47 protein-coding genes (1 of these 47 running past the window's edge) are annotated in these 52,305 nt (G+C 68.1%); 11 read left to right on the top strand and 36 right to left on the bottom strand.

Going from position 1 to position 52,305, the window contains the following annotated elements:
- Positions 1 to 454 precede the first annotated feature (454 nt).
- From FG154_RS21390 to xylF, 11 genes are all read right to left on the bottom strand, one after another.
- On the bottom strand, positions 455 to 682 hold the full coding sequence (locus FG154_RS21390; protein WP_425456833.1) for a helix-turn-helix domain-containing protein: 228 nt from the start codon (positions 680 to 682) through the stop codon (positions 455 to 457).
- 131 nt (positions 683 to 813) lie between these two features.
- A complete protein-coding gene (locus tag FG154_RS06030) occupies positions 814 to 1,128 on the bottom strand; it encodes a hypothetical protein (RefSeq protein ID WP_145105351.1) in 315 nt (104 codons plus the stop codon).
- The gene (gene flhB, locus FG154_RS06025) at positions 1,125 to 2,204 is read right to left on the bottom strand and encodes a flagellar type III secretion system protein FlhB (RefSeq protein ID WP_145105348.1); all 1,080 of its coding nucleotides are present in this window, start codon (positions 2,202 to 2,204) and stop codon (positions 1,125 to 1,127) included. The genes FG154_RS06030 and flhB overlap by 4 nt, the downstream gene beginning before the upstream one ends.
- Positions 2,201 to 2,980, bottom strand: a complete 780-nt coding sequence (locus FG154_RS06020; protein ID WP_145105344.1) for a flagellar biosynthetic protein FliR — start codon at positions 2,978 to 2,980, stop codon at positions 2,201 to 2,203. The genes flhB and FG154_RS06020 overlap by 4 nt, the downstream gene beginning before the upstream one ends.
- On the bottom strand, positions 2,977 to 5,046 hold the full coding sequence (gene flhA, locus FG154_RS06015; protein ID WP_145105341.1) for a flagellar biosynthesis protein FlhA: 2,070 nt from the start codon (positions 5,044 to 5,046) through the stop codon (positions 2,977 to 2,979). Before flhA ends, FG154_RS06020 begins: the two co-directional genes overlap by 4 nt.
- Before the next feature lie 4 nt (positions 5,047 to 5,050).
- Positions 5,051 to 5,740 (bottom strand): transglycosylase SLT domain-containing protein, encoded by a 690-nt coding sequence (locus FG154_RS06010; protein ID WP_145105338.1) that lies wholly within the window; start codon positions 5,738 to 5,740, stop codon positions 5,051 to 5,053.
- Positions 5,741 to 5,890: 150 nt separating this feature from the next.
- On the bottom strand, positions 5,891 to 7,192 hold the full coding sequence (xylA, locus tag FG154_RS06005) for a xylose isomerase (protein ID WP_145105335.1): 1,302 nt from the start codon (positions 7,190 to 7,192) through the stop codon (positions 5,891 to 5,893).
- Positions 7,189 to 8,625 (bottom strand): xylulokinase, encoded by a 1,437-nt coding sequence (gene xylB / locus FG154_RS06000; protein WP_145105332.1) that lies wholly within the window; start codon positions 8,623 to 8,625, stop codon positions 7,189 to 7,191. The genes xylA and xylB overlap by 4 nt, the downstream gene beginning before the upstream one ends.
- Complete coding sequence (locus FG154_RS05995; RefSeq protein WP_145105330.1) at positions 8,626 to 9,408, bottom strand: ATP-binding cassette domain-containing protein; 783 nt, start codon at positions 9,406 to 9,408, stop codon at positions 8,626 to 8,628. It abuts the gene before it with no gap.
- Complete coding sequence (locus FG154_RS05990; RefSeq protein ID WP_145105327.1) at positions 9,405 to 10,703, bottom strand: sugar ABC transporter permease; 1,299 nt, start codon at positions 10,701 to 10,703, stop codon at positions 9,405 to 9,407. The genes FG154_RS05995 and FG154_RS05990 overlap by 4 nt, the downstream gene beginning before the upstream one ends.
- 78 nt (positions 10,704 to 10,781) lie before the next feature.
- Positions 10,782 to 11,807, bottom strand: a complete 1,026-nt coding sequence (gene xylF / locus FG154_RS05985) for a D-xylose ABC transporter substrate-binding protein (protein ID WP_011909567.1) — start codon at positions 11,805 to 11,807, stop codon at positions 10,782 to 10,784.
- Between the two features lie 193 nt (positions 11,808 to 12,000).
- Here xylF and FG154_RS05980 point away from each other — a divergent pair, with 193 nt between their 5' ends.
- From FG154_RS05980 to FG154_RS05970, 3 genes are all read left to right on the top strand, one after another.
- Positions 12,001 to 13,278: an ROK family transcriptional regulator gene (locus FG154_RS05980; RefSeq protein WP_145105325.1), complete on the top strand. Its 1,278-nt coding sequence runs from the start codon at positions 12,001 to 12,003 to the stop codon at positions 13,276 to 13,278.
- 188 nt (positions 13,279 to 13,466) lie between these two features.
- Positions 13,467 to 15,290, top strand: coding sequence for an autotransporter assembly complex protein TamA (locus FG154_RS05975; RefSeq protein ID WP_145105322.1), 1,824 nt, complete (start codon positions 13,467 to 13,469; stop codon positions 15,288 to 15,290).
- Positions 15,290 to 19,120, top strand: coding sequence for a translocation/assembly module TamB domain-containing protein (locus tag FG154_RS05970; RefSeq protein ID WP_145105319.1), 3,831 nt, complete (start codon positions 15,290 to 15,292; stop codon positions 19,118 to 19,120). The genes FG154_RS05975 and FG154_RS05970 overlap by 1 nt, the downstream gene beginning before the upstream one ends.
- 3 nt (positions 19,121 to 19,123) lie before the next feature.
- On the opposite strand, the gene FG154_RS05965 is transcribed toward FG154_RS05970, so the two are convergent.
- From FG154_RS05965 to FG154_RS05915, 11 genes are all read right to left on the bottom strand, one after another.
- Positions 19,124 to 19,960 carry a YihY/virulence factor BrkB family protein gene (locus tag FG154_RS05965; RefSeq protein ID WP_145105316.1) on the bottom strand — a complete coding sequence of 279 codons (837 nt, stop codon included), beginning with the start codon at positions 19,958 to 19,960 and terminating at the stop codon, positions 19,124 to 19,126.
- Positions 19,961 to 20,038: 78 nt separating this feature from the next.
- The gene (locus tag FG154_RS05960; RefSeq protein ID WP_145105313.1) at positions 20,039 to 20,260 is read right to left on the bottom strand and encodes a hypothetical protein; all 222 of its coding nucleotides are present in this window, start codon (positions 20,258 to 20,260) and stop codon (positions 20,039 to 20,041) included.
- An 84-nt stretch (positions 20,261 to 20,344) separates the two neighbouring features.
- Positions 20,345 to 21,019, bottom strand: a complete 675-nt coding sequence (locus FG154_RS05955) for a YjbF family lipoprotein (protein ID WP_145105310.1) — start codon at positions 21,017 to 21,019, stop codon at positions 20,345 to 20,347.
- Positions 20,998 to 23,166: a YjbH domain-containing protein gene (locus tag FG154_RS05950; protein WP_145105308.1), complete on the bottom strand. Its 2,169-nt coding sequence runs from the start codon at positions 23,164 to 23,166 to the stop codon at positions 20,998 to 21,000. The genes FG154_RS05955 and FG154_RS05950 overlap by 22 nt, the downstream gene beginning before the upstream one ends.
- A gap of 87 nt (positions 23,167 to 23,253) precedes the next feature.
- Complete coding sequence (locus FG154_RS05945; RefSeq protein ID WP_145105305.1) at positions 23,254 to 25,140, bottom strand: polysaccharide biosynthesis protein; 1,887 nt, start codon at positions 25,138 to 25,140, stop codon at positions 23,254 to 23,256.
- Between the two features lie 146 nt (positions 25,141 to 25,286).
- Entirely contained in the window at positions 25,287 to 25,931 is a 645-nt protein-coding gene (locus FG154_RS05940; RefSeq protein WP_145105303.1) for a sugar transferase, read from the bottom strand.
- The gene (locus tag FG154_RS05935; protein ID WP_145105300.1) at positions 25,928 to 26,761 is read right to left on the bottom strand and encodes an NAD-dependent epimerase/dehydratase family protein; all 834 of its coding nucleotides are present in this window, start codon (positions 26,759 to 26,761) and stop codon (positions 25,928 to 25,930) included. The genes FG154_RS05940 and FG154_RS05935 overlap by 4 nt, the downstream gene beginning before the upstream one ends.
- Entirely contained in the window at positions 26,762 to 27,205 is a 444-nt protein-coding gene (locus FG154_RS05930) for a MarR family winged helix-turn-helix transcriptional regulator (protein ID WP_145105297.1), read from the bottom strand.
- Positions 27,205 to 28,035, bottom strand: a complete 831-nt coding sequence (locus FG154_RS05925; RefSeq protein WP_145105294.1) for a carbon-nitrogen hydrolase family protein — start codon at positions 28,033 to 28,035, stop codon at positions 27,205 to 27,207. Before FG154_RS05925 ends, FG154_RS05930 begins: the two co-directional genes overlap by 1 nt.
- A gap of 6 nt (positions 28,036 to 28,041) precedes the next feature.
- Positions 28,042 to 28,299, bottom strand: coding sequence for a glutaredoxin 3 (gene grxC / locus FG154_RS05920; RefSeq protein WP_145105291.1), 258 nt, complete (start codon positions 28,297 to 28,299; stop codon positions 28,042 to 28,044).
- Positions 28,300 to 28,334: 35 nt separating this feature from the next.
- Positions 28,335 to 29,057, bottom strand: coding sequence for a ComF family protein (locus tag FG154_RS05915; protein ID WP_145105289.1), 723 nt, complete (start codon positions 29,055 to 29,057; stop codon positions 28,335 to 28,337).
- Positions 29,058 to 29,088: 31 nt separating this feature from the next.
- Between FG154_RS05915 and FG154_RS05910 the strand changes: the two genes are divergently transcribed.
- The gene (locus tag FG154_RS05910; protein WP_145105285.1) at positions 29,089 to 29,907 is read left to right on the top strand and encodes a methyltransferase domain-containing protein; all 819 of its coding nucleotides are present in this window, start codon (positions 29,089 to 29,091) and stop codon (positions 29,905 to 29,907) included.
- A 37-nt stretch (positions 29,908 to 29,944) separates the two neighbouring features.
- Entirely contained in the window at positions 29,945 to 31,078 is a 1,134-nt protein-coding gene (hemH, locus tag FG154_RS05905; RefSeq protein ID WP_186312296.1) for a ferrochelatase, read from the top strand.
- A gap of 77 nt (positions 31,079 to 31,155) precedes the next feature.
- Here hemH and FG154_RS05900 read toward each other — a convergent pair whose 3' ends face one another.
- A complete protein-coding gene (locus tag FG154_RS05900; RefSeq protein ID WP_145105280.1) occupies positions 31,156 to 31,332 on the bottom strand; it encodes a hypothetical protein in 177 nt (58 codons plus the stop codon).
- A 147-nt stretch (positions 31,333 to 31,479) separates the two neighbouring features.
- A complete protein-coding gene (locus tag FG154_RS05895) occupies positions 31,480 to 32,082 on the bottom strand; it encodes a L,D-transpeptidase (RefSeq protein ID WP_145105277.1) in 603 nt (200 codons plus the stop codon).
- A 178-nt stretch (positions 32,083 to 32,260) separates the two neighbouring features.
- Here FG154_RS05895 and dalA point away from each other — a divergent pair, with 178 nt between their 5' ends.
- Positions 32,261 to 32,800 carry a divisome-associated lipoprotein DalA gene (gene dalA, locus FG154_RS05890; RefSeq protein ID WP_145105274.1) on the top strand — a complete coding sequence of 180 codons (540 nt, stop codon included), beginning with the start codon at positions 32,261 to 32,263 and terminating at the stop codon, positions 32,798 to 32,800.
- A 46-nt stretch (positions 32,801 to 32,846) separates the two neighbouring features.
- On the opposite strand, the gene FG154_RS05885 is transcribed toward dalA, so the two are convergent.
- The 7 genes from FG154_RS05885 to hslO form a co-directional block, all read right to left on the bottom strand.
- Positions 32,847 to 33,341: a L,D-transpeptidase family protein gene (locus FG154_RS05885; RefSeq protein ID WP_145105271.1), complete on the bottom strand. Its 495-nt coding sequence runs from the start codon at positions 33,339 to 33,341 to the stop codon at positions 32,847 to 32,849.
- Positions 33,342 to 33,453: 112 nt separating this feature from the next.
- On the bottom strand, positions 33,454 to 34,668 hold the full coding sequence (locus tag FG154_RS05880) for a class I SAM-dependent RNA methyltransferase (RefSeq protein ID WP_145105268.1): 1,215 nt from the start codon (positions 34,666 to 34,668) through the stop codon (positions 33,454 to 33,456).
- Complete coding sequence (locus FG154_RS05875) at positions 34,665 to 36,509, bottom strand: ABC transporter ATP-binding protein (protein ID WP_145105266.1); 1,845 nt, start codon at positions 36,507 to 36,509, stop codon at positions 34,665 to 34,667. The genes FG154_RS05880 and FG154_RS05875 overlap by 4 nt, the downstream gene beginning before the upstream one ends.
- Positions 36,506 to 38,350, bottom strand: coding sequence for an ABC transporter ATP-binding protein (locus FG154_RS05870; RefSeq protein ID WP_145105263.1), 1,845 nt, complete (start codon positions 38,348 to 38,350; stop codon positions 36,506 to 36,508). The genes FG154_RS05875 and FG154_RS05870 overlap by 4 nt, the downstream gene beginning before the upstream one ends.
- A gap of 64 nt (positions 38,351 to 38,414) precedes the next feature.
- Positions 38,415 to 39,557 carry a CCA tRNA nucleotidyltransferase gene (locus FG154_RS05865; RefSeq protein ID WP_145105260.1) on the bottom strand — a complete coding sequence of 381 codons (1,143 nt, stop codon included), beginning with the start codon at positions 39,555 to 39,557 and terminating at the stop codon, positions 38,415 to 38,417.
- Positions 39,554 to 40,141, bottom strand: coding sequence for a CoA pyrophosphatase (locus FG154_RS05860; protein WP_145105258.1), 588 nt, complete (start codon positions 40,139 to 40,141; stop codon positions 39,554 to 39,556). The genes FG154_RS05865 and FG154_RS05860 overlap by 4 nt, the downstream gene beginning before the upstream one ends.
- A complete protein-coding gene (hslO, locus tag FG154_RS05855) occupies positions 40,134 to 41,120 on the bottom strand; it encodes an Hsp33 family molecular chaperone HslO (protein WP_145105255.1) in 987 nt (328 codons plus the stop codon). Before hslO ends, FG154_RS05860 begins: the two co-directional genes overlap by 8 nt.
- 72 nt (positions 41,121 to 41,192) lie before the next feature.
- On the opposite strand from hslO, the gene FG154_RS05850 reads away from it, so the two are divergent.
- On the top strand, positions 41,193 to 41,630 hold the full coding sequence (locus tag FG154_RS05850) for an NUDIX domain-containing protein (protein WP_145105252.1): 438 nt from the start codon (positions 41,193 to 41,195) through the stop codon (positions 41,628 to 41,630).
- Positions 41,631 to 41,651: 21 nt separating this feature from the next.
- Here the strand turns inward: FG154_RS05850 and FG154_RS05845 are convergent, their stop codons facing one another.
- Entirely contained in the window at positions 41,652 to 42,905 is a 1,254-nt protein-coding gene (locus FG154_RS05845) for a PP2C family protein-serine/threonine phosphatase (RefSeq protein WP_145105366.1), read from the bottom strand.
- Between the two features lie 189 nt (positions 42,906 to 43,094).
- On the opposite strand from FG154_RS05845, the gene FG154_RS05840 reads away from it, so the two are divergent.
- Complete coding sequence (locus tag FG154_RS05840) at positions 43,095 to 43,445, top strand: Hpt domain-containing protein (RefSeq protein WP_145105249.1); 351 nt, start codon at positions 43,095 to 43,097, stop codon at positions 43,443 to 43,445.
- On the opposite strand, the gene ilvA is transcribed toward FG154_RS05840, so the two are convergent.
- The gene (gene ilvA / locus FG154_RS05835) at positions 43,408 to 44,655 is read right to left on the bottom strand and encodes a threonine ammonia-lyase IlvA (protein WP_145105246.1); all 1,248 of its coding nucleotides are present in this window, start codon (positions 44,653 to 44,655) and stop codon (positions 43,408 to 43,410) included. The two genes, FG154_RS05840 and ilvA, sit on opposite strands and share 38 nt — an antisense overlap.
- Positions 44,656 to 44,773: 118 nt before the next feature.
- Between ilvA and FG154_RS05830 the strand changes: the two genes are divergently transcribed.
- Both FG154_RS05830 and FG154_RS05825 read left to right on the top strand, forming a co-directional pair.
- A complete protein-coding gene (locus tag FG154_RS05830) occupies positions 44,774 to 46,000 on the top strand; it encodes an argininosuccinate synthase (protein WP_011909598.1) in 1,227 nt (408 codons plus the stop codon).
- Positions 46,001 to 46,072: 72 nt separating this feature from the next.
- Positions 46,073 to 46,747 (top strand): tellurite resistance TerB family protein, encoded by a 675-nt coding sequence (locus FG154_RS05825; RefSeq protein WP_145105244.1) that lies wholly within the window; start codon positions 46,073 to 46,075, stop codon positions 46,745 to 46,747.
- Here the strand turns inward: FG154_RS05825 and FG154_RS05820 are convergent.
- The 3 genes from FG154_RS05820 to FG154_RS05810 all read right to left on the bottom strand — a co-directional run bounded on the left by FG154_RS05820 (position 46,737) and on the right by FG154_RS05810 (position 50,718).
- On the bottom strand, positions 46,737 to 47,459 hold the full coding sequence (locus tag FG154_RS05820) for a sulfotransferase-like domain-containing protein (RefSeq protein ID WP_145105241.1): 723 nt from the start codon (positions 47,457 to 47,459) through the stop codon (positions 46,737 to 46,739). The genes FG154_RS05825 and FG154_RS05820 overlap by 11 nt on opposite strands.
- Positions 47,456 to 48,355 carry a D-amino acid aminotransferase gene (locus FG154_RS05815; RefSeq protein ID WP_145105238.1) on the bottom strand — a complete coding sequence of 300 codons (900 nt, stop codon included), beginning with the start codon at positions 48,353 to 48,355 and terminating at the stop codon, positions 47,456 to 47,458. The genes FG154_RS05820 and FG154_RS05815 overlap by 4 nt, the downstream gene beginning before the upstream one ends.
- Positions 48,356 to 48,462: 107 nt before the next feature.
- Positions 48,463 to 50,718, bottom strand: coding sequence for an NADP-dependent malic enzyme (locus FG154_RS05810; protein WP_145105235.1), 2,256 nt, complete (start codon positions 50,716 to 50,718; stop codon positions 48,463 to 48,465).
- Between the two features lie 128 nt (positions 50,719 to 50,846).
- Between FG154_RS05810 and mutS the strand changes: the two genes are divergently transcribed.
- A protein-coding gene (gene mutS, locus FG154_RS05805; RefSeq protein ID WP_145105232.1) for a DNA mismatch repair protein MutS crosses the window boundary here: on the top strand, positions 50,847 to 52,305 show its 5' portion. 1,169 nt of this gene lie beyond the right edge of the window; only the first 1,459 of its 2,628 coding nucleotides appear in the window; the start codon lies at positions 50,847 to 50,849; the stop codon falls past the right edge of the window.

Below are 52,305 nucleotides of genomic sequence, written 5' to 3'. Positions count from 1 at the left end.
CGATCTCGGAAGGCGAGAGATCATAGGACCGGCTGGCCTCGGCCACCGTCGTCTTGCCCTGGATGATCTCCACCACCAGCGCTGTCTTGCGCTTCGCCGTCCACCGCTTGATCGGGTCGTCCATCGTCACACTCATCGCTACGTCTCTCCTTGTAGCATGAGCAGATTTTCACTGGGTCGATACAAGCGGGCGCAGGTCCTTCTGTTCTTTTCACGGCTGCGGCCCTGTCTGATTGGTATCGAAGCCTGTGCCGGCGCGTCTTCTGGAGTGGTCGCGCGTGCGCGACAGCGATCACACTAGTGTCCTGAGTCTTCCTCTTGCTACCGATTTCCGCGGATTTCATCGATGGCGTCCAGAGGGCGGCGTTCCCGGGTAAGGATTTCTTCGGCGGACTTGCTCCATACGAAGGGCTTGGGAGCACTACCGCCCGGCTCTCCCTCACTGTCTTTGCGATCACCTTGAGGCGCGTTTCCCGGGGCCGCGGAGGCGCCCGGGACGGCTGGGTCTTGTCGCGCCGGAGCCCGCCACACCCTCGTCGAGATAGCGCGCCTGCCAACGCCAGACCGTCGGCTCGGACGTTCCCGCGCGCCGCATGATCTCGTTGGTGCCGCAGCGGTCGGCTGTAGCCAATATGATACCGGCGCGCCAGACGACCTTCCGGGGCGTGTTGCGGTCGGTCATCAGCGCTTCCAGCTGCGCTCGGTCGGCGGGGCCAAGATAAAGGCAGATGTCATCGCGTCTGATGCCCGACCAATGAGATAAATCACCGAAAACGAAAACCTCCGTCAGGTGAGAAAAGCTAGATGCCGGCCTCAAAGCCGTCGCAGTGCCTCGGCTCGGGCAAGGGCTGTGCGGGCGGAACTGGTCCTCGACTTCCACTCCGCCGTGTGCCGGGCGAGTGCCAGGTTGATCTCCGACCGGCGGCCGTCCGCCCATGCCTGGTAGGAAAGCGCGACTTGAGCCGCAGTTACCGGGTCCAGGTCACTCGCCGGCATGGCCTCCAGCGCCTTCAACCCGTCGAGACAGCTCTGCCGCTCGCGCGCGACCCGGCCGAGTTCTGCCAGACGTACGTCCAGAACCATTTGGGCCAGATCCCGGAGACGCACAATCTCGTCCTTCGGCTTCACCTTCGCACTCCTTTCATCCTGCGCCTGATCCGTTCAGAAAATCGGATGGCCGCTGCAACCGCCTTGTAATGTTCGGGACGGATCTCTTCGCCAACGCGCACGGCGGCGTGCAGCGCGCGCGCCGTCGGCGGATCCCGGTGTATCGGAACGCCGGCCTCCGCCGCCCTCTCGCGGATGCGCGCGGCAATCTCGTCTGTTCCCTTGGCCACGCAGAGAGGCGCGCGCCGATCCCCGCGCTTCCAGCGCAGCGCGACGGCATAATGGGTCGGATTGACCACGACCACGTCGGCCCCGGGCACATCCTGCAGCATGCGATTGGTGGCAATCTCCATCGCCTTCTGCCGCCGCTGCGCCTTCACATGCGGATCGCCCTCGGCATCCTTGGCCTCGTCCGTAAGCTCCTTGCGCGACATCCGGTGGCGCCGGAGATGCTCGGCGCGCTGCCAGAAGTAGTCGATGAGGCCGATCCCGCCCGACAGGAGCACCACAATCGCGAGAAACTCGAGCATCAACATGAACATGCGGCCAATCGCCAAGCCCGGCGCCATCGCGAGCATGTCGAGCATCTCGGCCATGTGGGCCGTGATGAAGAGCGCGAAGACCACCGCGACGAGGAGAAGCTTCACGAGGCTCTTGGCGAACTCGAACAGGCCGTTGCGACCAAAGCGGTTGCGAAAGCCCGAGACGGGCGAGATCCGCTCGAGCTTGGGGGCGAGCTTCGTCGGCGCGACGACCAGGGCCCGTTGCGCCACCAGAGCGGCGATGGCGGCGAGGGCGGGTATCGCGAAGAAAGGCAGGGCAGCAAGCAGCGCCGCGGAGAGCAGTCCTCCCACCTGCGGCTGGGCCCTTTCCGACAGGAGCGTCGAGAAACGGTCCGCCTGCGCAAGGAGCGAGTTGCCCATGTCTCCCATCTGCTGGATGGCGCCCTGCCCGAGGCCCAGAGCCGCAAGCAGAAGACCGCCATAGCTGGCGGCCGTCACGAGATCCTGTGACTTTGGAAGTTCGCCCTTTCGCCGCGCCTCCTCAAGCTTGCGCTGGGACGGTTCGTGCGGCTTGTCCTCGTCTCCCTCGCTCATGGCGGCGCCACGACGGAGGGGTTGTCGAGGAAATCGCCGAGCCGCGTCACCCAGAGCCCGAGCGCAAGCGGGGCGGACAGGGCCAGCAGCACAAGCCCGCCGAATGTGAGGGCGGGTGCCCCCACAAAGAACACCATGAGTTGCGGCATCGCGCGGTTGATGATGCCGAGCGCCACGTTGAACACGAAGGATGCAGCCACGAACGGCATCGACAGCATGAAGGCGAGGGCGAAGGTGTGAACGATCAGTTGCAGGCCCCAGTCGGCCACGTCACCCGCAACCGGAAGACGCGCCGCGGGCAAGAGGTCATAGGACAGGATCAGAAACTCGGCGAGGCGCACAGGCAGGCCACCCGCAACCGCGATTGCGAGACCGGCGAGCGTCAGGACGTTGCCGATGACGGGCTGCGGCTCGCCCGACGGCGATCCGAACATCTGGGACAGCGACACGGCCTGAGCCGCGATGGTGCCGGCCGTCTGCAACGCCAGCACGAAGAGCCGCAAGGACATCCCGAGAACGAGGCCGATCGCGGCCTCGATGCCAAGGGCCACCGGCGACCCGTCGAAGGCCGGCACCCGGTCACTCACGGCCGGAAAGACGATGGCGGTGAAGGCAAGGGCGATGGTCAGCCGCACGCGGGCCGGCAGCGTCATCTCTCCGAAGGCGGGCAGCAGGGCCATGGCCGCCCCGACCCGTATGAAGACCAGGAAACCCGCCCGGAACAGGTCCTGGACCATCAGGGTCAGCTCGGTGGCGTGCTCGAACAGGGGCGTCATGCCGGCACGGTGCCGACCATCGACGCGCGGGCTTCGGTGCCGATCTCGTCATAGGACAGGACCGGCACCCTCAGCCCCTTGGCCGCCGCCACGGCCCGTACGAAGCGGCGCCGCAGGGTCGAGGTGACCAGCGCGGGCTGGATGCCGCTGTCAGCCGCGCGCGCGAGCCTTTCGGCCAGTCCGTTCGCCAGCCGGCTGAAGGCCTCGGGCGGCAGGGCCACGTCGCGCAGGCCGCGACTGCCCTCGATCTGGTGGGCCGTGAAGGTCTTCTCCCACTCGGGCGCCAGCTGGATGAGCGGAATGGTCCCGTCCTCGCGCTTCAGTTCGGCCACGATCTGGAAGCCGAGCCGCTGGCGCACATGCTCGCAGATCTCCTCGGGCGCCGTAAGGGCCCGAGCCTCGGCGATCGCCTCGAGGATCAGCGGCAGGTTGCGGATCGAGACGCGCTCCTCGAGCAGGAGGCGCAGCACCGCCAGCAGCAGATCGACCGGCACACGATCGGGGACGAGTTCGTCCAGCAGGCGGCGGTTGGCGTCGGCCCTGGCCCGGTCCGAGAGGTTGACGAACTCGTCCAGGAGGCGCCGCAGCCCCTTGAGCGTCAGAAGCCGCGCCAGATTGCCCTTCAGCACCTCCAGCAGATGAGTCGCCAGCACCTCGGCCGGTGTCACCACGGTCAGCCCCCGGAGAGCCGCTTCCTCCTGGTGATCGGCCGGAATCCACCTCGCGGGGGCGCCATATACCGGCTCGCGGACGTCGATGCCGTTGGGCGCATCCGCTCCTTCGGCCAGCAGGACGAGAACATGATCGGGCATGAGGCGGTCGCGGACACGCTCCACCCCCTGAAGGCGGATCCGGTAGCTGCCGGGCGGCAGCATCGCCTCGTCCGTCACCCGGATTTCGGGCAGGATCAGGCCGAAGGCTCCGGCGATGTAGTTGCGCATGTTGTTGATCCTGGAGTCGAGCCCCGTGGCGGGATCGAGAACCATGCCCACGAGACTCGGCGCGAACTCGATATGGATGTCGTCGAAGTCGAGAACATCGCCCAGTGGCCGCGCCCGCGGCTCCTCGACTGCCTCCGGTTCGGCGGCGGGAGTGCCGTCCTTTCCCTTGAGCCCCATGTAGGACAGCCCCGCAAGGAGCACCGCCGCGATCATGAACGGCCCGAACGGGAGACCCGGAACCAGCGCGAAAAGCGCCATGAGGAGCGCGACCGTCCCGAGCGCGCCGGGGTAACGGCCCAGTTGCTGGAAGAAGGAGACGTCCGCCGCCCCCGTGGATCCGCCCCGTGCGAGCAGGAGCGCGGCCGCGATCGAGATGATCACGGCCGGGATCTGGCTCACCAGCCCGTCGCCGATGGTGAGGATGGCGTAGGTCTCGAACGCCCGGCTCAGCGGCATGTCGTGCATGGTGACGCCGGCCAGCAGCCCCACGACGATGTTCAGGGCGGTGATCAGCAGCCCGGCGACCGCATCCCCCTTCACGAACTTGGACGCCCCGTCGAGCGAGCCGAAGAAGTTGGTTTCCGCCAGTTCCTGTTCGCGCCGCCTCTTGGCCTCGGCATGGTCGATGGCGCCTGCGGACATGTCGCTGTCGATCGCGAGCTGCTTGCCCGGCATCCCGTCGAGCGCGAAGCGGGCGCCCACCTCGGCCATGCGCCCGGCGCCCTTGGTGATCACGACGAAATTGACGATGAGCAGGACGCAGAAGATCACCACCCCCATCATGACGCTGCCGTTCATGATGAAGCTGGCGAAACCCTCGATGACATGGCCGGCGGCCGAGGTTCCGGTATGGCCCTCTCCGATGATGAGCTTGGTGGACGAGATGTTCAGCGACAGCCGGAGCATCAGCGACGCCAGCAGGATCGTCGGAAAGGCGGAAAAGTCGAGCGGACGCTGGATGAAGAGCGTCACGGTGAACATGAGGATCGCGAGCGAGAAGGACAGCGCGAGGCCGAGGTCAAGCATCCAGGCCGGCACCGGCAGCACCATCATGACGATGACCGCCATCAGCGCGAGCGCCAGCAGAATGGTCGGCTGGAAGAGGTCCTGTCTGGAGAAGCGCATCGTGTCAGTTCCCGAACAAGGCGCCAAGGGGGGCGGCATCCAGCGGCACCAGCGAGCCTCTGCCCCGCAGCGCGCCGCTCATCAGAAGCGGATAACGGTTGACGTGGAGGGCGGCCGGCTGGACCGCGGGGCCCCGGGGCACGCCGGCCAGCAGGGTGTCGATGCGCGCCCGGTACCGATCGGCATGTTCGGGAGTGGCGGAGTGATAGGCCCCCGCGGCCATCGACCAGTCGTCCGATCTCTCTCGAAGCTGAAGCATGTAGTGCGCGGCATAAAGCGCGTTTGCCTGAGGGTCGAACATCTCATGCACGGAGGCGAAACCGTCCGCATGCCACCTGTGATTGATCTGAAAGCAGCCGACATCGAGGTTTCGCCTTCCGGCCAGAAGGACCTGCTTCACGAAGCCCTCCGCCTCGGCCCGCGAGGAGAACCAGTGGCCCTCTCCGCCCACGTTCACGGCCCAGGGCCAGGGGCGCAGCGCGCCTTCCGCCGAACGGCGGCCGGTCTCGGCCAGAGTGATCGCCTGAAGCACCTCCTCGGGCACCCCGGTTGCGCGGGCGGCGCCTCGTGCGGCCTCTTCGCAAAGCGCGGCGTCGCCGCCGCCATGCGTGAGGGACTGCGCGGCGGAGGCCGGTTGGCTCAGGATGGCCAGAATGCCGAGGAGGATGGCCCGCGCGGGGCCGGAGAGATCCATGCGAGGCTCCAGTGACTCACGATGAGGGCACTATGGAGCGCGAATCTTGGTAAAGGGTTACGGGCCTCCGTGAGAGGCGCTTGTTGCTGCCTGGCAGCCTCAGCCGGGGCTGCGATCGGGCGTGTGGAACGCCCGATCGCGCATCCGTCCTCAGACGAAGCGGTTCCAGAGGTTCTCGAGACGCTCCTGCCGGCCCGAGCGGGGCTGGGGGTTGATGTCCTCGGCCAGAACGCGGGCCTCGATCTCGTCGAGCGACGAGGAGAGCATCGCCTTCGCCTCGGGCGTCTCCCATCCCGCATAGCGGTCTGCACGGGCCCGTTCCAGGCTGCCGTCCTCGTAAAGACGAGCCGCGGCCTTCAGGGCACGGGCGCAGGTGTCCATCCCCCCGACATGGGCGAGGATCAGATCCTCGGGATCGAGGCTCTGGCGACGGATCTTCGCGTCGAAATTCGTGCCTCCGGTGGTGAAACCGCCCGCCCTCAGCACCTCGTAATAGGCCAGCGCCATCTCGGGGTGGTTGTTGGGGAACTGGTCAGTGTCCCAGCCCGACTGGTAATCGTTGCGGTTCATGTCGATCGAGCCGAGGATGCCAAGGCTCGCCGCCAGCGCCAGCTCATGCTCGAAGCTGTGGCCGGCCAGGATCGCGTGCCCCTGCTCGACGTTGAGCTTCACCTCATTCTCCAGCCCGAACCGCTTCAGGAAGCCGTAAACCGTTGCCACATCATAGTCATACTGGTGCTTGGACGGCTCCTGCGGCTTGGGCTCGATCAGGATCGTGCCCTCGAAGCCGATCTTGTACTTGTAGTCCACGACCATCTGCAGGAAGCGGCCGGCCTGCTCGGCCTCGCGCTTGAGATCGGTGTTCAGAAGCGTCTCGTAGCCCTCGCGCCCGCCCCAGAGGACATAGTTCGCCCCGCCGAGCTGCTTCGTGGCGTCCATGCAGGCCTTCACCGTCGCCGCCGACCAGGCGAAGACATCCGGGTCCGGGTTGGTCGCGGCGCCCGACATGAAGCGGCGGTGCGAGAAGAGGTTGGCCGTGCCCCAGAGCAGCCGGGTCTTCGACGTCTCCATCCTGGCGCCGATGTGATCCACGATCGCCTCGAGGTTGCGCTTGCTCTCGGCGAAGGTCGCGCCCTCGGGACGGATGTCGGCATCGTGGAAGCAGAAGAAGGGCGCGCCGAGGATCTCGAACATCTCGAAGGCCACGTCGGCCTTCATCCGCGCCAGATCAAGCGTATCGCCGAACCACGGCCGCTCGAGGGTCTGCGCGCCGAACGGATCGCCGCCCGGCCAGGCAAAGCTGTGCCACCAGGCAACGGCGAAGCGCAGATGATCCTCCATCCGCTTGCCGAGGATCACCTCGTCCGGGTTGTAGTGGCGGAAGGCGAACTCGTTGGAGGAGCCTTCGCCCTCGTAGCGGATCTGCGGGATACCGGCGAAGAAGTCGGTCATGTGAGGCTCCTGATGGCTGTCTGGGCGGCGCGGTAGCGCGCGTGGGCGTCGTCGAAGGCGGCCGTGAGGCTGCGCTCGGGCGGGATGGTGCGGGCGATGGGCGGCAGGGTCGCGATCTCGGCCCCGGCCCCGGTCGCGGCCATCAGCGCGAGGCGCGCGGCCCCGAAGGCGCCGCCGAAATCGCCCGCCGCAGGCAGCAGCACCGGCACGTCGAGCGCCGTCGCGATGGCCGACAGCCAGTAGTCCGAGCGCGAGCCGCCGCCGACGGCCAGAAGGCTCTCCAGCCGGGTTCCGGTCGCGGCCAGCGCGTCGCGGCAGTCGCGGATGGCGAAGGTCACGCCTTCCAGAACGGCCCGCGTTCCGGCGGCGCGGTCGGTCGCATGTTCGAGCCCGGTGAAGGCGCCGCGGATCGCCGCGTCGTTCAGCGGCGTCCGCTCGCCCCCGAGATAGGGCAGGAACAACGCGCGCCCCGGCGCCTGAAGCGCGCCAAGGTCGCCGGTCAGCACCCGCGCCTCCTGCCCCACCAGCCGCGCATACCAGTTCAGCGCGTCGGTCGCGGCGAGGATCACGCCCATCTGGTGCCACGCCTCGGGCAGGGCGTGGCAGAAGGTATGAACGGCCGTCTCGGGCGCCGGCTGGTAGCCGTCGGTGGCGGCAAACAGCACCCCGGAGGTGCCAAGGCTGACGAAGGCCTCGCCCGCGCGGACCACGCCCACCCCCACGGCCGAGGCGGCGTTGTCGCCGCCGCCCCCCGCCACGACCACCCTTTCGGGCAGGCCCCAGCGCGTGGCCAGCGCCGGGCGCAACTCACCCGACACGGCCGAGCCCTCGACCAGCCGCGGCATCGCCTCGCGCGTGAGGTCGGTCGCGGCCAGAAGCTCGTCCGACCAGTCGCGCGCGCCGACATCCAGCCAGCTCGTGCCGGCGGCGTCCGACATCTCGGCGACATGCTCGCCCGTCAGCCAGAGCCGCAGGTAATCCTTGGGCAGCAGAACCCGCGCCACCCGTGCCCGGATCGCCGGCTCGTGCCGCGCGACCCACGCCAGCTTGGGCGCGGTGAAGCCCGGAAAGACGATGTTGCCGGTGATGGCCCGGAAACGCGGATCGGCATCCAGCTCCGCCGCTTCGGCATGGCTGCGGGTGTCGTTCCACAGGATGCAGGGCCGCAGCACCTCGTCCGAGGCATCAAGAAGGGTCGCGCCGTGCATCTGGCCCGAGAGCCCGATGCCCTTCACGCCCGCAAGGCCCTGCGCCGCAAGCTGGTCCATCACCGCCTCGGCCGCGGCGATCCAGTCGGCCGGCGACTGTTCGGACCATCCCTCGTGCGGACGGCTTACGGTGAGCGGCGCGCTCGCCTCGGCCAGCACGCGCTGGCCCTCGTCGATCAGGATGCCCTTGAGGCCGGACGTCCCGAGATCGAGACCGATATACATTCAGTTTACTCCCGCCCGTTCGGGCTTCTTTCCAAGGATGATCATGCCGAGGATCTCGTCCTCGGTGACGTCGCCCACCTGCTCTGACCCGACCAGCACCCCGTTCTTCATCACCGAGATCCGGTCGCACAGGTCCATCACGTCGTGAATGTCGTGGCTGATCAGGAAGATGCCGAGCCCCTGGCGCTTCAGTTCCTGGATCAGCTCGCCCACCATCCGCGTCTCCTGGGGACCGAGGGCCGCGGTCGGCTCGTCCATGATGAGGATTCTCGCGTTGAAATAGACCGCGCGCGCGATGGCGACCGACTGGCGCTGCCCGCCCGACAGCGCCGCCACCGGCACCTTGAACTTGCGGAAGTTGGGGTTGAGCCGCCCCATGATCCGGCGCGTCTCGGCCTCCATGCGCGAATCGTCCACGAAGCCCAGCGGCGTGACCAGCTCGCGCCCGAGAAAGAGGTTCGAGGCCGCGTCGAGATTGTCCGCCAGCGCGAGCGTCTGGTAGATCGTCTCGATGTTGTAGCGGCGGGCGTCGCGGGGATTGTGGATCTCGGCCTTCTCGCCGTCGATGAGGATCTCGCCCGAGTCCATCCGGTAGGCGCCCGAAAGACACTTGATGAGGGTGGACTTGCCGGCGCCGTTGTGGCCGAGAAGCCCCACCACCTCGCCCGCATGCAGGTCGATCGAGACGTGATCCACCGCCCGGATGCCGCCGAAGCTGATCGAGATGTCGCGCATCTCGACCAGCGGCGTGGCGCCGGCGGCGCGGTTCGGGTTGAGCGTCATTTGAAGCCTCCGGTCCGCTTGCGGTAGATGATGTCGATCAGCACGGCGAGCACGAGCACCGAGCCTACGACGATGTTCTGGAAGGGCGCATCCACCCCCACCATCGCCATCCCCGACTGGAGCGACTGCATGATGATCGCGCCGAGGATCGCGCCGTAGATCGTGCCCATCCCGCCCGAGAGCGCGGTGCCCCCGATGACGGCGGCGGCGATCACGCGCAACTCGTCGAGCGTGCCGATGTCGTTGGCGTGGTTCGTCAGGCGCGCAGAGGCCACCACCGCCGAGAGCGCGCAGAGCCCGCCCAGCAGCGCGAAGATCTTGACCGTCAGGAGCCGCGTGTTGATGCCCGACAGTTCGGCCGCGTCCGGGTTGCCGCCGGTGGCAAAGATGTAGCGCCCGAACCGGGTGCGCTTGGCGATCACGGTCATGGCGATGGCAACCGCGATCAGCACCAGCACCGAGACGGGCAGGCCGTAGCCGGTGGTGTAGCCCTCGGGCATGGTCTCGCCGCGCGCCTCGAACAGACGGCGCAGCCGCGCAGCCGGAACCTGGTAGGCGTTGAGGACCGCCACGAACCCCAGGATGGCCGCCGAGATGATCGCGCCCATCACCAGTTCGGCCCAGGCCGGCTTGACGGCAAAGCCGTGCGACTGCTTGGCCCGCCGCGCGCTCCAGAGACTCCAGAGGGCGGCCACGGTGGCCAGGCCGCCCACGACCCAGGACCAGAAGGGGCCGATCGTGCCGTTGATCCCGCCAAAGAGCTGGAAGGTCGGATCAAGCGGCCCGATGGTCTGGCCCGAGGTCAGATACCAGGCGACGTTGCGCCAGATGAGAAGCCCCCCCAGCGTCACGATGAAGGAGGGGATTGTCAGGTAGCCGATCAGCCAGCCGTTGAAGGCGCCGATCAGCACGCCCACCACGACGCCCGACAGGATCGCCAGCGGCGCGATCAGCGGGTGGCCGAAGCCCATCCCCATCATCTGCGGCATGACCACCACCTGCATCATGCCCATCACCGCCGAGCAGAGCGCCAGCAGCGACCCCACCGACAGGTCGATGTGCCGCGTGACGATCACGAAGACCATCCCCGTGGCCATGATCGCGACCGAGACGGTCTGGATCGCCAGCGTGAAGATGTTGCGGGGGGTCAGGAACCGCCCGTCGGTCTGGAAATGGAACACGAGACAGAGCACGATGAAGGCGCCGATCATGCCCAGAAGGCGCGTGTCGATCTCCAGTGTCTCGATGAAGCTGCGCTTCCGGGCGGCGCCATGCGCCTCGGCGGTGTCGCTCATGGGGGCTCGTCCTGCTGGGCCGGCGTGGCGCCGGGGTCAGGGGCGCCCCGGCCGGCGGGGCGCCCGATCAGAGGCGGATCAGTTGCAGGGCGCCGGCCCGTTCGACACGCCCTGACAGAGCGCGTCCTGGCCGATCCAGCCGGCATCCACCACGACGGACAGGTTGTCTCTGGTGATCGCAATCGGCTCGAGGAACACCGCGTTCATCTCGGTGCCCTTCGGCGAGGTCCATTTCTGCGCGCCCTCGACCTCTTCCATCGCCGCTCCGCCAGCCATCGCGAGGGCGATTTCGGCCGCGGCCTTGCCGAGTTCGCGCGAGTCCTTCCAGACCGAGACGGTCTGCGTGCCCTGCGCGATGCGGTTCAGCGCGGCATGGTCGCCATCCTGCCCCGAGACCGGGATGCCCTGCATCCCCTGCGCCGTCAGCGCAGCGATGGCGCCGCCCGCGGTGCCGTCGTTCGAGGCCACGACCGCATCCACGGCATTGTCGTTCGCGGTCAGGATCTGCTCCATGTTCCGCTGTGCGTTGGCGGGCAGCCAGCTGTCGGTGTAGGCCTCGCCCACGATGGTGATGTCGCCGGCGTCGATGGCCTGCTGCAGCACCTCCTGCTGGCCGCCGCGCAGGAAATCGGCGTTGGGATCGGCGGCGTTGCCCTTGATCATGACGTAATTGCCCTTCGGCGCCTGCTCGAACACGGCGCGCGCCTGCATCCGGCCCACCTCGACGTTGTCGAAGGTCAGGTAGAAGGCGCGGTTGTCCTCGATCAGCCGGTCGTAGGCCACGACCGGAATGCCCTCGTCGGCGGCGGCCTGCACCGCGGGCCCGATGGCATCGGCGTCCTGCGCGAGGATGATCAGGGCATCGACCCCCTGCGAGATCAGAGCCTCGACATCCGAGAGCTGCTTGGCCGAGGAGGACTGCGCATCGGCCGAGACATAGGTCGCACCGGCGGCGTCGAGGGCCTGCCGGATCGCGGCCTCATCGGTCTTCCACCGTTCTTCCTGAAAGTTCGACCAGCTTACGCCCACGGTCAGGTTCTGGGCCAGCGCGGCAGAAGAAAAGCCAGCCGTGGCGACCACGGCGGCCAATAGGGCAGTTCGCATTTTCTAGACCTCCCTTGGTGCGGCGGAATCGCCGCCACAGCACAGGATTGGCCGGAATAATTTCAGTTGTCAAAGTAAACTTGACCCCTCAATCTGGATGTGCACAGCACAGACGCGCCAGAAGGCCGGACATCAACAAGTTGAAGGCGCGCGACAGATGATCTGCAGCATCATTATTTTGGACGGGAAATAAATGTCTCGGCAGATCCGCAAACGCGCCGCGCCCGGGCCGACCACTGGCTGCGGGCCCCTGATTCCGCCGCTCGCCGAAACCTCGCGCTCGCTGCGCCAGCAGGTGTTCGAGCGGGTGCGCGCCGCGGGTCTGACCGCCCGGGTGCAGGTGGCGCGCGATCTCGGCGTCAGCCCGGCCTCGGTCACGACCATTGTCTCGGAGCTGATCGAGGCCGGGCTGGTCGAGGAGGTGGCCACCCGCCGCGGCGGAGAAAGCGGCCGGGGCCGGCCGGTCGTCGCGCTGGGGGTGCGGGGGGCGGCGCATCGCGTGGTCGGCCTCAAGATCTCGGATCGCGACCTGTCGGCCGTGGTGATGGACTTCGCCGGCCGGCTGCTCGCCGAACATCACGAGGAACGCCGCCCCGTGGCCCTGGCGCCGGCCGCGCTTCTCGCGGTGCTCGAGACGCTGCTCGACCGGGTGACGGCCAAGGCGGGCCTTGCGCGGCAGGAGCTTGCGGCGGTGGGCATCGGTCTGCCCGGCTATGTGGACAGCACCGGCGGGCGGGTGCTCTGGTCCTCGATCCTGGCCGAGCGGGACGTGCCGCTGGGGCGGCTTGCGACCGAGCGGCTGGGCCTGCCGGTGCAGGTGGACAATGACGCGAACCTCTGCGCGATGGCCGAACTGTGGTTCGGGGCCGGGCGTCGGCTGTCGGATTTCGTGGTCGTCACCATCGAGCACGGGCTCGGGATGGGGATGGTCACCAACCACCGGATCTTCCGCGGCGCCCGCGGCATCGGGATGGAGCTTGGCCACACCAAGGTGCAGCTCGACGGCGCGCTCTGCCGCTGCGGGCAACGCGGCTGCCTCGAAGCCTATGTGGCCGACTATGCCCTCGCGCGCGAGGCGACGACCGCCCTCAACTGGACGCATCGCGAAAGCCAGTCGATGGCGATCCTGCTCGAGAGCCTGCACGACCATGCCAAGGCGGGCAACCAGGCGGCGCGCTCGATCTTCCGACGAGCGGGGCGCTACCTCGCGGTCGGGCTGGCCAATATCGTGAATCTCGTCGATCCGCCGCTCATCATCCTCGCCGGAGCCCGGCTGCGCTTCGACTATCTCTACGCCGAAGACACGCTGGCCGAGATGAACGCCCTCGTGCTCGAGACCGGCCGCTCCCTGCCCGAGATCGAGATCCACGCCTGGGGCGAGATGCTCTGGGCACACGGAGCGGCCGCCCTCGCCCTGTCCGCGCTGGGAGAGCGGCTCGTTGCGCCTGTGCGCGACGTGGCCGCGCAATAGTTGGACGTGGCCGTTCGGCCACATGAAGAATCGCATGGAAGGCGGTGAAACCCCGGAACTTCCGGCGGAAATGCGCCATTGTATCCTGACGATGCCCCGCTGTCCGGGGGCAGAACGGGGTCTGCCGGTTGTCGCAGCAGATTCTACCTGCAATAGTTTCGGCAGACATCTGTTTCGGGGGAGGTTGCGTGTCCGTCTCTTGCATCCGGTCGCTCGGCCTCCTTGCCGGGATTGTCGGCCTCGCCTTCACATCCGCGGCGCCTTCGGCCCAGACGCTGGACCGACTCGAATTCCGCGTCGCCGGCGGCAATGACGAGGTCGAGCGCACGATCAAGGGCGCCTCGGCCCTCATCGCGGCCCGCGATGTCGAGGGAGGCGACGCGCAGGACCTGCTGAGCGCCGCCCGCGCCGAGTACGGACGCCTCGTGACGGCTCTCTATGGCCTTGGTTATTACTCGCCGGTGGTCAACGTGCTCGTGGACGGACGCGAGGCCGCGCAGATCCCGCCGCTCGACGCGCCCGAGACCATCCGCACCATCATCGTGCAGGTCCAGGTGGGCCCGCCCTTCCGCTTCGGGCTGGCGAGGGTCGCGCCGCTGGCGCCCGAGACCGAGTTGCCCGACGATTTCCGCGCCGGAGAGCGCGCCCGAAGCACGCTGGTTCAGGATTCGGTCAGGGCCGCGGCCGATGGATGGCGGTCGGCCGGCTTTGCCAAGGTGGATGTCGGATCGGAAACGGTCGTCGCCGACCACGCCCGGCAGATCCTCGACGCCGATGTCCGCATGGCCCCCGGGCCGCGGCTCCGCTTCGGCGAGATGCGCATCGTCGGTGCCCGGCGGATGAGCGAGCGGCGCATCCACAAGATCGCGAACCTGCCCACGGGCGAAGTCTATGACCCCGAGGAGTTGCAGGACAGCGCCGACCGCCTGCGCCGGACAGGCGTCTTCCGTTCGGTCTCGCTCACCGAGGACGAGGCGGTGACGGCGCCCGATCTGCTCGGCATCACCGCGACCGTGGTCGAGGAACTGCCGAGGCGCTACAGCTTCGGCGTCGAGGTCTCGAGCCTCGAGGGCGCCACCGTGACCGGCCAGTGGATGCACCGGAACCTGCTCGGCGGGGGCGAGCGGCTGACGGTGACAGGCGAGGTGGACAACCTTGGCGCGTCGAACAGCGGCGTGGACTACCGCCTCGGCGTGACGCTCGATCGGCCCGCGACGCCGACGGCCGACACGACCCTCGGCTTCGGCGTGCAGGTGGAGCGTCTGGACGAGGAGGATTTCCTCGCCGACACGATCACGCTGAACACCTCGCTCACGCGGCTGTTCAGCCGGCAGCTGACGGGCAGCATCGGCGTCTCCTACGCCTATTCTGACGTCGAGGACGATTTCGGCGAATATGTCTACGAATACGTCTCGCTGCCGGGGACGCTGATCTGGAACAGGCGCGACAACGACCTCGACACGACCGAAGGCTTCTACGTCGCCGCTGGCGCCACGCCCTTCCAGGGCTTCGGCGAGACCGGATCGGGCGGGCAGCTCACGCTCGACGGTCGCGCCTTCTTCGGCTTCGGCGACGAGGATCGGCCCTTCGTCCTCGCCGGCCGCCTTCAGGCGGGCGCGGTCTTCGGCCCCGAGCTGATCGAGACCCCGCGCGAATATCTCTTCTACTCGGGCGGCGGCGGCACGGTGCGCGGCCAGCCCTACCAGTCGCTCGGCGTGCGTCCCGACGCGAGCGACCCTGATTACAAGATCGGCGGCACGCGCTTTGCCGCGCTGTCCGCCGAGTTCCGAGCCCCGATCACCCGGAACATCGGCGTCGTGGCCTTTGCCGACGCGGGCTACGTCACCGCCGAAGGCATCGATTCGGACCGCGACGAATGGCACGCGGGCGCGGGTCTCGGCGTGCGCTACGCCACCGGCTTCGGTCCCATCCGGGTGGATGTCGCAGGCCCGGTGGGCGGCGACACCGGCGACGGCGTGCAGATCTACATCGGCATAGGGCAGGCCTTCTGATGCGGATCCTCCTCTTCCTTCTCTGGCTTCTCCTGCCCGTCGCGGCCTTCGCCCAGTCGGCGGAAGAGGATCGCGGATTCCTTCAGGCCCTGATCGAGGACAATCTCTCGTCCGCCGGCCGCGAGGTGAGGATCGAGGGCTTTCGTGGCGCGCTCTCGTCGCGCGCGACCGTCGAGCGGCTCACCATCGCCGACGATCAGGGCGTGTGGCTCACGCTGAACCGGGTGGTGCTTGACTGGAGCCGCTCGGCCCTGCTCACGGGGCGGCTGTCCGTGTCGGAGCTGTCGGCCGCCGAGATCCTGCTCGAGCGGCTGCCGGTGGCTGACGATGGCATCGACGTGCCCTCGCCCGAGGCCCGCGACTTCGCGCTGCCCGATCTGCCGGTTGCGGTCGAGATCGGGCGGATTGCGGCCAACCGGCTCGTTCTGGGCGCGCCCGTGCTGGGCACCGCCGTCGAGGCGACGCTGGAAGCGTCGGGTTCGCTCGCGGGCGGCTCGGGGCAGGCGCAGCTTCTGGCGCGGCGCACCGACGGTCCGCAGGGCGAGCTGCGGATGACCACGAGTTTCTCGAACACCAGCCGCCAGCTTGCGCTGGATCTGGCCCTGACCGAAGCCGCGAACGGTATTGCGGCAACCCTTCTGGACCTGCCGGGCAATCCTCCGCTTGAGCTGACGGTGCAGGGAACGGGCCCGCTGTCCGATTACACGGCCGACATCCGGCTTGTGACCGACGGCGAAGAGCGTCTTGCGGGGCGCGTGACGCTTCAGGGGGACGCGGCACAGGGGCGCCAGTTCGCAGCCGTGCTGGGTGGCAACGTCGCGCCCCTGTTCCTGCCCGACTATGCCGAGTTCTTCGGACCGGATGTGCAACTCGATGTGGCCGGAACGCGGGCCTCCGACGGGCGGCTGGACCTCAGCCGCCTCAACCTCGCGACACAGGCGCTGCGGCTGGAAGGCAATCTCGTGCTCGCGGCCGATGGCCTGCCCGAACGGATTGCGCTCGCCGGGCAGATCGCTTCGGCCGATGGGACGCCGGTGCTGCTGCCTCTCTCGGGCCCTGAAACGCGGGTGGGTCGCGCGGACCTGAACGTGTCGTTCGATGCGACGCAGGGCGAGGCATGGACCGCCCGCCTGCAGGTGGCCGGTCTGGATCGGCCGGATTTCTCGGCCGGAGCCGTCGCGCTTGACGGCTCGGGCCGGATCGCCCGCGCCGAGGGCGGCACGGCGACGGTCTCGGGCAGCTTCGACTACGCCGCCGACCAGTTGCAGCCCGCCGATCCCGACCTCTCGGCGGCGCTCGGCCCGCGGATCGCCGGAACGGCCGACTTCAGCTGGATCGAGGGCGCCGACGGTTTCAGGCTGCCGCGGGTGACGCTCGAGGGCGACGACTTCGGCCTCTCGGCCGACCTGACGCTCGAGGGGCTGACAAGCGGCCTGGCCATCTCGGGCGAGGCGAATCTCCGCTTCGAGGATCTCGCCCGCTTCTCGGGCTTGGCCGGGCGCCCGCTGGAAGGGCGTGGAACGGGCACGGCCACGGGAAGCTACGCCGCGCTGACCGGGGCCATCGACGCCGAAGCCACGGTGACCGGAACGGATCTGGCCCTGGGTCAGGCAGAGCTGGACAATCTCCTTCGCGGCACGTCGCAGGTGGAGATCTCGCTTCTCCGCAACACCGAAGGCACGCGCCTTCGCGCACTGCGGATCGAGGCGCAGAGCCTGACCGCCACCGCCTCCGGCACGCTGGCCACCGCCGGCAGCGACATTTCGGCCAATGTGGCCCTTGCGGACCTCGCGGTTCTGGGTCCGGCCTACGGCGGGCGGATGGAGGCAGAGGCGCGCTTCACCGGCACGCCGGAGGCCGGAGAGATCGTGGCCACCGCGACGGGTCAGGATCTGCGCATGGGCCAGCCTCAGGTGGACGCGCTTCTGGAGGGGACCTCCCGGATCGATGTGGCCGGGCGTCTCGACGAGGGCGCCCTCGTTCTCGACCGCGCGACGGTGAACGCCCGGACGCTGGATCTTTCGGCGGCGGGCCGGCTTGCCGCCGAAGGCAGCGACGTGACCGCTGACCTCGATTTCAGCGACCTGTCGGTGCTCGGCTCGGAATATGGAGGCGCGCTGGCAGCCACGGCACGCTTCAGCGGCACGCCGGAGAATGCCACGATCACGGCCGACGCTCGGGGGACGAACCTGCGCGTGGGCCAGCCGACGGCCGACACCCTTCTGCGCGGCCAAAGCACCCTGGCGGCGCAGGTGCGGCTGGTGGATGGCGCGATCCGCGTGGACCGGGCCGACCTCCGCAACCCGCAACTCACCGTCGAGGCGCAAGGCTCGGCCGCCGGAGACGACCGGACGCTCACGCTCGACGCGCGGCTGTCGAACCTCGCGCTTCTGGTGCCGCAATTTCCCGGGCCGCTCACGGTGACGGGCACCGCCCGGAGCACGGGTGGCGGCTACCAGATCGACATGCGCGCCCAGGGCCCCGGCCAGATCAACCTGCGGGCCCAGGGCACCGCCGCCGAGGACGGCTCGACCCTCGATCTGGCCATCACCGGCAGCGCCGAAGCGGCGCTTGCCAATCCGTTCATCGAGCCCCGGAACGTGGCCGGTCCCATCCGCTTTGACCTGCGGGTGAATGGGCAGCCCGCGCTGTCCTCGGTTTCGGGCCGCGTGTCGCTCGCGGGGGGGCGCTTCGCCGATACCGATCTGGGGTTGATCATCGAAGGATTGCAGGCCACCGCCGACCTCTCGAACGGGAGGGCGACGGTCGATCTTCAGGGCAGCCCGGCGGCGGGGGGTCGGCTGGCCGTGTCGGGAGCGATCGGGCTGGAGGCGCCCTTCACCTCGGACCTCGCCATCAACATCTCGCGCGCGGTCCTGCGCGATCCCGAGCTGTACGAGACCACCGCCAGCGGCAGGGTCACGATCCGCGGGCCGCTCGCCGGAGGCGCCCAGATCGCCGGGCGCATCGACCTCGAAGAGACCGAGCTGCGCATCCCCTCGACCGGGTTTGGCGGCGCGAACGGTCTGCCCAATCTGCAGCACCGCAACGAGCCGGCCGCCGTGCGGACAACCCGCGCCAGAGCGGGCCTGATCGACAGCGGCCGCGGGGCCGCGGGCGGTCGCTCGGCGGTGCCGTTCGGGCTGAACCTTCTCATCAGCTCGCCCGATCGGATCTTCATCCGCGGTCGCGGCCTCGATGCCGAACTCGGGGGTGAAGTCCTGCTGGCGGGCACGACCGACAATGTCGTGCCGAGCGGCGCCTTCAACCTGATCCGCGGGCGGCTCGACATCCTGGGAAAGCGGCTTGTGCTCAGCGAGGCGCAGCTGCTGCTGGAGGGAGATTTCGTGCCCTTCATCCGCGTCGTGGCGTCAAGCCAGAACGACGGGATCACGACCTCGGTCGTGATCGAAGGGCGCGCCGATGAGCCGGAGGTGAGCTTCACCTCATCGCCCGAACTGCCGGAGGAAGAGGTCATCTCGCGCCTGCTCTTCGGCCGGGGGCTCGACACGATCAGCCCGCTACAGGCGGCGCAGCTTGCAAGCGCCGTGGCCACGCTCGCCGGGCGCGGCGGCGAAGGGGTGATCGGCCGGCTGCGTCAGGGCTTCGGCCTTGATGATCTCGACGTGGCGACGGATGCCGATGGCGGCACCTCGGTTCGCGCGGGGAAGTATATCTCGGAGAATGTCTATACGCAGGTCGAGGTGGACCAGCAGGGCCAGAGCCAGATCAACCTCAATCTCGACATCACCTCGAGCATCAAGCTGCGCGGCAGCGTCGGAACGGAGGGCGACACCTCGCTCGGCATCTTCATCGAGCGGGACTACTGAGGATCAGTGCGGCGCGGCGCGGACGGCATCCACCGCCGCGCCGAGCAGGACCGCGAAGGCGCTGAGATAAAGCCACACGAGCAGCGCGACCACGGCCCCGATCGAGCCATAGACCTCGTTGTAGTTCGCAAAGTTGGCGAGGTAGAAAACGAGCGCCCGCGAGGCCAGCGCCCAGAGGGTGACGGCGGTCAGAAGACCCCAGGTCACCACGGGTTTCGGGCTGCCCTTGGGCCGGTTCGGTCCGAGGCGGTACACCAGCGCCACCCCGAAGATGACGACGAGCATCCCGACGGCGACGTTGGCAAGCTCGAGAACCCTCTGGTTGAAATCGCCGAGCGGGATGACGTTCAGCACCAGCGGCGCGACGACCGAGAGCAGCATGGCGACCAGCCCGACCCCGACCAGCGTCAGGGTCAGCACGATGGCCCGCACGATATGCCAGGGCCCCATCCGGTTCGGAAGCCGGTGGGTGGCGTTCAGTCCGCGGATGAGGGCGGCCACGCCCGCGCGCGCCGACCAGATGGCCGCCCCCGTGGTAAAGAGGCTCGCCCAGCCGAGGTGCCGGCTGTTGGCGGCCAGCAGCGCCTCCACCTGCCCCCGGAAGAGGGCGTAGGCCTGCTCGGGAAGGAAATCGGCCGCGAGGTCGATCTGCGCGCGGATCACGCTCGGGTCCGAGGCCCAACCCCAGATGGCGATCAGGGCCGCAACCGCGGGAAAAATGGCGAGGAAGCCGTAGAAGGCGATCCCGGCCGCCGCAAGGTTGAGATCGGCCGAGTCGATCCGATCATAGAGCCGCACCAGCAGCCGCCACCGCGCATGCCAGAAGCCTTCGGCGCTCACACTTCACCTGTCGGGGAATGAAGAAGGCCCGCGAGCAACGCGGGCCTTCATTTCGTGTCGACCTACAGGTCGAATTAATTACGAGTCGGAGTCCGAGTCGCTGTCCGAAGCGATCAGGGCGATGATCGCGGCGGCGCCGAGCACCGGGAGGAGCACGCCGCCCAGGGTGCCGGCTTCTTCGGCAGCGACGACGGCAACCGGTTCGGCTTCGTCAACCACAACCACCGGGCCGCCAGCGAAGGCCGCCATGGTGGACGAGACGAGCGCAGCAGATGCCACGAGAGCAGTGAGTTTCTTCATTTGCGTTTCTCCAAGTATGATGGCCGCTTGATTACCTGATACCATAGGGACAACTACCAGAAAAGTCCGAACATCGGGTTTACGTCAATCGATAACCCGGCTGATCCTGACCATTCCGAGCATCCGATCGAATGTCTGCCAGCTCTGGCGGATCGAGCCGGCCGCATCGACCCAATATTCGTTGGTGAACCGCCCCGTAGCTCCCTCACAATGCTCCAACACATGACGTGCCGGATAGTTTCGCTCGATGATTGTAATGGTTTTGATGCCATCCGTTGCGAGCGTGCAACGGAACTCGCGCCTGACGGTCTGGTCCAGCCCGTCAATAAGGTAATTCACCCTGCGATGGCTGCCACTTCCAGAGGCAATCTGCGAAGCGGAGGGAACTTCGGCCGACATCAGATCCGGGCCGAGCCCGCGAGTCGCGATAAGGATGCCGTCCCGCAGCGCAACAGTCCGATCATCGTTGGAGGACCATGTCACCACATCACCGTTGATCTGGAACGGCACCATCAGAGCCCAGGCTCCAGTTTTCTCAACTTCCGCAACGATGAGCGGCGATGTAACCCGCGAGATCTTCGCTCGCGTGAGACCCTCTGCGCCGCTACCGGGGCTCTCTCCCCTCGTGGTGATCCCCGCCAGACCCAGCTTCAAGAAGGTTGCGTGAGCATCTTCCTGCGACCCGCAGGAGGCGAGCATTGCGCAGGCAGCAAGAGTGAGCCGGATCGGAGACCGCGTCACTTCCAGAATCTCCCCCATTGGTCGTCAAGTTCCTGCGCATGATAATGGCGCACGATTTCGTACAGCCTGCCTTCGATATCCAACCTGGCGCCGCCATCACGCGACAACGGGCGGATGGTGGTCGCCGAGCTTTCCCGCGTGGGCTGCCCCAGCAGGGCGGCCAACGGGATGTTGATCCGGATGCCCTTGTCGAACGATCCTTCGCCGTACTCTTCCGACGACGCGTCCGTCAGCGTGGCAAAAGCCCCGACCTTCCAGCCGTTCTCGAACTCCCGGTCGATGGACAGGGTGGCGCCTATGTCCCCCGCGAGATATCGCCCCACGTCCAGTTGCCCGACGAACTGGTTGCCAAGATCGTAATAGGCCGAAGCGTGGCCGGTCACGATGTCATAGGCCTCGTCGCCCGACAGGAAACCAAACCCCTGTTCGAACTCGCGCTTCTTGGCGTAGTTGATCTCGGCGCCAAGCGCGAGACGGCTGTCAACCGGCTTCCAGAGCAGCTCGGCCGACCCGCCGCCGTACATGCGCTCCAGATAGCCGACGGTCACGCGGCTGTAGAAGTTCTCGGCCGGGCGCGCGTACCAACTTGCGGTGAGGCTGTCGAGCGTGGTCTCGCCGTCACGGCTGTAGAGGTAGTTGTCCGTCCGAACCCGCGGAAGCCCTGACTCCGAGCGGTTCTGGCCGTCGAGGTTCCCCGCGAGCCTGTGGCTGAGAACACCTGACAACAGGATGCCGGGCGTGACCTCATACTGGCCGCGCAGGCGAAGACCCACATCGGCGCGGATGGGCTCCTTGGGGTCGAACAGACTGGTGCGCAGATAGGGTGCGAAGGACCAGTTCAGCTTCGGATAGCGGTCGGAATCGAAGGCGAGGCCCTCGATCGGAGCGCCGGCCTCTCCCACGGCGATGCGGGGCCTTATCCGGGTGGCGGCGTCCGGCGCGAACTCCAGCCGTTCGAGATCGGATCGGCGCACCGTGACCTTCGAGAGAGGCATGCCGTTGACCACGGGCACGATCTCGAAGGTCTCGACAGAGGCCGGCAGCGAGTAGGCCATGGCGCGGGCGGTCCGGCCGATGGCCTGCGCCTCGGCGTCATAGCGGACGTTCTGGATGCGGATCTGGGCCGTCCGGCCATCGGTGCCGAAGGCCTCGATCAGCAGGCCGTCGTTGTCGAGCTGTTTCTGCATGTTGTTGCGCAGGAGGCTCGTGGCGTCGGCCTGCGTCACCCACTCGGCGGACCAGGCATCCGGGTCCGCCGCACGGGAGGGTCGCGGACGGATCGGCGTCGGCGCGCCATCGACAAGCCCCGTCGAAACGCGCTCCCGCGGGTTCAACACGAAATGCAGGCCGATGCCCAGTTCGCTGCCATACATGTAGTAGGCGCCGAGCTGAACGCCTTGCGACACCTCATATTCGGCGCCGAAGTTGAACGGGCTCTTGCGATCGAAGATGCGCCGATTTTCGGCTTCCTCCTCATAGGAGTCGGAGGAATATTCGACCTTCAGGCTCAACTTGTCGGTGGGCTGCCACTCGATCCCCGCAAAACCCGCGGCATCGCCCCGAAACCACTGGTCGGCGTTGACCTCGCCGCCTTCGCTCTCGGTCGGCTGGAATTCGGGGCGGGTGCCGAAGCCGCCGAAGCTGCCGTAACTGCCGAGACGGCCCCAGCCCACGCCGGCCGTGACCTTGACGTTCGGCAGGACGTGCTTCGTCGCGGCGATATATTCGCCGCTGATGATGCCGGTGCCCACGAAATCCTGCAGGCCGACCGTGACGGAGGGCATGTAGCGACCCTCGTCGAAGGCCCGGAAACGGAGGTCGAAGCTGCGGTCGTAATAGGTGCTGAACTTGTTGACGCCCGTCCGGTCTGTCTCGGGGATGGCGGCATTCCAGTCGCCGATCCCTTCGTAGCGGAAGCTCGCCGAAAGGCGGGGCGTGATCTGGAAGGTCAGGGTCGTCCGGGTGATGCCGGCAAAGCTGGAGACGCTGGTGCTGAGGATCCCGTCCGGCTGCGCTTCTCCCGAAGGCATGTCGATCAGGCCGGTCGAACCGTACAGGTTGAACGTCGGCCGCGTCTCGGACAGGGCGGGGGCCGTCGCCGCAAGTGCGGCACAGGACACGCCCGCGAGAAGACCGCGCCGACGCGCGGGAGAAGGCATTGCCATGGTCACCTCGTTCGTTGACCGCACTCTAGGCAGCCCGTTCCCCGCAAACAATGGCATTTGCCCGTCGCCTCGGCAGAGCGTTGCCAGCTATCGCTTTGCCGCCACAACCTCGGGGAGTCTGTAGCCCTCGACCCAGGAGAGGATCACGCGGCGCGCGGCCTCTGCATCGCCTGTCGCCATTGCGCTGCGCAGCGCCCGAAGGGCCGTCGCCATCTCGAGTTCGGAGAGGCTGTCCTCCTGCGCCCGGAGGATCTTGGAATGCGGCGTCGTGAGCAACCCCTCGCCGATGAGCAGTTCCTCATGCAGCTTCTCGCCGGGACGCAGGCCCGTCACCACGATCTCGATGTCGCCAAACGGGTTGCGCTCATCCCGGACCGACTTGCCCGCAGCCTCGATCATCTGCACGGCCAGGTCGCGGATGCGCACCGGCTTGCCCATGTCGAGCACGAACACGTCGCCCCCGCGGCTCTCTCCCTGATGGGCGAACGACCCTGCCAGCAGCACCAGACGCGCCGCCTCGGAAATCGTCATGAAGAAGCGGGTGACATCCTCGTGGGTCAGTGTTACGGGGCCGCCCCGCGCGATCTGCTCCTTGAAGAGCGGGATGACCGAGCCCGAGGACCCGAGCACGTTCCCGAAGCGCACCATCGAGAAGATCGTGCCCTTTGATCGCTTGGCCAGATCCTGGATCACCAGTTCGGCCAGCCGCTTGGAGGCGCCCATGACGTTGGTGGGGCGCACCGCCTTGTCGGTCGAGATCAGGATGAAGCGCGCGACCCTGGCCTCATGTGCCGCATCGGCGAGCGTGCGGGTGCCAAGCACGTTGTTGGCAAGACCGGCAATCGGATTGTGCTCGACCAGCGGCACATGTTTGTAGGCCGCCGCATGGAAGACGACCTCGACCTCGTGATCCTGCATGACCATGCGCGCGAGACGCGAGTCCGTCACCGAGCCAAGGACAGGCACGATCTCCACTCCGGTGCCCTCGGCCATCTCCCGCAGTTCGCGATCGATGTTGTAGAGGGCGATCTCGCTGATCTCGAAAAGGACGATGCGCCGGGGCCGGATCAGCAGAAGCTGCCGGCAGAGTTCCGATCCGACCGAGCCACCCGCCCCCGAGACGAGGATCGCGCGGCCGACATAGGCATCGGCGCCCTGCGGCAGCGCATCCTCGATCTGCTGGCGACCCAGGAACCGCCCGAAGGTGAAGGGAGACAGGTTGTCGACAAGCTTCTCCTCGCCCACCAGTTGCGCGAAGGACGGAACCGTCTGGACATCGAGACCCTCCGCCTGAAGCCGCTGGACGATCTTCGCAAGCCGTGCCGGCGACTCGGACGGCATCGCCAGCAGGACACGCGTGACGTCGCGCTCGCGCACAAGACGCTCGAGCCGCTCGGCCGGATGGACCTTGAGGCCGCCGATGATCATGCCGTGAAGCGTCGGATTGTCATCGACGAAGGCGATGGGCCGGATGGCCCCCCGCGAGCGGAGCGCGGCCGCCAGCTGCGTGCCCGTGTTGCCGGCGCCATAGATGATGACACGGCACCCCTTCTGATCGACCTGCAGCACCCAGAGCAGGGCATGCAGCATCGCCATTCGCGTGGCCACGGCAAGGATGAAGAACAGCAGACCATAGAGGATGGCTGCCGCCGCAGGAACATGCACACCCGAAAGCGTGGCCACCAGCGCCAGCGCCATGGTCAGCATCGAGGCAAAGGCGGCGGTCTTCAGGATCGCCACCGACTCATAGGCATTGAGCTTGATCCGCGGCATCCCGAGCAGCACGGAAATCCCGCCCGCGATCAGCACGGAAGCCGGGAAGAGCACCCACTCCAATGCGGAGGCCTGACCCCGGATGAAGATCCCGGTCATGAGCAGCGCGAGCGGCGCCACCAGAAGATCCGACAGAAGCATCGCGATGCGCTTCTGACCTCGGGTCAGTCGGTCCACCAGACCGAACAGGAGTTTCTTCACTTGGAGTGCCCTGCCCTCTTGTCGCCGCGGTTGTATCGGACTGTTCGTCGTCCCCGAGACCGACATTGTTCTATGCCCAAGAAAACTCCGATAATCGAATGAGGAAACCCTAGTCGAGGCCAGGAATCACTACAAGCTTGGCGGCACTATGCCGTGCGTTCCTTTGCGAAAGGTTGCCGATTTCGCAACACCATGACCCGCGCAACCGTCTGATACATGAGCGCCAGATCCAGACAAAGGGTGCGCCTCTGCTGATAGATGAGGTCAAGCTCCGCCTTTCGGGGGATACATCTCTCCCTGTAGGTCCGGTCCGTCTCCTCGGCCGTCCGGCATTGCGCGAGAATCCCTTCCTCGTGCCTGTGGAAATGGAGACTGGCCAGCCCGGTAATTCCCGGCCGGCTGCGCAGGACGCGCGCATAGAGGTCCGGGTAGTCTTCGACATAACGGCGAAGCGGAGGTCGTGGCCCGACAAAGCTCATGTCGCCGCGCAGCACGTTCCAGAGCTGCGGGATCTCGTCGAGGCGCGTGCGGCGCAGGAACCGGCCGGTGCGCGTGATCCGGTCGGTCTTGTCGCCGCCCGAAACGCCGTCGTTCCTCTCCGCCGGCCGCATGGTGCGCAGCTTCCAGAGCTGGAACGGCTCATTCGGCGCCCTCATGCGCTCGGCCACGTAAAACAGCGGCCGGCCCTCGACGACAAGCAGGATCAGCAGCAACAGCGCGAAGGGCAGCGCCAGCACAAGCACCAGCGCCAGCGCCACGATCAGGTCCAGGAGACGCTTTGCGGGGGTCATGCCAGCGCCCTCCACTCCGCCACGAGGCGAGCGGGCGTGCCGGCATCGGCGCGCAGCGGACACAGCGCCGCCAGCCGGTCGAGCGCGAGACCCACCCGCGGGATCACGTCATCGCGCGGCGGACCCCACCTCCAGGCGAGCCCCGCCGCCTCGAGGAGATCGGCCATGTCCACCGGCGGCGCGGCCCCGAGGTTGAGCACCTCGGGCAGCGGCGCGCCACCGATCGCCAGTCGCGCAAGCCGTGCCAGCACATCGGCAAGGCTCACCGGGCCGATGTAGGTCCGCACCGGCCCGCCCGCGCCCGGCACGGGATCGAGCACGATGCTCTCGCCCGGTGCGCGCCGAGGGCCAAGAAGCGCATCCGCCCCCGCCACATTGCCCAGCCGCAGGATCGTGAGCCCCGGCCGCCCCGGCCGCCGCCACTCCAGCGCGGCCCGCTCCATCGCGAGCTTAGCCTCGCCGTAGGGGGTGTCGGGGCGCGGCTCGTCCGCTTCTGACAGATCCTCGCTGCGGGCCGAGCCATAGACGGCGCCCGAAGACAGCAGGAAAACATGGCGCGCGCCCGCGGCCTCGGCCGCACGGCAGCCGGCCATGCCCAGCGCCCCATTGTCCTCAAGCCTCCCGGCCCGGTTCGTCACGCCGGCCAATGTCAGCACGACGTCGGCCCGACCGCCGGGCCAGGGCTCTGCCAGCATGTCCCAGGCGAGATCGGACGAGGCGCCGCGGCCATGCCAGACCGGGGCCAGCCCCTCGGGTGGCTCCTGCCAGGCGCGGCGCAGCAGGCACCCGATCCGCCCGGTCGAACCCAGCACGAGGAGACGCGCGGTCATTCAGTCCTCCTCCTCGAACCTTGTCCGCATCTCGCGCAGCACGGGCAGCACCGCGCGCACCCGCTCGGCGCCCAGCGCCTCCACCACCTCGGCGATCAGCGGCGCGATGGCGGCCACCGCGGCATCGCGGGCGCTGCGGCCCGAGGGGCTGATCGAGACGAACTTCCGCCGCGCATCGTCCCAGTCGGGCCGGATATGGACATGTCCCGCCCATTCCAGCTTGGCCAGAGTGTTGGTCATGGCGCCGCGCGTCACATGGAAGGCGCGGGCAAGCTGCGCGGGCGTCCGCTCTTCGGCAGCGCGCGCCAGATGGTTCAGCACGCCGAAATGCGACAGCTCCATCCCCTTCGGCAGCACCTTCGACAGCCGGTTCCGGGCGAGCTGGTCGGCCATGAACAGCTCGCCGAACAGCGCCACCGCCAGTTCCTCGTTCCGCTCCGCCATCAGGGGCCGTCGAACGATCGGTCATGGCCCAGCGAGGGCACGCGATGGCGCGCCCGCTCGACCTGCGAAAGATCGAGATCGACCAGCGTCACACCCGGTTCGGTGCCCGCATCCGCAAGGATCTCGCCCCACGGTGCGATGGCGAGGCTGTGGCCATGGGTGCGCCGCCCCTTGCCCCCGGCCTCGGCGTGAAAGCCGGTCTGGGCCGGTGCCAGCACGAAGCAGCCGGTCTCGATCGCGCGCGCGCGCAGCAGCACCTCCCAGTGGGCGGCGCCGGTCAGGTGATTGAAGGCCGCCGGAACCGTCAGGATCTGCGCCCCCGCCTGCGCCAGCCGCCGATAGAGGTGCGGGAAGCGCAGGTCGTAGCAGACGGTCATGCCGATCGCGCCGAGATCGGTCCGCGCAAGCACCGCGTTCGTTCCGGGCCGATAGGCTGAGGACTCGCGATAGACCTCGGTCTCGGACACGTTCACGTCGAACATGTGGATCTTGTCGTAGCGGGCCGCCACGCTGCCATCCGGTGCGATCAGGAAGCTGCGGTTGGCAAAGCGGCCGTCCGCGTCGTGCGTCAGCAGCCCGATCGAGCCCACCAGCAGCCAGATGCCCGAGCCCGCCGCCGCCTCGCACAGCGCGGCCAGGGTCGCATCCTCTTCCTCATGGCGGAGGATCCGGCGCTGATGCTCGCGGCTGGAGGACAGGGCGTTGGTGCATTCCGGCGTCAGCACGAAGCCCGCGCCCGCCTCGGCCGCCGCCCGGACATGGCCAAGCGTCACCGGCAGATTGGCCTCCGGGTCGTCACTCACCGAGAGCTGGACGAGGGCTGCACGCATCGCCTGTCAGTCCGCCAGCATCGGGTCGAGCTTGCCGGCGCCGTCAAGCGCGAAGAGATCGTCGCAGCCGCCGACATGCTGGCCACCAATGAAGATCTGCGGCACGGTCCGCCGTCCGTGGGCGCGCTGGGTCATGGCGGCGCGAAGCGACGGATCGCGGCTGACGTCGGTCTCGGCGTAGCTGACGCCCTTGCGCTGCAGCAGCGCCTTGGCGGCCTGGCAGTAGCCGCAGGTGGGCGTGGTGTAGATCTCGACGGGCTTCATGGCATTCCCTTCCGGTCGTTCGTGACTATAGGGATTTAGGCGTCCTTCGCAACGCGCGCCAGCACGGCCACCGAGACGTGGGTGGCGCCGGCCCCGTGACAGGCCTCGGTCGCCGCGGCGAGGGTGGCGCCCGAGGTCATCACGTCATCTACGAGCAGCACACGTCGTCCGCGCAGCAACCGGCCGCGCTTCGGATGGGGCAGGATGGCGCCGGTCATGTTCTCGAACCGGCCCTCCCGGCTGCGACCCTCCTGGCTGTGGGTGTTGCGCCCCCGCACCAGCGCGTCGGGACAATGGTCCAGCCCCGCCTGCCGGGCCAGTTCCGCCGAGAGCAGGGCCGACTGGTTGTAGCGGCGCCCGAGCAAGCGGGTCCAGTGCAGGGGCACCGGCACCACCAGCACGCCGGGCGACAGGAGGGGCTGTGCGGCGCGCAGGATCCATCCCGCGGCAGGCCGCACCAGATCCAGCCGGTCCCCATGCTTCAACGCCAGCACAAGCTTGCGGCCATTGTCGCGGTAGAGCATGGCCGCGCGCCCGTGGTCCCAGGGTCGGGCCGAGGTCAGGCATTCGTCGCAATGAACCGGGTGGCCCGGATCCTCGCCCGGCAGCGGGCTGCCGCAGAGATCGCAGACGAGACCGGCGACAAAGGGTGTCTCGCGCCAGCACGGGCCGCAGAGGCCGAACTCGGTCGTGACCAGCGTCTCGCAGAGCAGGCACTGGGGCGGGAACAGAAGGCGCAGCGCCGCTTGCAATCCCATGCCGCCCCCCTTACCTCGCGCCAGAGGCCCCATGACCCCCACCCTGACCGACCGCACCGCCCTCGACCGGAACCGGACCCGCGCCCGACGCGCGCCCGAACTGTTCCTGCACGAGGAAGCCGCCCTCGAGATCGAGGAAAGACTGGCCGAGGTTAACAGGAGGTTTACGGCCCCCGCCGTGGTCTCGGCCTTCCCCGAAGTCTGGCGCGATCGGCTGCCGGATGCCCCGATCGTGGCGGACGCCGATCGGCTCGCGCTCGAGCCCGAGGCACACGATCTCGTGATACATGCGCTGGCGATGCACTGGGCCAACGATCCCGTCGGCCAGCTGGTCCAGTGCCGCAGGGCGCTCCGGCCGGACGGGCTGTTCCTGGGGCTTCTGTTCGGCGGGCGGACGCTGTCGGAGTTGCGGATCGCGCTCGCCGAGGCCGAGGCCGCGGTGAGCGGCGGCCTCTCGCCTCGCGTGCTGCCGATGGCCGAGATCCGGGACCTGGGGGGCCTTCTGCAGCGGGCCGGCTTTGCGCTTCCGGTGGCGGACTCGCTCATCCGTGAGGTGCGTTACCGCGATACGCTGCATCTGATGCGCGACCTGCGGGCGATGGGCGAGTCCAACGCCCTCGACGCCCGGCTCCGCCGCCCGAGCCGGCGCGCGCTCTTTGCCGAGGCCGAGGCCCGCTACCCGCGCCGGGCCGATGACCGGATCGTGGCGAGCTTCGAGATCATCTGCCTGACCGGCTGGGCCCCGCATGACAGCCAGCAGAAACCGCTCCGCCCCGGGTCGGCCGCGCAGAGCCTTGCGGATGCGCTCGAGGCGGCGCGGAAGGATGCCATCCACAAGGGCGATGGTTGACCCCGGTCCCAATGCCTATATGTGTCTCACGGATTGAATGTATGGAAGCGGAATGACGCCGATGCTGCAAGCCACGCCGGAGCAGGCGCGAACCCTGGGGGCCGAAGAGCCGATCCATCCCGGCGAAGACCGGCTGACCCACGCGCCCGCCGACCACCCGGACTTGCCGCAGCCCAAGATCGGCATCCTGCTTGCCAACCTCGGCACGCCCGACAACTATGACTACTGGTCGATGCGGCGCTACCTGAACGAGTTCCTCTCGGACAAGCGCGTGATCGACTACCCGGCCTGGAAGTGGCAGCCGCTTCTCCAGATCCTGATCCTGTCCAAGCGCCCATTCTCGTCGGGCGCCAACTACAAGCTGATCTGGAACCACGACAAGGGCGAAAGCCCCCTCATGACCATCACCCGCGACCAGACCGCGAAGATCGCCGCCGAGATGCGGGCGCTTCACGGCAACCGGGTCATGGTCGATTTCTGCATGCGCTACGGCAATCCCTCGACGGAAAGCCGCGTGCGCGCGATGGTTGATGCGGGATGCGAGAAGATCCTCTTCTTCCCGCTCTATCCGCATTACGCCGGCGCGACCTCGGCGACGGCCAACGACCAGTTCTTCCGCGCCATGATGAAGGAAAAGCGCCAGCCCGCGGTTCGGACGGCGCCGGAATATTACGCCCATCCGCTCTATATCGACGCGCTGGCCCGGTCGGTCGAGCGGGCCTACGCCGATCTTGACCACCGCCCGGATGTGCTCGTGGCCTCCTACCACGGGATGCCGAAACGCTACCTGCTCGCCGGCGACCCCTACCATTGCCAGTGCGCCAAGACCTCGCGCCTGCTGCGCGAGCGGCTGGGCTGGAACAAGGACGCGATCGACACGACCTTCCAGTCGGTGTTCGGCCCCGAGGAATGGCTCAAGCCCTACACGGTCGAGCATGTGGCCGAACTGGCGCGCGCCGGCAAGAAGCGGATCGCGGTGATCGCGCCCGCCTTCTCGGCCGACTGCATCGAGACGCTGGAAGAGATCAACGGCGAGATCCGCGAGGCCTTTGAAGAGGCCGGTGGCGAGGAGTTCACCTACATCCCCTGCCTCAACGACGATGAGGCGCATATCAAGGCGCTGGTCGCCGTGATCGAGGAAAATCTCGCGGGCTGGGTGGGCCGGGACTGAGACCGGCCCCGGCACCGCTTGCGGAAACGAAAAAGGCGGCAGGTTTCCCCGCCGCCCCGGATCCTGTGTCGCGCCGATCAGTTGGCGGCGACGGCAGCCACGACCACCAGAAGCATCAGCGGAACGAGGATGCCGCCCGACGACGCGGTTTCGGCTTCCACGATGGCCGGTTCCATGACGGGTTCGGCCATGCCGCCGGCAAAGGCGGACGTGGCGGCGATGGACAGGGCAGCGGCGAGCGCAAGTTTCTTCATTTGTGACCTCCAGATTTGGCACCCGGTCAGATTGAGCTGAGGCGGCCGGGTGCCCCCAAGACTGTTCCTCGTGATGCTGAATAAGCAGCATGCTCGAGGGAAAGCAACGAGGGTCGCTGAAGTTCCCTTGACTGTTGCAGCCTTACGTCAAATCAGCAGCACCTGTGTCCCCACCTTCGAGAGGGGGAAGAGTTGCTGGATGTGCTCGTTGTAGAGGCCGATGCAACCGTTGGACGATTTGCGCCCGATCTTGCGCGTGTCATGCGTGCCGTGGATGCGGTAGTAGGTCCAGGACAGGTAGAGCGCGTGGGTTCCGAGCGGGTTGTCCGGCGCGCCACCCGGCACCATGTCCGGCCACTCGGGGTTGCGTTCCTTCATGGCGGGCGTCGGACGCCACGGCGGCGCCACCACCTTCTGCACCACCTCGGTCCGGCCCCGGCGCGTCAGATCCTCGGACAGCGGCACGGAGGTGGGGAAGAGCAGGTAGGTCTGCCCGTCCTCGGACCAGTAGTGCAGCGCGCGCGAGGTGATGTCGACCAGAACGGCGCCGTTGCGCAGGCTCGAGAAGTAGGGCTGCCAGTCGAGCATCCGAAAGCTCGATATGTTGTTGCGCACCGGGCTCTGGGCTGCCGGAATGACACTTTCGGCAGCTTCCTGCGCCCGCGCCGGCAGCGCCATCGCGCCGAGCCCCGCGGCCGCGCCCCACAGCAGCGTGCGACGGTCGAGCCTGTTCGATTGATCCGCACCCATTCCGCTCGTCTCCTTGATCCTGGTGCCCGAGATTTCGGACCGAAGCATCCTATCCCTGCGGGCCAGTGGCGACAATTCACGGCCGCGTCAACGCCGAACTGACCGTCCGAGATGCGTTTGAACAGGCTGCGGCCTTTCTGTTATGAGGGCCGGAATGATCCTTGTGGGTGGATGACACATGAAGACTATCTCTGCGCTCGCGCTTTGCGGCGCCCTGGTCCTGTCGGCTTGCGCCTCGACCACCGAGGTCGCACTCGGACCCGACGGCAAGCCGCTTCCGCAGGTCTACAAGATCGGCTCGGGCCAGCAGGGCGAGGTCACCTATCGGCTGCTCGATTCGGTCAACACGCTGCGTCAGGCCAAGGGCGCGGCGCCGCTGCAGCTCAATTCCGAGTTGACGGCCGCGGCCGCCACCCACGCGCGGGACATGTCGGTGCAGAACCGTCCCTGGCACTTCGGCTCGGACGGCTCGTCGCCGCTCCTGCGCGTGCAGCGGTCCGGCTACCGGGGCAAGCTCAAGGGCGAGTTGATCTCCGAGACCTACCAGACCGAGCTTGAGACCCTGGCCGCCTGGATGGAGCAGAAGGACACGCGCGACATCGTGCTGGACCCCACTGCCACCGATCTCGGCTTTGCCTGGTATCAGGAGCCGCAGGGCAAGATCTGGTGGACGGTCGTGACCGGCGCCGCGGGCCCGATGGCCGTCGCCGGTCTCTGACGCACAGGTTCGGCGCCCCGATCAGGCCGGGGCGCCCCTTGCCCGGTCAGGGCAGGATGTAGATCGGGGTGCCCACCCGCACCATCGCGTAGATCTCCTCGACCTCCTGATCGGTCACGGCGATGCAGCCGGCCGTCCAGTCACGCTTGTTCGGGCCGTTGTACTTGCCCCGGCCGTGGATGAAGATGTCGCCCCCGGGCTTCTTGCCCTCGAGGAAGGCCATCTTCTGGTCCGCCGTGTTGGGATAGGAGATCCCGAGCGACAGGTGGTAGGACGAGCGCGGGTTCTGCCGGTCGATGAAATACACGCCTTCGGGCGTGCGGCCATCGCCTTCATATTGCTTGTGGCCGGTCGGCTTGAAGCCGAGCCCGATGTCATACTGGCGCAGGACCTTGGCCCCGCTCAGCAGGTACATCTTCCGCTCGGCCTTGTGGACCTGCACGCTGGTGACCGGCGGACCCTCGTAGGAGCGAATCTTCGAGTCACCGCATCCGGTCAGCCCGAGCGCGAGGATGATCAGGGTAATCTTCAGAAATTTCATGTTCACTGCCCGACATGTTTTTTTGTTTCTGGAATACCCGGATTCGGTCTTCCTCGCCAGACAATCTTTGGACAGGATGGTTAAATCTGTCTGAAGCGTTGCCCTGACCCGCTCAGGCCGGCAGGCTGAGCCGCGCGGCCAGCTCCACATGCGCCGACCACCGGAACTGATCCACCACCTGGACCCAGTCGAGCCGGTAGCCCGCCCGCACGAGAAGCGCCGCATCCCGCGCGAAGGTCACCGGGTTGCACGAGACAAAGGCGATCACAGGCACCCGCGCACGCGCCAGCGCCGCGCCTTGCGCCTCGGCCCCGGCGCGGGGCGGGTCGATCACCACCGCCTCGGCCCGGCGAAGCTCGTCCGGCTCGAGCGGGCGGCGGAACAGGTCGCGCGTCTCGGCCGTCACCCGCTTCAGGCCCTGCGCCTGCCTCCAGCCGCGATCGAGCGCCGCGGTCATGGCCGCATCCCCCTCGACGGCATGGACTTCGGCCGCGGCGGCCAGCGGCAGCGCGAAGGTCCCCACGCCGGCAAAGAGGTCGGTCACCGTTCGCGCTTCGCCGATGGCATCGCGCACGGCGGCCAGAAGCGCCGCCTCGCCCTCCGCCGTCGCCTGAAGGAAGGCACCCGGCGGCGGCACCACGCGGGCCGCACCGAACGCCTGCGCGGGCGGCACGCGCAGCGCGATGGTCTCACCGTCCCACGTCAGCCGGGCCAGCGACCGCTCTTCGGCAATCCGGGCAAGCTCGGCGCGAAGCGGCGCGTCGAGCGCCTTGCCGCCCGTCACCGCCACGTCGGGCCCGCCCAGGCTGCGCGTCACGGTCAGCGACAGCTCGCCCGAGCGGGAGCCGGCGGCCCGGACCAGCGCCTCGAGCGCGGGGATCGCCTGCATCAGGTCGGGATGAAGGAGCTTGCACTCGGGGATCGGAATGATCGTGCCTGACTGGCGCGCGTGGAACCCCACCAGCGCCCCGCCCTTCGTTCGCCGCCCCGAGAGCACCGCGCGCCGGCGCGTCGCAGGCGGCGAGACCGCCATCGGCCGGAACGGCGCCTCGAGCCCCTGCCCCGCCAGCGCCGAACGCACGACCTCCTGCTTCCACCGCTCCGCGAACCCGTCCGAGGCATGTTGCAGCAGGCATCCGCCGCAGCTGCGGGCATGGGGACAGGGCGGGCGCACACGGTCCGGCGAGGGCGTCAGGATGCGCGGCGCGGCGATCCGGCCCTCGTGAACCTCGCCCTCGACAATCTCCCCCGGCAGGGCGCCGGACACGAAGACACCCTGGCCGATCGCATCGCCCAGATGACCCAACCTCTCGATGGTGACGATCACTCCGCGGCCTCTTCCTCGCACGCCATGAAGCCGCCGCTTTGCCGGTTCCAGTAGCGCGCGTAAAGCCCGTTCTGGGCCAGCAGTTCGTCGTGGGTGCCCTGCTCGACCATAAAGCCCCGGTCCAGCACGACGATCCGGTCCATCGCCGCGATGGTCGACAGACGGTGCGCGATGGCCAGCACCGTCTTGCCCTCCATCACCCGCGCCAGCGCCTCCTGGATCGAGGCCTCGACCTCGCTGTCGAGCGCCGAGGTGGCCTCATCCAGGACGAGGATCGGCGCGTCCTTCAGGAAGGCGCGGGCCAGCGCGATCCGCTGGCGCTGCCCGCCCGAGAGCTTCACGCCACGCTCGCCGAGGAAGGCGTCATAGCCGTGGCGGCCGGAATGGTCGGCCATCGCGGTGATGAACTCGTCGGCCTCGGCGGCGCGGGCGGCGGCGATCATCTCCTCGTCGCTGGCATCCGGGCGGCCATACATGATGTTGTCGCGCGCCGAGCGGTTGAACATCGCCGTCTCCTGCGTGACCATCGCGATCTGCCGCCTCAGGCTCTCCTGCGTGACCAAGCGCAGGTCGTGGCCGTCGATCAGCACCCGTCCCTCCTCGGGGTCGTAAAGCCGCAGCAGCAGCGAAACGAGCGTGGATTTCCCCGCCCCCGAGGCGCCCACGATGCCCAGCTTTTCCCCCGGCCGAACGGTGAGGTCGAGGCCATGAAGCCCGCCCGAGCCGCGCCCGTAGGCAAAGCTCACCCGGTCGAACCGGATCTCGCCGCGCACCCTCGCCAGCGGCGCCGCGCCCGCACGGTCGGGCAGGGCATGCGGCACCGAGAGGGTGCGCATCCCGTCCTCGACCTCGCCGATCGAGGTGTAGATCGACATCAGCGTGAAGCTCACCCAGCCCGACATCTGCGAGATGCGCATGGCGATGGCCCCCGCCGCCGCGATGGCGCCCGCGGTGGCCTCGCCCCGCTGCCACAGAAGCAGGGTGCCGCCGATCAGCAGCACGGGCAACAGCCCCGACAGCGCCATCAGCGCCGACCGGAACCAGGTCGAGATCACGCCGAACTCGAGCGAGCGGTCGCGGAAGCTCTCCATCGCGCGGAGCGCCACCTGATCCTCGAAGTCGGCATGGGCGAAAAGCTTGACCGTCTTGATGTTGGTGATCGTATCGACCACCTGCCCCGACACCATCGCCCTTGCCGAGGCGCGGGCCGCGGAATTGACGCGCACCTTGGGCAGATCGTAGCGGATGAGGCCGAGGTAGGCCACGAGCCACAGGCCCAGCGCGAGGGCCACCCGCCAGTCCACCGACAGCAGATAGAGCGTCGAGGCCACGACAGAGGCCAGCGCGAAGGCGACCGTGTTGATGATCTCGGTCACGGCATCGGTGACGGCGCGGGCCGCCTGCATCTGCTTTTGCGCGATGCGGCCGGCGAAGTCGTTGTCAAAGAAGGTCACCGCCTGCCCCAGTGTCCAGCGGTGCAGCCGGCTCAGCACCAGGGGCAGGACGTTCGGCCCGATCACGATCGAGTTCGCGGCCGACGAGAGGCCGAACGAGACCGGCCGGACAAAGAGGTAGAAGCCCAGAAAGACCGCCAGAAGCCCCAGATGCTGCGAGAAGAACGCCTCCGGCCCCGAGGCCACGGCCGCATCGATCACCCAGCCGATGATCATGGCCGAGACGACCTCGAAGGTGCCCGCCAGCGCCGACAGCGCCGCCGCAAGGCCGAGCATCGGCCAGGACCCCCGCAGGCACCAGCGCATGAAGGCGCCGAGGCTCTGCGGCGGGGGACCGTCGGCCGGTCGGAAGGCGTCGATCAGGTTGCCGAGGCGCACGAGGTTCATTCCGCGGCATCCTCGGTGCCGATGAAGCCGCCCGACTGCCGGGCCCAGAACCGCGCATAGAGCCCGCCCTGCGCCAGCAGCTCGGCGTGGCTTCCGGTCTCGGCCACCCGGCCCTCCTCGAGCACCACGATCCGGTCCATCGCGGCGATCGTCGAAAGCCGGTGGGCGATGGCGATCACGGTCTTGCCCTCCATCACCCGGTAGAGCGTCTCCTGGATCGCCGCCTCCACCTCGCTGTCGAGCGCCGAGGTGGCCTCGTCGAGGATCAGGATCGGCGCGTCCTTCAGCATCACGCGCGCCAGCCCGATCCGCTGGCGCTGCCCTCCGGAAAGCTTCACCCCGCGCTCGCCGACATGGGCGTCGTAGCCGTGCCGCCCCTCGGGATCCTCAAGCGTCAGGATGAAGTCATGCGCCTCGGCCCGCTTCGCGGCGAGGATCATGTCCTCGTCGCTCGCCCCCGGCCGGCCATAGAGGATGTTGTCCCGCACCGACCGATGCAGGAGGCTTGAATCCTGCTGCACCATGCCGATGGCGCGGCGCAGGCTCTCCTGCGTGACCTCGGTCACGTCCTGCCCGTCGATGCGGATGTGCCCGCCCTCGGGGTCGTAGAAGCGCAGCATGAGTTTCACGAGCGTGGATTTCCCGGCGCCCGAGCGGCCGACGATACCCACCTTCTCGCCCGGCGCGATGGAAAGCGTCACCCGGTCCAGCCCGCCCGAGCCGCGGCCGTAGTGGTGCGAGACCCTGTCCAGCTCGATCCCGCCGGCCGTCAGCCGCAGAGGCCGCGCGCCGGGCCGGTCCACGAGGCCGATGGGCTGGGCGATGGTCTCCATCCCCTCGGCCACCACGCCCAGCGCCTGCACGAGCGAGCTGGTCGCCCACATGATCCAGTAGGTCATGTTGTTCAGCCGCAGCACCAGCGCGGTCGAGGCCGCCACGATCCCGACCGTCGCCTCCCCCTGATACCACAGCAGGATCGCCCAGCCGGTGACCGAGGTGATGAGCGCGCCGTTCAGCAGCGTCAGGGTCACATCCATGCGCGTGATGATGCGCATTTCCTTCTGGAAGGTGGTGCGCGCATGCTCGATCGCCTCGCGGGCGTAGTCGAGTTCGCGGTCGTGATGGGCAAAGAGCTTCACGGAATGGATGTTGGTGTAGGCATCGACCACCCGCCCCGTCACCGCCGAGCGCGCGTCGGACGAGGCCTTGGCGGCCGGGCCCGCGTGGCGGACCGTCCAGCGCACCAGCAGCCCGTAAAGGACGAACCAGACGATCAGCGGCAGCGCAAGGCGCGGGTCGGCATCGGCCAGCACGAAGACCGCGCCGATCACCGTGGTGATGGCGAAGGCGCCCGCGTCAAAGGTCTGGAACACCGCATCGCCCGCCGCGGGCGGGGTCTGCATGATCCGGTTGGCGATCCGGCCGGCGAAGTCGCTCTCGAACCAGCCGACGGGCTGGCGCAGGACATGGTTGTGCGCCCGCCAGCGGATCAGCGTGCCGAAGTTGGGCAGGATCGTGTTGTGCAGCAGCGCCACGTCCACCCCCGCCACCAGCGGCCGCAGAAGCAGGATCGCCAGCGCGACGGCGATGACCTCGAGCCCGTGGCTCTCCCAGACCTGCTGCGGCGTGCCCTCGGCCAGAAGGTCCACAAGGCGCCCCACATACCAGATCAGCAGCACCTCGACCGAGGCGTTCAGCACCGACATCAGGCCCGTGATGGCAAAGACCTTGCGGAAGGGCTGCACATAGTCCTTCAGAAAGGGCCACAGTCGGCGGGGCGGGGTGTCGGTCCGGTCCCAGGGCGCATAGGGATCGACCAGGTTCTCGAAGAAGCGGAACATGGGGAGGGCCTCGTGAATGCCGCCAAGATATAGCCTGCCCTCCCGCAAAGGAAATGCGCAGAGTTCAGCCCAGCAGCGCCGCCCGGTCCAGCCGGAAATCCGAGGCGATCCAACGCTCCTCAAGCTCGCGAAGCCGGGCGCCGAGGGCGGGGCCGGCCAGCGCGGGCATGAGGTCGGCGGCCGTCACGGGGAAGCGGGCGCAGGCCCCCCGCGCCACCTCGGCCCGCCAGCCTTCGGGCGGTGGGGCCTCACAGAGGGCCGCATGCAGCAGCACGGCCCCCGCGCCCAGATCAGGGCCCAGACGGTAGCCCTGCTCGGCCGGCGGCGCGCCCCGCAGCGCCGCAGCCCGCAGCCGGCCCAGCGCCACCCCGTCGGCGCGCGACAGGCGCAGGCGGTCGGCCACCTCCTCTCCGCCGAGGCTGGCGAGGCGCACGAGCCAACCCGCGGGCCGGCCCTCCTCCAGATGGACCAGCAACGGCAGGGCGCGCGCCGAGGCGCCCGGCAGAACCCGGCCGAGCACGCCCGCCGCTTCCATCGCCGCCACCGCAGGGGCGGGATCGCAGGCCGCGAGCAGCTTGCGCATCTCGGCCCCCACCCGCTCGCGCGAGAGCTGGCAGAGCCCCTCGGTGCGCGCCGCGCAGGCCGCCAGCCCTTCGGCGTCCAGACCTTCCGCGGGATCGCCATAGATCGCGTGAAAGCGGAAGAAGCGCAGGATGCGCAGGTAATCCTCTTCGATCCGCTGGATCGGATCGCCCACGAAGCGCACGCGGCGGGCGATCAGGTCGGGCAGACCGCCGAGCGGGTCGATCACCTCTCCCGTTGCCTCGGCATAGAGGGCGTTCATGGTGAAGTCGCGCCGGGCCGCGTCCTCGGCCACATCCGTCGAGAAGGCCACGACCGCGTGCCTGCCGAAGGTCTCCACATCCCGCCGGAACGTCGTGACCTCGTGCGGGATGCCCGAGGCAATCACCGTCACCGTGCCATGCTCGATCCCGGTCGGCACAACCTTGAACCCCGCCGCCGCCGCGACCGCCGAGACGGTGTCGGGCACCGCATCCGTCGCAAGGTCGATGTCGGCCACCGGCCGCCCGAGCAGCGCGTTGCGCACGCATCCCCCCACGAAGAGCGCGCGATGCCCGGCGGCGGCGAGGGCCGCGCAGAACCTCTGCGTCGCCGGCTCGGAAATCCAGTCGCCTTCAATCCTCACGCCCGCATCCTTTCGGCCAGCCCGTAGAGGATCCGCGCCGTGGCGCCCCAGATGTAGTAGGGTCCATAGGGCACCACATAGTAGCGCCGCCAGACGCCGCGCCAGAGCCGCTGCTCGACCCGGTAGTGAGCGAAATCGAGCAGGTGCGCAAACGGGACGGTGAAGGCCTCTTCCACCTCGGCCTCCTGCGGGATCGGCACGAAGGGGCCGCGCACCTCGGCCAGAACCGGAACGACCATATAGCCCGTCACCGTCTCATGCAGCGGAAGCCGGCCGATCAGATCGACCTGCGCCGGGGGCAGGCCGATCTCTTCCTGCGCCTCGCGCAGGGCCGCCGCCTCGGGGCTGGCGTCACCCGGATCGATCTTGCCACCCGGAAAGGCGATCTGGCCTGGGTGGTGCGCCAGATGCGAGGCGCGCTTGGTCAGGATGACCCGCGCGCCGCCCTCGCCCTGCCAGACCGGCACCAGAACGGCCGCCGCCCGCAGGCGACGGTCGGGCGGCAGCACGGTGCCCGGATTCAGGTCATGGTCGGACGAGGCGGCGCCGCCGCTCTGCAGCGCGCGGCGCAGCGCGTCAGGCATCGCCGCTCCTTGCGCCGGTCCCGAGCGTCGCGGGATCGAACTCGTAATGCGCGCCGCAGAACTGGCAGTCCGCGGTGAGGATGCCCTCATCGGTCGTCATCTCGGCGATCTCCTCGGGCGCGTAGATCGACAGCGACTCGCGCACCCGATCAGCCGAACAGGAGCAGCCAAAGCGCAGGGTCTGCGCCTCGAACACGCGCGGCTCCTCTTCGTGGAACAGCCGCACGAGCAGGTCCGGCGGCTGCACCGACGGGCCCACCAGCTCGAGATCCTCGACCGTGTCGAGCAGCAGGTTCGCGCGCGTCCAGTTCTCGCCCTCGTCGCCCTCGAGCAGGTCGTGGTGCTGCAGAAGCCCGCCCTCGCCCGAGCCGCCCTCGCCCGCCACGCCGGGCGAGGCCTTGGGCATGTGCTGAAGCATCACGCCGCCGCCCCGCCAGTGAGTCGCGCCGTTGGCGGTGGACTGCCCGAAGGACAGGGCAAAGCGGGTGGGAAGCTGCTCGGACTGGGCGAAATAGGTCTCGGCGCAGGCGGTCAGCGACCCGCCCGCGATCGGCGTGATGCCCTGATAGGGCACCATCCCCTGCCCCTGATCGATCAGGATGGCAAAATAGCCCTCACCCAGCTGGTCGAAGGCGGCGCCGGAGGCCAGATCCTCGGCAACGTAGCTCGCATAGGCCCGAATCCGTGCGGGCTCGCCATCCTCCGAAGGCCCGTAATAGTCGGTGGCGATCATCCGCACCGCCCCGTTGCCGCGGATCTGCAGCGACAGTTTCCAGCGCAGCTTGATCGCCTGCCCGATCAGCGCGGTCAGCAGCGACGCCTCGGCCACCAGCGCCTCGATCTGCGGCGGGTAATCATGCTTCGACAGCACTTCCTCGAGCACGCCATCCAGCCGCACCACACGGCCGCGGATGTCCGAGCGGTCAAGCTGGAAGGGCAGGACGGTATCGTCCCAGGCGATCTGTGAACCGATGGTCATGGGGTTTCCTTGAGGCACGAGCCTTGGCATACCGCCACAATATAGGCAGGACAACCGGGGGACCAAGGGCAGATGATCAGGCGGTATGGCGAGCCGGTCCGGGCGGACCGGCGCTACAGGCGCAGGGCGGGGGTCTATGCCGTGCTGCTGAGCGGCGGCGAGATCCTCACCACGTTTCAGGAACAACCCTTTGCCGAGTTCCAGTTGCCCGGAGGCGGGATCGACCCCGGCGAGCATCCGGTCGCGGCCCTGCACCGCGAGGTGATGGAAGAGACGGGCTGGCGCATCGGGCAGGCCCGCAGGGTCGGCGCCTTCCGCCGCTTCACCCACATGCCGGAATACGACCTCTGGGCCGAGAAGCTCTGCACGGTTTACCTCGCCCGCCCCGTCCGGCGCCTCGGCCCGCCCACCGAACCCGGCCACCACGCCGTCTGGCTGCCCATCGACGAGGCGCTGAGGCAGCTGAGAAACCCCGGCGACCGCGCGCTTCTGGAACGGGCCCTGCGCTGATCCCCCGCGGGCCGCGCGGCATCAGGGACGGTAGTCGAGCATGACGCCCGAGACATCGTCCCGAAGATCCGCACCCCCCATCCGGTCGTGAAGCGACCAGACCAGCGCCTCCATCAGCGCCTCGGAGCCGAGCCCCGCGTTGGCGTGCAGCAGCGTCGCAAGCCCCTCCTCTCCCAGCGCATGGCCCGAGGCGTCGGGACATTCCGTGACGCCATCCGACAGCAGAAGCACCCGGTCGCCCGGGGCGAGGCGACAGTCGGTGCGCTCGTAGCTGGCATCCGGGATCAGGCCGATCGGCAGGCCGCCCTGCCCCAACATCTCGATCGTGCCGTCGGCGCGCATCACGACGGGATGCGGATGCCCCGCCTGAACCAGCTCCACCCGGCCGGTGTCGAGATCGATCTCGGCATAGGCCATGGTGAAATACTGATCCACCTGCAGATCCTCCATCATGCGGTTGAACCGGCTTGCCACCATGTCGGGCGGCCAGGTCTGCCGCCCCTTGCACCGATAGCAGTTGCCACCTGTCAACGCGAAGTTCTGGTCGGGCGAGACGCCCGAGAGCAGCCCCGCCAGCCGCGCGGTCATCAGCGCCGAGGCGACGCCATGGCCCGAGACATCGATCGAGTAGATGGCGACCCGCCCGGTCGCGATCTCGAACGAGCCCGCCAGATCCCCCCCGACCCGGCCCGAGGGCCGCATCAGGAGCGTGACGGTCGAGTTGCCGAACCGCCGGTGCCGGTCCCGTGCGAGCGACTGCTGCAGCTTGCGGGCCTCCATCAGGTCGCGATCGAGCGTCTCATAGACGGCGCGCAGCTCGCCGAAGGCCTCTTCGAGCAGGTGGTTCTTGCCCACCAGCTCGGCCTGCATCCCCAGCACGCGCTCACCGGCGCGCAGCCGGGCGCGAAGCTCGTCGGGGGCGACGGGCTTCACCAGATAGTCGTCGGCGCCGCAATCGAGACCGTCCACAACCTCGCCCGTGCCCGAGCATGAGGTCAACAGGATGAAGTAGCAGTAGTTTTCCCGTGGAAGCGCCCGGATGAGGCGGCACAGGTCGAGCCCCGAGAGGCCCGGCATCATCCAGTCGCTCAGGACGATGTCGATGTCCGCCGTGCGGCACAGCTCCAGCGCCTCGGCGGCCCCGGCGGCCTCGCTCACGCGATAGCCCCAGCGCCTCAGCGACAGCGCAAGCAGCCGCCGCTGGGCTCGACTGTCGTCCACGACCAGCACATGCCGCGAGCAAGCGGCGGATCGGCACGGGGCGGCATCCGTCATCAGAAGGGATCGGGCGCTCACGGGTGTGTCTTCAAGATGGGCCTCTCGGCGGGTTGCGCGCCAAGGATGCGGGACCGGAGCTTAAGGGCGCATGAAGGCTAAAATGATCCGCATCGGCCGGTCCTGCGGTCATGCAACGTTAAGGCGGAGCGGCGAATGTCAGCCATGCAAACCGGACGGGCGGACAGGATGATAGACTGGAACAGGATCGCGGCCCTGCGGGACGAGGTTGGCCGCGAGGGCTTTGACGAGGTGGTGCAGATGTTTCTCGAAGAGACGGACGCGACGATCCGAAGCCTTGCCGGCCGCCCGGGTCCGGGCCTCGAGGAGATGCTGCATTTCCTCAAGGGGTCCGCGCTCAACCTGGGCTTCGTCGCCGTCTCGCGTCTCTGCGAGGAGGGGGAACGGCTCGCGGCGGGCGGGCGGGGATCAGAGGTCAACCTCGACGCCCTGATCGCAGGCTACCGCCTCGCGCGGATGGATTTCCTCACGGGGCTGGAGTCTAGATCAGGAATTCCGCCAGCGCCTCATCGCCCGTGATGTCGCGATGCTTGAGCCCGGCCGCCTCCATCACCTCGACGAGACGCGTGAAGTTCTCGGCCTTCTTCGTCTCGATCCCTATCAGGACCGAGCCGAAGTTGCGCGCCGACTTCTTGAGATACTCGAACCGCGAGATGTCGTCGTCGGGGCCAAGCATCATCAGGAACTCCCGCAGGGCCCCGGGCCGCTGGGGCATCCGAAGGATGAAATACTTCTTGAGGCCCGAGTAGCGTTGCGCCCTCTCCTTCACCTCGGGCAAGCGTTCAAAGTCGAAGTTGCCGCCCGACGTCACGCAGACGACCGTCCGGCCGCGGATCTCCTCGGCAAGTTCGGGCAGCACATCCACCGAAAGGGCGCCCGCGGGTTCAAGCACGACGCCCTCGACGTTCAGCATCTCGAGCATGGTGATGCAGATCCGGTCCTCGGGCGCGAGCAGCACCTGTCCGGGCTGCGCCCAGTCGAGCATCGAGAAGGGCAGATCGCCCAGCCGCGCCACCGCCGCCCCGTCCACGAAGCTGTTCACCCGCGGCAGCGCCACCGGCCCGCCCGCCGCAAGGGCCGCGCGCAGGCTGGCCCCGCCCTCCGGCTCGACGAAACGAAAGGCCGTGCCCGGCGCCTCGGATCGCAGGAAGGCCGTCACGCCCGAGGCAAGCCCCCCTCCGCCCACCGGCAGGACCACGAGATCCGGCGCCCGGCCCAGCTGCTCGAGCAGTTCCACCCCGACGCTCGCCTGACCCTCGATCACGTCGGGATCGTCAAAGGGGGCCAGGAAGTGCGCCCCCTGCTCGGCGCACCACGCCTGCGCGGCCGCGAGCGTCTGGTCGAAATAGTCGCCCGTCAGCACGATCTGGACCGCCTCGCCGCCGAAGGTGCGCGTCTTGTCGATCTTCTGCTGCGGCGTCGTCACCGGCATGAAGATCGTGCCCCGCACGCCGAAGTGCCGGCAGGCGTAGGCCACACCCTGCGCATGGTTGCCCGCCGAGGCGCAGACGAAGGATCGCTGCTCGGGCCGAGCGTCGCGCACCTTGCGCATCGCCGTGAAGGCCCCCCGCAGCTTGTAGCTGCGCACCGGCGTCAGATCCTCGCGCTTCAGCCAGATCTCGGCCTGATACCGGGCCGAGAGATGGTCGTTGCGCTGGAGCGGCGTCTCGGGAAACAGATCGCGCAGGGCACGGGTGGCGGAACGGGCGTTTCGGGCAAACTGGGTCATGCGCGCACCCTAGCGGCTTCCGTCAGCCTCCGCCACGCCCTCGCACGCCTGCGCCCCTTGTTCAGAACGGCGAAGTTCACTAGACCGGCGTGCGAACTTTCCCGCCATGGAGCCCCGCATGTCCGCCCCGAAGAAAGTCGTCCTTGCCTATTCCGGCGGGCTCGACACCTCGATCATCCTGAAGTGGCTGCAGACCGAATACGGCTGCGAGGTCGTGACCTTCACCGCCGACCTCGGCCAGGGCGAGGAACTGGAACCCGCCCGCGAGAAGGCGGTGATGCTGGGCATCAAGCCGGACAACATCTTCATCGAGGATGTGCGCGAGGAGTTCGTGCGCGACTTCGTCTTCCCGATGTTCCGGGCGAATGCGCTCTACGAGGGGCTCTACCTGCTCGGCACCTCGATCGCGCGGCCGCTGATCGCCAAGCGGCTGGTCGAGATCGCGGCCATGACCGGGGCCGATGCGGTGGCCCACGGCGCGACCGGCAAGGGCAACGACCAGGTGCGCTTCGAGCTGACGGCCTATGCGCTCGACCCCGCCATCAAGGTGATCGCGCCGTGGCGCGAGTGGGATCTGACCTCGCGCACCAGGCTGATCGAGTTCGCCGAGCAGAACCAGATCCCGATTGCCAAGAACAAGCGCGGCGAGGCGCCCTTCTCGGTCGATGCGAACCTCTTGCACACCTCGTCCGAGGGTCGCGTGCTGGAGAACCCGGGCGAGGAAGCGCCGGACTATGTCTATCAGCGCACCGTCGATCCCGAGAAGGCGCCCGACACGCCGGAATTCGTGGAGATCACCTTCGAGAAGGGCGACGCGGTGGCGATCAATGGCGAGGCCATGTCGCCGGCCACGATCCTGACCCGGCTGAACGAGCTGGGCGGCAAGCATGGCGTGGGCCGGCTGGATCTGGTGGAAAACCGTTTCGTCGGCATGAAGTCGCGCGGCATCTACGAGACGCCCGGAGGCACGATCCTTCTGGAAGCCCACCGCGGCATCGAGCAGATCACGCTCGACAGCGGCGCGGGGCACCTCAAGGATTCGATCATGCCGCGCTACGCCGAGCTGATCTACAACGGCTTCTGGTACAGCCCCGAGCGCGAGATGCTTCAGGCGCTGATCGACAAGTCGCAAGAGCATGTCTCGGGCACCGTTCGCGTCAAGCTTTACAAGGGCTTCGCCCGCACCGTGGCCCGCTGGTCGGATCACTCGCTCTATTCCGAGAAGCATGTCACCTTCGAGGAGGATGCGGGCGCCTACGACCAGAAGGACGCGGCCGGCTTCATCCGGCTGAACGCGCTGCGGCTGAAACTGATTGCCACGCGCAACGCACGCGTGAAGGGCTGAGAGGCCCCCAAGCGGAACCGGCGCCGGGCGGCGCCGGTTGACCTCCTTTCCCAAGGGAGAGGAGACCCTGAAATGAGCCTCAAGAAAGTCCTCGGGTTGATGCTGGCCTCGCGGATGGCCGGGCGCGGCGGGCGCGCGGGAGGGCTCGGTTCGGCCGCCGCCCTTGGCGCGGGTGTCAGCAAGAAGGCCGGAATGGCCGCCCTTGCCTACATGGCCTACCGCGCGTGGCAGGACCAGCCGTCGCGGGCGCCGGGCACGGCCACGGGCAGCGCGGGCGGCACATCTGGCAGCGCGTCGGGCGGCATCGGCGGCATGATCGGCGGCGTCATCGACAGCCTGACCGGCCAGCAGAACGGCACGCAACCGCAACAGATGGCGGATCAGCCCTCCGAAGAGGCGATTTCGGACGCCAAGGCCCTGCTCTTGCTGCAGGGGATGGTGGCCGCGGCCTGGGCCGACGGCGCGATTTCGACCGATGAGCGGCAGCGCATCATCGACCAGCTCGACGCCGCGGGTGCCGACGCGGACGATCGGCGTCTGGTGGAGCGCGAGATCGCGCATCCCCAACCGCTCGACCGTCTGCTGGAGCAGGTGCGCGATCAGGAGACGGCGGAGCAGTTCTATCTGGCCTCGCGCGCGGCGGTCGATCCGACCACCAGCGCGAACCGTGCCTATCTCTGCACGCTGCGGGGCCGGCTGAACCTGTCGGAAGCCGAAGTGCGCGAGGTGGAGGCCCTCACGTCCTGATGCGATGGGCGGCGAGGCGCTCGTAACGGGGCAGCGCCTGCCGCACCAGTTCGGCATCCTGCGGCTCGAGGTCGGGCAGCGGCCCTTCCGGCTCATCGAAGCCGGTCGAACGATGGACCGCGCCATACCAGTGCGAGGCCCAGATGCCGTCCGACGGATGTCCCCCGGCCGGCCAGTTCAGCATCGCCTCGGTGAAGGGGATGCCGAGTCCCGCGCAGAGGTTCGCAAGCGCGGTCCGCGGGTTGCGGCGGATATCGGCGCTGTCGATCACCAGAGGCGGGCGGCCAAGCCAGCCCGCCACCTCGTCGAAAAGCTCGGCCTGCTGGAGAAATCCGAGGTCGGCCAGCGTCGGGCCTTCCCGCTTTCTGGCGTAGCTGGCGACGACACGGGCCGGATGACGGATCAGGAAAACATTTTCACAGGTGCGCATGAAGCTCCGTTCAAAGCCCGGGACCATGTGCATCGTCATCTGCTTCTGGTAGAACAGCGGCTCGCCACCGGGCGCATCCCCCGCGCACCGGCGCGCGATCACCTCCGCGTCGGTCTCGTGTGCGGCGAGGATCTGCGCGCGCATCGGGTGGTCGATCCCCGTGGCCTTCAGATAGGCCGCGTAGAAGGGTTCGTCCCACACGCCGCAGTCACCGCGCGCCGCAAACGCATACATCATGGCCGTGGAAAGGTTCCGCGGCCCCGACCACATCGCGATCCTCATGCCGCCACCATCGCCTTGTAGAGATCGCGGATCCGCCGCGTCATCGGACCCATGTCACCCGATCCGATCCGCCGCCCGTCGATCGTGCCGACCGGCGTCTGCGCGCCGAAGGTGCCGGTGAGGAACGCCTCGTCGGCCGAGTAGGTCTCGACCAGCGAAAAATTCTTCTCGAAGACCGGGATGCCCTCCGCGCGGCAAATCTGGATGACCTTTCCGCGCGTTATGCCGTTCATGCAGTAGTCCCCCGTTGAGGTCCAGACTTCGCCCTTGCGCACGATGAAGAAGTTGCAGGCATTGGTCGTGTTCACGAAGCCGTGGACATCGAGCATCAGCGCCTCGTCGGCCCCGGCCTTTTCGGCCGCGATGCAGGCGAGGATGCAGTTCAGTTTGGAATGAGAATTCAGCTTGGGGTCCTGGCTCATCGGCAGGCCGCGGATGTGCGGCACGGTCGCGAGGCGGATGGGGCGCGGAACCTTGGGCCGCGAATGTTCCATGATGATGGCGATGGTGGGCCCCTGCCGCGACAGCGAGGGATGCTGGAACGGCCGGGTCTTGACGCCGCGCGTGACCATCAGGCGGGCGTGGGCGTCGGTCACCATCCCGTTGGCCTCGGCCGTGTCGTGGATCGCCTGACGGAGTGCGGCGCGATCCAGGCCGATCTCGAGATCGATCGCCAGTGCCGCCTCGAACAGCCGGTCGAGATGCTCGTCAAGAAAGGCCCAGCGCCCGTCATAGAGGCGGATGCCCTCCCACACGCCGTCGCCCAGCATGAAGCCCGAGTCATAGACCGACACCAGCGCCTCGGCCTTGGGCAGGATCCGGCCATTCAGCCAGATGCGGATCGTCTCGTTCCGACTGTCTTCCTCGGCCTGATGTGTGGTGATCTGTTCGGTCATCGTCGGCTCCCTGTTCGGGTCCGAGGCTAGACCGGCGGCGGCAGCGCGCCAAGGGTTTCGGCCATCGGGCGGCCGGTGTGACACCCGCCGCCCGCGGCCGTGTTCCGTCAGCCCACCTTGCAGGCCGCCATGACGGCCATGTTCAGGATGTCGTTCACGGTGGAGTTGACCGAGCAGATCTGGATCGGCTTCGACACGCCGGTGAGGATCGGCCCGATGACGGTGGCCCCGGCCATCTCCTGCATCAGCTTGATCGAGATCGAGGCCGAGTGTCGCGCGGGCACGACGAGGATGTTCGCGGGCCCGCTCAGCCGGCAGAAGGGATATTGCGCCATGGCCGCGGCGTTCAGCGCCACATCCACGGTCATCTCGCCCTCATACTCGAAATCGACCTTCATCGCGTCCAGCACGCGCGAGGCGTTGCCCATCTTGGCCGCCCGCTCGGAGACCGGATAGCCGAAGGTCGAGAAGGAGACGAAGGCCACCCGCGGCTCGAGCCCGAGGTTGCGCGCCACGCGGGCCGACTTGATGGCGATGTTGGCCAGATCCTCGGGCTCGGGCCATTCATGCACCAGCGTGTCGGCGATCAGGACGATCCGGCCCTTGTGCAGCAGCGCCGTGACCCCCACCGCGCCATCCGACGACTTGGCGTCGAAGACGTGGTTGATGAGCTGCATCACATAGGCGGACTTGCGCGTGGCCCCCGTCACGAGGCCGTCGCCATGCCCGTGCTGCAGCATCAGCGCCGAGAACACATGCCGGTCGCGGGTGGCAAGGCGCTGGATGTCATAATTGTCGAAGCCGCCGCGCTGGAGACGGTTGTAGAGGAACTGCTTGTAGGCCTCCATGTGGCGCGAGTTGGCGGCGTTCACCACCTCGAGCTCGCGCACCGCATCGCCGAGGCCGGCGGCCTCCAGCTTTTCGCGCACGTCATGCTCGCGGCCCACGACCAGCGCCTTGCCCATGCCGGCGCGCTGGTAGGCCACGGCGGCGCGCAGCACGCGCGGGTCGTCGCCCTCCGCGAAGATCATGCGGGCCTGAGCCGCCTTGGCCCGCGCATGGATGCCCTGCAGGATCGAGGCGGTCGGATCCATCCGCGACTTGAGCGCCAGTTCGTAGCCCTGCAGGTCGATGATCGGCCGGCGCGCAACGCCGGTGTCCATCCCTGCCTTCGCCACCGCGGGCGGGATCGTGTAGATCAGCCGCGGATCGAAGGGCGTGGGGATGATGTAGTCGCGCCCGAACGAGAGCTTGCGGCCATAGGCCATCGCCACCTCGTCCGGCACATCCTCGCGCGCGAGGCTCGCCAGCGCACGCGCGCAGGCGATCTTCATCTCGTCATTGATGGCGCGGGCGTGGATATCCAGCGCGCCGCGGAAAAGGTACGGGAAGCCCAGGACGTTGTTCACCTGGTTCGGATAGTCCGACCGTCCCGTGGCGACGATCGCATCGGCGCGGACGGCGTGGGCCTCTTCGGGCGTGATCTCGGGATCGGGGTTCGCCATGGCGAAGATCACCGGGTTCTCGGCCATCGAGGCCACCATCGCCGGCGTCACCGCGCCCTTGGCCGAGACGCCGAGGAAGACATCGGCGCCCACCATCGCCTCTTCCAGCGTGCGGCAGTCGGTCTTTGCCGCATGGGCCGACTTCCACTGGTTCATGCCCTCGGTGCGGCCCTGCCAGATCACGCCCTTGGTGTCGCACATGATGCAGTTGTCGTGACGCGCGCCCATCGACTTCAAGAGTTCGAGGCAGGCGATGCCGGCAGCGCCCGCGCCGTTGAGCACGATGCGGCAATCCTCGATCTTCTTGCCCGACAGCTCCAGCGCGTTGATGAGACCGGCGGCGCAGATCACCGCCGTGCCGTGCTGGTCGTCATGGAACACCGGAATGTCCATGAGTTCCTTCAGGCGCTGCTCGATGATGAAGCACTCGGGCGCCTTGATGTCTTCAAGGTTGATGCCGCCGAAGGTCGGCCCCATCAGCTTCACCGCGCGGATGATCTCGTCGGGGTTCTCGGTGTCGAGTTCGATGTCGATGGCGTTCACGTCGGCGAACCGCTTGAAGAGGACCGCCTTGCCCTCCATCACCGGCTTCGAGGCCATGGCGCCGAGGTTGCCCATGCCGAGGATCGCGGTCCCGTTCGAGACCACCGCCACCATGTTGCCCTTGACCGTATAGTCATAGACCGTCTCGGGCGCGTCGGCGATCGCCTGCACCGGGACGGCCACCCCCGGCGAATAGGCAAGGCTCAGGTCGCGCTGCGTCGCCATGGGGGTCGTGGCGACGATCTCGTATTTGCCGGGCTTCGGTTCGAGATGGTAGAGAAGCGCCTCTTCGGGCGTGATCTTGGTCTTGGTCATGAGGGGGCCATCCTGTGCAAGCAGGGTTCTTCTAGCGCCGCCCTGCCCTCGCAACAATCACCAAGGATTTGCGGCTTTTCCCCGCAGAGGCGCTTTTGTAGGGTCTGCCGACCTGCAGGGGAGATGATGTGAGCGACGACACCGTCACGCCGATGATGGCGCAATATCTGGAGATCAAGGCGCAGCACCCCGGTGCGATCCTGTTCTACCGGATGGGCGACTTCTACGAGATGTTCTTCGAGGATGCGGCGCTGGCGGCCGAGGCGCTGGATATCGCGCTGACCAAGCGCGGCAAGCACCGCGGCGAGGATATCGCCATGTGCGGCGTGCCGATCCATGCCGCCGAGGGCTACCTGCTGACGCTGATCCGCAAGGGTTTCCGCGTCGCCATCGCCGAGCAGATGGAAGACCCCGCCGAGGCGAAGAAGCGCGGCTCCAAGTCCGTTGTCCGGCGCGAGGTGGTCCGGCTCGTCACCCCCGGCACGCTGACCGAGGACAGCCTGCTGGAAGCGCGTCGGCACAACTTCCTCTGCGCCTTCGCCGAGATCCGCGACGAGGCGGCCCTCGCCTGGGCCGACATCTCGACCGGCGAGTTCTCCGTCACGCCCTGCCCGCTGCCCCGCCTGATGCCGGAACTCGCCCGCCTCGGCCCGCGCGAACTGCTGGTGGCCGACGACCGCTCGCTCGACTGGATCGAGGAGGCAGGCTGCGCCCTGACGCCCCTCGCCCGCGCGAGCTTTGACAGCGCCTCGGCCGAAAAGCGGCTCTGCACGCTTTTCGGGGTCGGCACGCTGGAGAGCTTCGGCAACTTCACCCGCGCCGAATTGTCCGCCATGGGGGCGCTGGTCGATTACCTCGACCTCACGCAGCGCGGCAAGCTGCCGCTCCTGCGCCCGCCTGTGCGCGAGGTGGCGGGCGGCACGGTGCAGATCGACGCCGCCACCCGGCGCAACCTCGAGATCACGCAAGCCCTCACCGGCGGGCGCGAAGGCTCGCTGCTGTCGGCCGTGGACCGCACCGTCACCGCCCCCGGCGCCCGGCTGCTCGAGCGGCGCCTTTCCAGCCCCTCGCGCGACCTGGGCCTGATCCACGACCGGCTTGCCGCGGTGCGCTGGCTGACGGACGAGCCGCGGCTGCGCGAGGATCTGCGGGCGAACCTGCGCCGCGTGCCGGACATGGACCGCGCCCTCTCGCGGCTCGCGCTCGACCGTGCCGGGCCACGGGACATGGCGGCGATCCGGGCCGGCCTCACGCAGGCCGAGGCCATCGCGGATCGTATGCCCGCCGACGCACCTTCCCTGCTCGCGGAGACACTCGAGGCGCTCCGCGGCCACGAGACCCTCGTGGATCTCCTCGATCAGGCGCTGGTGGCCGAGCCGCCGCTGCTGGCGCGCGATGGCGGCTTCATCGCCCCGGGCTTCGACGACGACCTCGACGAGACACGGCGCCTGCGCGACGAGGGCCGCGGCGTGATCGCGTCGATGCAGGCCGGCTTCATCGAGACGACCGGCATCCAGAGCCTGAAGATCAAGCACAACAACGTGCTCGGCTATTTCATCGAAGTCACCTCGACCCATGCGGACAAGA

It is taken from the genome of Cereibacter sediminicola (genome assembly GCF_007668225.1).
GTDB lineage: Bacteria > Pseudomonadota > Alphaproteobacteria > Rhodobacterales > Rhodobacteraceae > Cereibacter_A > Cereibacter_A azotoformans.
This window is presented reverse-complemented; position numbering and strand designations above follow the sequence as displayed.

Excerpts from the sequence above, each read along its gene's own strand:
- FG154_RS21390 (WP_425456833.1), bottom strand. The coding sequence starts at position 682 with ATGACCGACCGCAACACGCCCCGGAAGGTCGTCTGGCGCGCCGGTATC.
- flhB (WP_145105348.1), bottom strand. The coding sequence starts at position 2,204 with ATGAGCGAGGGAGACGAGGACAAGCCGCACGAACCGTCCCAGCGCAAG.
- FG154_RS06020 (WP_145105344.1), bottom strand. The coding sequence starts at position 2,980 with ATGACGCCCCTGTTCGAGCACGCCACCGAGCTGACCCTGATGGTCCAG.
- flhA (WP_145105341.1), bottom strand. The coding sequence starts at position 5,046 with ATGCGCTTCTCCAGACAGGACCTCTTCCAGCCGACCATTCTGCTGGCG.
- FG154_RS06010 (WP_145105338.1), bottom strand. The coding sequence starts at position 5,740 with ATGGATCTCTCCGGCCCCGCGCGGGCCATCCTCCTCGGCATTCTGGCC.
- xylA (WP_145105335.1), bottom strand. The coding sequence starts at position 7,192 with ATGACCGACTTCTTCGCCGGTATCCCGCAGATCCGCTACGAGGGCGAA.
- xylB (WP_145105332.1), bottom strand. The coding sequence starts at position 8,625 with ATGTATATCGGTCTCGATCTCGGGACGTCCGGCCTCAAGGGCATCCTG.
- FG154_RS05995 (WP_145105330.1), bottom strand. The coding sequence starts at position 9,408 with ATGACGCTCAACCCGAACCGCGCCGCCGGCGCCACGCCGCTGGTCGAG.
- FG154_RS05990 (WP_145105327.1), bottom strand. The coding sequence starts at position 10,703 with ATGAGCGACACCGCCGAGGCGCATGGCGCCGCCCGGAAGCGCAGCTTC.
- xylF (WP_011909567.1), bottom strand. The coding sequence starts at position 11,807 with ATGCGAACTGCCCTATTGGCCGCCGTGGTCGCCACGGCTGGCTTTTCT.
- FG154_RS05980 (WP_145105325.1), top strand. The coding sequence starts at position 12,001 with ATGTCTCGGCAGATCCGCAAACGCGCCGCGCCCGGGCCGACCACTGGC.
- FG154_RS05970 (WP_145105319.1), top strand. The coding sequence starts at position 15,290 with ATGCGGATCCTCCTCTTCCTTCTCTGGCTTCTCCTGCCCGTCGCGGCC.
- FG154_RS05960 (WP_145105313.1), bottom strand. The coding sequence starts at position 20,260 with ATGAAGAAACTCACTGCTCTCGTGGCATCTGCTGCGCTCGTCTCGTCC.
- FG154_RS05955 (WP_145105310.1), bottom strand. The coding sequence starts at position 21,019 with ATGGGGGAGATTCTGGAAGTGACGCGGTCTCCGATCCGGCTCACTCTT.
- FG154_RS05950 (WP_145105308.1), bottom strand. The coding sequence starts at position 23,166 with ATGGCAATGCCTTCTCCCGCGCGTCGGCGCGGTCTTCTCGCGGGCGTG.
- FG154_RS05940 (WP_145105303.1), bottom strand. The coding sequence starts at position 25,931 with ATGACCCCCGCAAAGCGTCTCCTGGACCTGATCGTGGCGCTGGCGCTG.
- FG154_RS05935 (WP_145105300.1), bottom strand. The coding sequence starts at position 26,761 with ATGACCGCGCGTCTCCTCGTGCTGGGTTCGACCGGGCGGATCGGGTGC.
- FG154_RS05930 (WP_145105297.1), bottom strand. The coding sequence starts at position 27,205 with ATGGCGGAGCGGAACGAGGAACTGGCGGTGGCGCTGTTCGGCGAGCTG.
- FG154_RS05925 (WP_145105294.1), bottom strand. The coding sequence starts at position 28,035 with ATGCGTGCAGCCCTCGTCCAGCTCTCGGTGAGTGACGACCCGGAGGCC.
- grxC (WP_145105291.1), bottom strand. The coding sequence starts at position 28,299 with ATGAAGCCCGTCGAGATCTACACCACGCCCACCTGCGGCTACTGCCAG.
- FG154_RS05915 (WP_145105289.1), bottom strand. The coding sequence starts at position 29,057 with ATGGGATTGCAAGCGGCGCTGCGCCTTCTGTTCCCGCCCCAGTGCCTG.
- FG154_RS05910 (WP_145105285.1), top strand. The coding sequence starts at position 29,089 with ATGACCCCCACCCTGACCGACCGCACCGCCCTCGACCGGAACCGGACC.
- hemH (WP_186312296.1), top strand. The coding sequence starts at position 29,945 with ATGTATGGAAGCGGAATGACGCCGATGCTGCAAGCCACGCCGGAGCAG.
- FG154_RS05900 (WP_145105280.1), bottom strand. The coding sequence starts at position 31,332 with ATGAAGAAACTTGCGCTCGCCGCTGCCCTGTCCATCGCCGCCACGTCC.
- FG154_RS05895 (WP_145105277.1), bottom strand. The coding sequence starts at position 32,082 with ATGGGTGCGGATCAATCGAACAGGCTCGACCGTCGCACGCTGCTGTGG.
- dalA (WP_145105274.1), top strand. The coding sequence starts at position 32,261 with ATGAAGACTATCTCTGCGCTCGCGCTTTGCGGCGCCCTGGTCCTGTCG.
- FG154_RS05885 (WP_145105271.1), bottom strand. The coding sequence starts at position 33,341 with ATGAAATTTCTGAAGATTACCCTGATCATCCTCGCGCTCGGGCTGACC.
- FG154_RS05875 (WP_145105266.1), bottom strand. The coding sequence starts at position 36,509 with ATGAACCTCGTGCGCCTCGGCAACCTGATCGACGCCTTCCGACCGGCC.
- FG154_RS05870 (WP_145105263.1), bottom strand. The coding sequence starts at position 38,350 with ATGTTCCGCTTCTTCGAGAACCTGGTCGATCCCTATGCGCCCTGGGAC.
- FG154_RS05860 (WP_145105258.1), bottom strand. The coding sequence starts at position 40,141 with ATGCCTGACGCGCTGCGCCGCGCGCTGCAGAGCGGCGGCGCCGCCTCG.
- hslO (WP_145105255.1), bottom strand. The coding sequence starts at position 41,120 with ATGACCATCGGTTCACAGATCGCCTGGGACGATACCGTCCTGCCCTTC.
- FG154_RS05850 (WP_145105252.1), top strand. The coding sequence starts at position 41,193 with ATGATCAGGCGGTATGGCGAGCCGGTCCGGGCGGACCGGCGCTACAGG.
- FG154_RS05845 (WP_145105366.1), bottom strand. The coding sequence starts at position 42,905 with ATGACGGATGCCGCCCCGTGCCGATCCGCCGCTTGCTCGCGGCATGTG.
- FG154_RS05840 (WP_145105249.1), top strand. The coding sequence starts at position 43,095 with ATGATAGACTGGAACAGGATCGCGGCCCTGCGGGACGAGGTTGGCCGC.
- ilvA (WP_145105246.1), bottom strand. The coding sequence starts at position 44,655 with ATGACCCAGTTTGCCCGAAACGCCCGTTCCGCCACCCGTGCCCTGCGC.
- FG154_RS05830 (WP_011909598.1), top strand. The coding sequence starts at position 44,774 with ATGTCCGCCCCGAAGAAAGTCGTCCTTGCCTATTCCGGCGGGCTCGAC.
- FG154_RS05825 (WP_145105244.1), top strand. The coding sequence starts at position 46,073 with ATGAGCCTCAAGAAAGTCCTCGGGTTGATGCTGGCCTCGCGGATGGCC.
- FG154_RS05820 (WP_145105241.1), bottom strand. The coding sequence starts at position 47,459 with ATGAGGATCGCGATGTGGTCGGGGCCGCGGAACCTTTCCACGGCCATG.
- FG154_RS05815 (WP_145105238.1), bottom strand. The coding sequence starts at position 48,355 with ATGACCGAACAGATCACCACACATCAGGCCGAGGAAGACAGTCGGAAC.
- FG154_RS05810 (WP_145105235.1), bottom strand. The coding sequence starts at position 50,718 with ATGACCAAGACCAAGATCACGCCCGAAGAGGCGCTTCTCTACCATCTC.